The sequence below is a fragment of the uncultured Stenotrophomonas sp. genome (genome assembly GCF_945952405.1).
Taxonomy (GTDB): domain Bacteria; phylum Pseudomonadota; class Gammaproteobacteria; order Xanthomonadales; family Xanthomonadaceae; genus Stenotrophomonas.
The window spans coordinates 56,135-113,039 of record NZ_CAMFIA010000007.1; the positions used below are offsets into that span (position 1 = coordinate 56,135).

The 56,905-nt window shown below is 67.8% G+C and carries 49 protein-coding genes (1 of these 49 only partly in view); 28 read left to right on the forward strand and 21 right to left on the reverse strand.

The annotated features are described in order from the left end of the window. The 7 genes from Q0P60_RS09205 to Q0P60_RS09235 all read left to right on the forward strand — a co-directional run. Positions 1-414, forward strand: partial view of a DUF1833 family protein gene (locus Q0P60_RS09205; RefSeq protein ID WP_294991542.1) — the 3' portion only. It extends 48 nt beyond the left edge of the window; 414 of the gene's 462 nt are visible here — the last part of the coding sequence; its start codon lies off the left edge, out of view; the stop codon is at positions 412-414. A gap of 5 nt (positions 415-419) precedes the next feature. Further along, the gene (locus tag Q0P60_RS09210) at positions 420-809 is read left to right on the forward strand and encodes a peptidoglycan endopeptidase (protein ID WP_294991545.1); all 390 of its coding nucleotides are present in this window, start codon (positions 420-422) and stop codon (positions 807-809) included. An 11-nt stretch (positions 810-820) separates the two neighbouring features. Continuing rightward, positions 821-7,843: a host specificity factor TipJ family phage tail protein gene (locus tag Q0P60_RS09215; protein ID WP_294991548.1), complete on the forward strand. Its 7,023-nt coding sequence runs from the start codon at positions 821-823 to the stop codon at positions 7,841-7,843. After that, on the forward strand, positions 7,843-8,124 hold the full coding sequence (locus Q0P60_RS09220; protein WP_294991553.1) for a hypothetical protein: 282 nt from the start codon (positions 7,843-7,845) through the stop codon (positions 8,122-8,124). Before Q0P60_RS09215 ends, Q0P60_RS09220 begins: the two co-directional genes overlap by 1 nt. A gap of 1 nt (position 8,125) precedes the next feature. Continuing rightward, positions 8,126-8,803, forward strand: a complete 678-nt coding sequence (locus Q0P60_RS09225) for a hypothetical protein (protein WP_294991556.1) — start codon at positions 8,126-8,128, stop codon at positions 8,801-8,803. Positions 8,804-8,875: 72 nt separating this feature from the next. Continuing rightward, positions 8,876-9,088: a hypothetical protein gene (locus Q0P60_RS09230; protein ID WP_294991561.1), complete on the forward strand. Its 213-nt coding sequence runs from the start codon at positions 8,876-8,878 to the stop codon at positions 9,086-9,088. Between the two features lie 65 nt (positions 9,089-9,153). Beyond that, complete coding sequence (locus Q0P60_RS09235; RefSeq protein ID WP_294991565.1) at positions 9,154-9,360, forward strand: hypothetical protein; 207 nt, start codon at positions 9,154-9,156, stop codon at positions 9,358-9,360. A gap of 17 nt (positions 9,361-9,377) precedes the next feature. On the opposite strand, the gene Q0P60_RS09240 is transcribed toward Q0P60_RS09235, so the two are convergent. Beyond that, positions 9,378-9,770 carry a DoxX family protein gene (locus Q0P60_RS09240; RefSeq protein WP_294991568.1) on the reverse strand — a complete coding sequence of 131 codons (393 nt, stop codon included), beginning with the start codon at positions 9,768-9,770 and terminating at the stop codon, positions 9,378-9,380. 118 nt (positions 9,771-9,888) lie between these two features. On the opposite strand from Q0P60_RS09240, the gene Q0P60_RS09245 reads away from it, so the two are divergent. After that, positions 9,889-10,308 carry an H-NS histone family protein gene (locus Q0P60_RS09245; protein ID WP_345780324.1) on the forward strand — a complete coding sequence of 140 codons (420 nt, stop codon included), beginning with the start codon at positions 9,889-9,891 and terminating at the stop codon, positions 10,306-10,308. Positions 10,309-10,357: 49 nt separating this feature from the next. Beyond that, positions 10,358-10,765: a hypothetical protein gene (locus Q0P60_RS09250; RefSeq protein WP_294991574.1), complete on the forward strand. Its 408-nt coding sequence runs from the start codon at positions 10,358-10,360 to the stop codon at positions 10,763-10,765. 24 nt (positions 10,766-10,789) lie between these two features. Here Q0P60_RS09250 and Q0P60_RS09255 read toward each other — a convergent pair whose 3' ends face one another. Together Q0P60_RS09255 and Q0P60_RS09260 are read right to left on the reverse strand one after the other, a co-directional pair. Continuing rightward, positions 10,790-11,431: a glutathione S-transferase family protein gene (locus Q0P60_RS09255; RefSeq protein WP_294991577.1), complete on the reverse strand. Its 642-nt coding sequence runs from the start codon at positions 11,429-11,431 to the stop codon at positions 10,790-10,792. 85 nt (positions 11,432-11,516) lie between these two features. Next, positions 11,517-12,320, reverse strand: coding sequence for a helix-turn-helix transcriptional regulator (locus tag Q0P60_RS09260; protein ID WP_294991580.1), 804 nt, complete (start codon positions 12,318-12,320; stop codon positions 11,517-11,519). 7 nt (positions 12,321-12,327) lie between these two features. On the opposite strand from Q0P60_RS09260, the gene Q0P60_RS09265 reads away from it, so the two are divergent. Beyond that, positions 12,328-13,278, forward strand: coding sequence for a DMT family transporter (locus Q0P60_RS09265; protein ID WP_345780323.1), 951 nt, complete (start codon positions 12,328-12,330; stop codon positions 13,276-13,278). A gap of 26 nt (positions 13,279-13,304) precedes the next feature. Here the strand turns inward: Q0P60_RS09265 and Q0P60_RS09270 are convergent, their stop codons facing one another. Both Q0P60_RS09270 and Q0P60_RS09275 read right to left on the reverse strand, forming a co-directional pair. Beyond that, a complete protein-coding gene (locus Q0P60_RS09270; protein ID WP_294991586.1) occupies positions 13,305-14,333 on the reverse strand; it encodes a hypothetical protein in 1,029 nt (342 codons plus the stop codon). 264 nt (positions 14,334-14,597) lie between these two features. After that, the gene (locus Q0P60_RS09275) at positions 14,598-17,432 is read right to left on the reverse strand and encodes a TonB-dependent receptor (protein ID WP_294991590.1); all 2,835 of its coding nucleotides are present in this window, start codon (positions 17,430-17,432) and stop codon (positions 14,598-14,600) included. A 551-nt stretch (positions 17,433-17,983) separates the two neighbouring features. On the opposite strand from Q0P60_RS09275, the gene Q0P60_RS09280 reads away from it, so the two are divergent. Then, positions 17,984-18,436, forward strand: a complete 453-nt coding sequence (locus Q0P60_RS09280; protein WP_294991594.1) for a PA2169 family four-helix-bundle protein — start codon at positions 17,984-17,986, stop codon at positions 18,434-18,436. Positions 18,437-18,519: 83 nt separating this feature from the next. On the opposite strand, the gene Q0P60_RS09285 is transcribed toward Q0P60_RS09280, so the two are convergent. From Q0P60_RS09285 to Q0P60_RS09295, 3 genes are read right to left on the reverse strand one after another with little or no spacing between them, the layout of a single operon-like run. Further along, positions 18,520-20,229, reverse strand: a complete 1,710-nt coding sequence (locus Q0P60_RS09285; protein ID WP_294991597.1) for a penicillin-binding protein 2 — start codon at positions 20,227-20,229, stop codon at positions 18,520-18,522. Positions 20,230-20,240: 11 nt separating this feature from the next. Beyond that, complete coding sequence (locus Q0P60_RS09290; RefSeq protein ID WP_294991600.1) at positions 20,241-20,669, reverse strand: hypothetical protein; 429 nt, start codon at positions 20,667-20,669, stop codon at positions 20,241-20,243. After that, positions 20,660-22,195, reverse strand: a complete 1,536-nt coding sequence (locus Q0P60_RS09295) for an MFS transporter (RefSeq protein WP_294991603.1) — start codon at positions 22,193-22,195, stop codon at positions 20,660-20,662. The genes Q0P60_RS09290 and Q0P60_RS09295 overlap by 10 nt, the downstream gene beginning before the upstream one ends. 108 nt (positions 22,196-22,303) lie before the next feature. On the opposite strand from Q0P60_RS09295, the gene Q0P60_RS09300 reads away from it, so the two are divergent. After that, positions 22,304-23,209 carry a LysR substrate-binding domain-containing protein gene (locus Q0P60_RS09300; RefSeq protein WP_294991606.1) on the forward strand — a complete coding sequence of 302 codons (906 nt, stop codon included), beginning with the start codon at positions 22,304-22,306 and terminating at the stop codon, positions 23,207-23,209. A gap of 91 nt (positions 23,210-23,300) precedes the next feature. On the opposite strand, the gene Q0P60_RS09305 is transcribed toward Q0P60_RS09300, so the two are convergent. Beyond that, positions 23,301-26,663: an autotransporter domain-containing protein gene (locus Q0P60_RS09305; RefSeq protein ID WP_294991609.1), complete on the reverse strand. Its 3,363-nt coding sequence runs from the start codon at positions 26,661-26,663 to the stop codon at positions 23,301-23,303. 189 nt (positions 26,664-26,852) lie between these two features. Between Q0P60_RS09305 and Q0P60_RS09310 the strand changes: the two genes are divergently transcribed. Next, positions 26,853-27,053, forward strand: coding sequence for a hypothetical protein (locus Q0P60_RS09310; protein WP_294991612.1), 201 nt, complete (start codon positions 26,853-26,855; stop codon positions 27,051-27,053). A gap of 122 nt (positions 27,054-27,175) precedes the next feature. Continuing rightward, positions 27,176-27,526 (forward strand): VOC family protein, encoded by a 351-nt coding sequence (locus tag Q0P60_RS09315; protein ID WP_294991615.1) that lies wholly within the window; start codon positions 27,176-27,178, stop codon positions 27,524-27,526. 15 nt (positions 27,527-27,541) lie between these two features. Here the strand turns inward: Q0P60_RS09315 and Q0P60_RS09320 are convergent, their stop codons facing one another. Next, positions 27,542-28,171 (reverse strand): TetR/AcrR family transcriptional regulator, encoded by a 630-nt coding sequence (locus tag Q0P60_RS09320; RefSeq protein ID WP_294991618.1) that lies wholly within the window; start codon positions 28,169-28,171, stop codon positions 27,542-27,544. A 126-nt stretch (positions 28,172-28,297) separates the two neighbouring features. Here Q0P60_RS09320 and Q0P60_RS09325 point away from each other — a divergent pair, with 126 nt between their 5' ends. Then, the gene (locus tag Q0P60_RS09325) at positions 28,298-29,770 is read left to right on the forward strand and encodes an MFS transporter (RefSeq protein ID WP_294991622.1); all 1,473 of its coding nucleotides are present in this window, start codon (positions 28,298-28,300) and stop codon (positions 29,768-29,770) included. A gap of 11 nt (positions 29,771-29,781) precedes the next feature. Here Q0P60_RS09325 and Q0P60_RS09330 read toward each other — a convergent pair whose 3' ends face one another. The 4 genes from Q0P60_RS09330 to Q0P60_RS09345 form a co-directional block, all read right to left on the reverse strand. Next, positions 29,782-30,096 carry a KGG domain-containing protein gene (locus tag Q0P60_RS09330; protein ID WP_294991625.1) on the reverse strand — a complete coding sequence of 105 codons (315 nt, stop codon included), beginning with the start codon at positions 30,094-30,096 and terminating at the stop codon, positions 29,782-29,784. 135 nt (positions 30,097-30,231) lie between these two features. Then, positions 30,232-30,831 (reverse strand): CerR family C-terminal domain-containing protein, encoded by a 600-nt coding sequence (locus tag Q0P60_RS09335; protein ID WP_294991628.1) that lies wholly within the window; start codon positions 30,829-30,831, stop codon positions 30,232-30,234. Positions 30,832-30,904: 73 nt separating this feature from the next. Beyond that, positions 30,905-32,161 carry a M24 family metallopeptidase gene (locus tag Q0P60_RS09340; protein ID WP_294991631.1) on the reverse strand — a complete coding sequence of 419 codons (1,257 nt, stop codon included), beginning with the start codon at positions 32,159-32,161 and terminating at the stop codon, positions 30,905-30,907. 130 nt (positions 32,162-32,291) lie between these two features. Beyond that, complete coding sequence (locus Q0P60_RS09345; RefSeq protein WP_294991634.1) at positions 32,292-32,771, reverse strand: MarR family transcriptional regulator; 480 nt, start codon at positions 32,769-32,771, stop codon at positions 32,292-32,294. Between the two features lie 51 nt (positions 32,772-32,822). Here Q0P60_RS09345 and Q0P60_RS09350 point away from each other — a divergent pair, with 51 nt between their 5' ends. The 3 genes from Q0P60_RS09350 to Q0P60_RS09360 all read left to right on the forward strand — a co-directional run bounded on the left by Q0P60_RS09350 (position 32,823) and on the right by Q0P60_RS09360 (position 37,468). Beyond that, positions 32,823-33,734 carry a S41 family peptidase gene (locus Q0P60_RS09350; protein ID WP_294991637.1) on the forward strand — a complete coding sequence of 304 codons (912 nt, stop codon included), beginning with the start codon at positions 32,823-32,825 and terminating at the stop codon, positions 33,732-33,734. 98 nt (positions 33,735-33,832) lie between these two features. Next, on the forward strand, positions 33,833-34,726 hold the full coding sequence (locus Q0P60_RS09355) for an NAD(P)-dependent oxidoreductase (protein WP_294991641.1): 894 nt from the start codon (positions 33,833-33,835) through the stop codon (positions 34,724-34,726). A gap of 210 nt (positions 34,727-34,936) precedes the next feature. Then, complete coding sequence (locus tag Q0P60_RS09360; protein WP_294991644.1) at positions 34,937-37,468, forward strand: methyl-accepting chemotaxis protein; 2,532 nt, start codon at positions 34,937-34,939, stop codon at positions 37,466-37,468. 95 nt (positions 37,469-37,563) lie between these two features. On the opposite strand, the gene Q0P60_RS09365 is transcribed toward Q0P60_RS09360, so the two are convergent. Beyond that, the gene (locus Q0P60_RS09365; protein ID WP_294991647.1) at positions 37,564-37,950 is read right to left on the reverse strand and encodes a DUF2628 domain-containing protein; all 387 of its coding nucleotides are present in this window, start codon (positions 37,948-37,950) and stop codon (positions 37,564-37,566) included. Between the two features lie 216 nt (positions 37,951-38,166). Here Q0P60_RS09365 and Q0P60_RS09370 point away from each other — a divergent pair, with 216 nt between their 5' ends. Beyond that, a complete protein-coding gene (locus Q0P60_RS09370; protein ID WP_294991650.1) occupies positions 38,167-38,337 on the forward strand; it encodes a hypothetical protein in 171 nt (56 codons plus the stop codon). A 60-nt stretch (positions 38,338-38,397) separates the two neighbouring features. Here Q0P60_RS09370 and Q0P60_RS09375 read toward each other — a convergent pair whose 3' ends face one another. Continuing rightward, positions 38,398-40,443: a TonB-dependent receptor gene (locus Q0P60_RS09375; RefSeq protein ID WP_294991653.1), complete on the reverse strand. Its 2,046-nt coding sequence runs from the start codon at positions 40,441-40,443 to the stop codon at positions 38,398-38,400. A 493-nt stretch (positions 40,444-40,936) separates the two neighbouring features. On the opposite strand from Q0P60_RS09375, the gene mdoH reads away from it, so the two are divergent. The 5 genes from mdoH (at position 40,937) to hemC (ending at position 46,837) form a co-directional block, all read left to right on the forward strand. Further along, positions 40,937-42,862 (forward strand): glucans biosynthesis glucosyltransferase MdoH, encoded by a 1,926-nt coding sequence (mdoH, locus tag Q0P60_RS09380; protein WP_294991656.1) that lies wholly within the window; start codon positions 40,937-40,939, stop codon positions 42,860-42,862. Between the two features lie 50 nt (positions 42,863-42,912). Then, positions 42,913-43,572: a dienelactone hydrolase family protein gene (locus Q0P60_RS09385; protein ID WP_294991659.1), complete on the forward strand. Its 660-nt coding sequence runs from the start codon at positions 42,913-42,915 to the stop codon at positions 43,570-43,572. Between the two features lie 3 nt (positions 43,573-43,575). Further along, complete coding sequence (locus Q0P60_RS09390) at positions 43,576-44,619, forward strand: sensor histidine kinase (protein ID WP_294991662.1); 1,044 nt, start codon at positions 43,576-43,578, stop codon at positions 44,617-44,619. A 4-nt stretch (positions 44,620-44,623) separates the two neighbouring features. Next, positions 44,624-45,361: a LytTR family DNA-binding domain-containing protein gene (locus Q0P60_RS09395; protein ID WP_294991666.1), complete on the forward strand. Its 738-nt coding sequence runs from the start codon at positions 44,624-44,626 to the stop codon at positions 45,359-45,361. Positions 45,362-45,925: 564 nt separating this feature from the next. Then, positions 45,926-46,837: a hydroxymethylbilane synthase gene (gene hemC, locus Q0P60_RS09400; protein WP_294991670.1), complete on the forward strand. Its 912-nt coding sequence runs from the start codon at positions 45,926-45,928 to the stop codon at positions 46,835-46,837. Positions 46,838-46,917: 80 nt separating this feature from the next. On the opposite strand, the gene Q0P60_RS09405 is transcribed toward hemC, so the two are convergent. Then, entirely contained in the window at positions 46,918-47,694 is a 777-nt protein-coding gene (locus Q0P60_RS09405) for a DUF481 domain-containing protein (RefSeq protein ID WP_294991674.1), read from the reverse strand. 106 nt (positions 47,695-47,800) lie between these two features. Beyond that, positions 47,801-48,403, reverse strand: coding sequence for a hypothetical protein (locus Q0P60_RS09410; RefSeq protein WP_294991677.1), 603 nt, complete (start codon positions 48,401-48,403; stop codon positions 47,801-47,803). 82 nt (positions 48,404-48,485) lie between these two features. Between Q0P60_RS09410 and Q0P60_RS09415 the strand changes: the two genes are divergently transcribed. Both Q0P60_RS09415 and Q0P60_RS09420 read left to right on the forward strand, forming a co-directional pair. Next, complete coding sequence (locus Q0P60_RS09415) at positions 48,486-49,457, forward strand: YafY family protein (RefSeq protein ID WP_110713816.1); 972 nt, start codon at positions 48,486-48,488, stop codon at positions 49,455-49,457. A gap of 25 nt (positions 49,458-49,482) precedes the next feature. Next, the gene (locus tag Q0P60_RS09420; RefSeq protein ID WP_294991682.1) at positions 49,483-50,277 is read left to right on the forward strand and encodes a MetQ/NlpA family ABC transporter substrate-binding protein; all 795 of its coding nucleotides are present in this window, start codon (positions 49,483-49,485) and stop codon (positions 50,275-50,277) included. Between the two features lie 97 nt (positions 50,278-50,374). Here the strand turns inward: Q0P60_RS09420 and glpK are convergent, their stop codons facing one another. The 3 genes from glpK to Q0P60_RS09435 all read right to left on the reverse strand — a co-directional run bounded on the left by glpK (position 50,375) and on the right by Q0P60_RS09435 (position 54,258). After that, positions 50,375-51,874 carry a glycerol kinase GlpK gene (gene glpK, locus Q0P60_RS09425; protein ID WP_294991684.1) on the reverse strand — a complete coding sequence of 500 codons (1,500 nt, stop codon included), beginning with the start codon at positions 51,872-51,874 and terminating at the stop codon, positions 50,375-50,377. 102 nt (positions 51,875-51,976) lie between these two features. After that, positions 51,977-53,464, reverse strand: coding sequence for a glycerol-3-phosphate dehydrogenase (glpD, locus tag Q0P60_RS09430; RefSeq protein ID WP_294991687.1), 1,488 nt, complete (start codon positions 53,462-53,464; stop codon positions 51,977-51,979). 158 nt (positions 53,465-53,622) lie between these two features. Continuing rightward, complete coding sequence (locus tag Q0P60_RS09435; RefSeq protein WP_294991692.1) at positions 53,623-54,258, reverse strand: OmpW family outer membrane protein; 636 nt, start codon at positions 54,256-54,258, stop codon at positions 53,623-53,625. 186 nt (positions 54,259-54,444) lie between these two features. On the opposite strand from Q0P60_RS09435, the gene Q0P60_RS09440 reads away from it, so the two are divergent. Next, on the forward strand, positions 54,445-54,960 hold the full coding sequence (locus Q0P60_RS09440) for a DNA-deoxyinosine glycosylase (protein ID WP_294991697.1): 516 nt from the start codon (positions 54,445-54,447) through the stop codon (positions 54,958-54,960). Positions 54,961-55,127: 167 nt separating this feature from the next. Further along, the gene (aceF, locus tag Q0P60_RS09445) at positions 55,128-56,822 is read left to right on the forward strand and encodes a dihydrolipoyllysine-residue acetyltransferase (protein WP_294991700.1); all 1,695 of its coding nucleotides are present in this window, start codon (positions 55,128-55,130) and stop codon (positions 56,820-56,822) included. Positions 56,823-56,905 lie beyond the last annotated feature (83 nt).

Below are 56,905 nucleotides of genomic sequence, written 5' to 3' on the forward strand. Positions count from 1 at the left end.
ATCCTGCTGTTCCTGGAGGTTTCGGCGCCATCCTTTTCCGAGACGTTGCGGATCGTCAACGACACCCGCAACTGGACCAGCAACGGCATCAACTACATCGGCGTACCGTTCGGCTTCAAGCTGCCGGATGACGTCAGTGGGCAGACCGCACGCGCGGTGCTGACCCTGGACAACGTCGGCCGCGGCATCACCGAAGACCTGGAGAAGCTCCAGCCCGACGATGTGGTGATGGCGGTGCTGAAGGTTGCCGACCGCGCCGACCCCGATGCCATCGAGCGGACCTACCAGCTTCCGATGACCCAGGTGTCGGTGAATCCGCGCACGGCAACCGCGCAGTGCGGCTACGACGCCATCATGCGGCAGCAGGCGGTGCGGCTGCGCTACAACCCGTTCATCTCCCCGGGCCTGTTCTGATGGACATGCGCGGGAAGGTGGAACGGTTCGTGGGCATCGCCTATGACGAGGTGCGCATGGATTGCGCCGACCTGGTGGTGCTGGTGCAGCGCGAGCTGTTCGGGCGCAGCCTGCAGATGCCCGGGCGGCGCCCGCGCGGCGTGGAGGGGCAGGCGGCGCTGGGCAGCCTGTCCATGCCGTTGTGCAGCCGCACCGACTGCCCGCGCGACGGCGACCTGGTGCTGATGACGGAAGCACCGCACAAACGCCCCGGCCATGCCGGGGTTTTCTTTTTCCTGGCCCACGAGGGCTGGGTTCTTCACAGCAATGAGCGGAACGGTTGCAGCGTGCTGCACCGGGTCCGTGACCTGCCCGGGTTCGGGCTGAGAATCGAGGGGTACTACACATGGGCCTGATGGAACAACCGTTGATCGAGCCTGGCCGGCTGATCATCACCCCGCACCCGCTGCTGGTGGACGGCCAGCGCAATGTCGCGTGGGAGCTGCGAGCCGGCGAGAGCCTGTATGCGCTGCTGATGCGCAACGTGCCGGAACTGGATGGCCAGCGTTGGGAGGTGACCATTGGTGGCCTGCCGGTCGAGCGCCATCTGTGGCACAAGGTGCGTCCCAAGCATGGCCAGGTCATCGAGGTGCGCGGCGGCGTCGGCAAGGCGGCGCTGGCGATCATTGCGATTGCAGTGCTGTCGTACTTCACGCTTGGCGCGGGCGCTGCCTGGATTGCGTCGACCTTCAGCGTATCGGCCGGTGCTGCCGGCGCGATCGGCGCAGGCCTGTTCATGGCCGGCAGCATGCTGATCAACAAGGTGTTGATGCCGAAGCCACCTAAGCCGGACAACCGCCAGGCCGAGTCGGTCTATTCGATCAGCGGTGCGCGCAACCAGATGCGGCCGTATGAGCCCTTGCCGCTGCTGTTCGGCCGTATCCGCATCGCCCCGGACCTGCTCAGCACGCCGTATTCCTGGTATGAAGGCAATGACCAGTACCTGGGCATGGTGTTGTGCGCGGGCGTCAACGTGGGGCGGGTCGAGGCGTTGCACAACGCGGATACGCCGCTGGCCAACTATGAAGGCGTGCAGGTCTTCCATGCCGGCTACAGCCAGATGCCCGAGCAGTCGATCCCGCTGTACAGCAACGCGGACTCCGTCGATGGCGCCGAGCTGCCCAAGGATCACGGCTGGTTCCAGCGCACCACCAGCCTGGACACGCTGCGGGTGCAGGTCAGCCTGGAGTACGTGCTGGGCGGAACCGGCACCAGCGGAAAGTCCTATCCGGTCAGCGAACGCATCGAGGTGCAGTACCGCGCAGTCGGCACCAGCGACTGGAAGGCACTGGCCAGCGAGACCTATCGCTCGGACCGCTTCGACGCACGCCGGGCGACCATCGCGCGCGACGTCGCGCTCGGCCAGTACGAGGTGCGGGTGCGCAAGGTCGGCCTGGCCGACTACGAGGGCAAGAACACCCAGAAGAACGATTTCCAGTGGACCACGCTGACCAGCGTGCAGCAGGACCGTGCTGACTACACCGGGATCGCCCGCACCGGGCTGCGGATCAAGGCCACCGGCCAGCTCAATGGGGCGCCCGATGAGATCCGCGGCATCGCCGCCGCCGATCCGATTCCCGAGTGGAATGGCTCGGAGTGGGTGGTACGCGAGTCGAGCAATCCGGGCGCGCAGTGCCTGGCTTACGCGCGTGGCATCCGCCGTGGCGGCCGCCTGCTGGGTGGCATGACACTGAGCGACAACCAGATCGACCTGGAGTCGTGGAAGGCGTTCTCCCTGCACTGCGCGGCCAACGGCTACACCTATGACCACTACGTCAAGGAAACCCGCAGCCACAGTGACATCCTGTCGTCGATCGCACGCGCAGGCTTCGGTGAGATCACCTGGGCCGGTGGCCGCCTGGGTGTCATCTGGGCGGCGCAGGAGCAGCCGCTTTCCGGCGTGGTCAACATGGCCACGATCAAGAAGGGCCAGTTCCAGGTCGACTACAGCCTGGTCAGTGCAGCGGACGGCATCGAGTACAGCTACATCGACCCGGCTGACTGGCAGGCCAAGACCCTGCGTGTGCCGGCGCCGGGTGTCGAGACCATGCTCAACCCGGCGCAGGTCAGCGGTGAGGGCGTGACCTCGGAGCAGCACGCGGCACGCCTGGCGCGCTGGCACCTGGCGCAGTCGCTGTACCAGTACAAGGACATCGCCTACAGCACCGATATCGAGCACCTCAGTTACCAGCGCCTGTCGGTGCTGGCCCTCCAGCACGACATGACGCAGTGGGGATTCGGTGGCCGCATCGCGGCGGTCGAGCGTGTCGGCGCCGAGGTGACCCTCACCCTGGACGAGCCGGTGCCGGGCCAGAGTGGCAGCAGTTCGTTCATTGGCCTGCGGATTCCCGGCGAGCGCGTGTACCGCGTGCTGAAGGTCAAGGCCTTCAGCGGCGACAGCCGGGTACTGACGCTGGCCGAGCCGTGGCCGGCAGACGCGGAGCTGCCGGGCAGCCATGCCGGCAACCCGGCGCACGACACGATCTGGGTCTATGACTTCAAGCAGACGCCCGGCTACCGGGTGCGCGTGACCAGCATCGAGCCCGAGGATGGCCTCAAGGGTGCAGCGGTGCGCGTTGTGCCGGAAGGCCCGGAGTTCTGGAACTACGTCCTCACCGGCCACTACGTGCCGCCGGCCAATGGCTCCTCGCTGCAGACGCGGCCGGTGGCCAGCAACCTGCGCGTGACCGAGCACCAGGTGACCCAGGGCGATACCGTGTTCACCGAGTTGACCGCCACCTTCGACATCAGTGGCCCGGTTGGTAACGTGGTTGTGCGTGCGGCCGGTGCCGAGGGTGAACTGCAGGATGTGGCACAGACCACGACGCGCACCGCGACCTGGCGGATCCCGGGTCCGGGGCGCTACACCGTGGTGGCGCGGCCGTACTCGCCCGATGGCATGGCGGGCACCGCTGTGCAGGGCACCTACACCACCACGGGGGCCGGCCTGGCACCGGTGCTGGTTGACCTGTTCGATGTCGAGGAGCGCAGCGGTGGCGTGCGCCTGTACACCTGGGGCTGGCTGGAAGGCACCATGCGCTCGCCCGATTTCGCCGGCGTGGAAATCCGCCATGTGGCGGGCCAGGTGGCGGCTCCGGACTGGGACGCGATGATTCCGGTCGGCCAGTCCGGATTCCATACCGCGCCTTTCGAGGCCGTGATGCCCGAGTCCGGGCAATGGACGTTCGCCTGCCGCTCGCGCAACACCAGCGGCGTCCTGTCGCAGGAGATGCGGGTGGTACGCCGCAATCTGCAGGCCAACCTCGGGCAGGTGATCGGCGGTATCGAAAGCGGGCTGGGCGAGCAGGGACGGAACCTGGCCAAGGAGATCAGCGACCGCATGGACGCTGACCTGGCCGAAGCCGCCGCACGCGCCGAGGGCCTGTCGCACGCGGCCAAGGCATTGGCCGACGAGGTCGCTGCACGCGCCCAGGCGGATGCGGCGGCCCTGCAGTCGATCGCAACCGAAAGTGCAGCACGTGTTGCCGGACTGTTGAACGAGAAGCTGGCACGCGAAGCAGCCATCAGCCAGGAGCAGACGACCCGGAAGAATGATGTCGAGTCGCTGTCCCGGGCGTTGTCCGAGGTCGCCGCCGGCAGCGGTACCCAGTTCGACAGCGCGACGATCTGGTACTTCGACAAGACCCTCGATGGATGGACCGGCAACGGCGTTCCCACGCTGGTGGACGGCTGGCTGCGCCCCGCCAACGCCTCGGCCTCGCCGTGGGTGCAGTCGCCGGCGGCGCTGGCCGTGGACGGCAGCGCCTACCGCTTCCTGAAGCTGCGGGTGAAGCGCATGGGCGCGCCGGCATGGGCCGGCAAGCTGCAGTGGATCTCGGCCAGTGACCGCACCTGGAATGCGCAGAAGAGCGTCGCGATCGCCGAACCGAAGTGGGACAGCAACGGCGTTGCCACGCTGGACGTACAGGACGTCGCCTGGTGGCCCGGTGTGGTCGATGCGATCCGCCTGCAGCTGGGCGTTGCGCAGACCGCCAGCGATGGTTTCCTGCTCGATTGGGTGGCCATCGGCCGGCCGACGCCGGGCGCGAGCGTGGCCCTGGTACAGCAGGAAAGCCAGGCACGCACCGCCGGCGATGCCGCCGAAGCCAGCCAGCGCAACACCCTGGCCGTGCAGCTGCGTGGCAGCTACACCGGCAGTGACCTGTCACAGGTGGCGCAGGGCTTCATTGCGGATGAACGCACGGCACGGGTGGCCGCCGACAGTGCCCAGGTCAGCCGGATCAGCGCGATGGAAGTGCGGATGCCGGCCGGCAGCGGGCAGGTTGCCACGCAGGCCAGCGTGACCGCCGAGCAGCAGGCACGGGTGGCCGCCGACGAGGCGGCCGCCAGCAATCTTCAGCAGGTCAAGTCGCAGTTGCCGGCGCTGGTTGCGCAGGGTTCCAACCTGGTGTTGAACGGCAGCTGGGAACATGGCGCGGATGTGGGCTGGAGCTACAGCGGCACTGCCGTGAGCACGCCCGCGACGGAAGGGCGCGGCGGCGGCCGCTGCCTGCGCGTGGACGGCGGCAGCGGCGTGCGCTTCGCACACGCCAACGGCAAGCAGCCGACGGCGGTGACGCCGGGCCGGAAGTACCGCTACAGCTGCTGGTACCGCACCAGCGCGGATTACAACGGTACGGCCGGCAACGGCAAGATGCGGCTGTCGACGCAGACGGATGCACTGATCGGCGGAGCCACGTTCTTCCAGCAGAACAAGACGGCCTGGACCTATCTCGAGGGCGTCTACGAAGTCGCGCTCAACTCCAGCATCACCGGCCTGCTGCTGCAGTTCTGCAGCGACAATACCGCCGGCAGCCTGTGGATCGACGATGCCAGCCTGGAAGAGGTGACCGAGGTGCTGGCGCTGGCCGATGGCCAGCAGGGACTGAGCACGCGCGTCACCAACGCGGAAGGAAAGATCGAGTCGCAGTCGCAATCGATCACCGCGCTGACCAACCGAGTGGGTGGGGTGGAGAGTGGCAACGCCGTCAATACCACGGCGATCACCGGACTCACCGGTCGGGTGACCACGGCTGAGGGAAAGATCGATGCCGCATCGAGCAACGTCACCAGGCTGCAGGCTGAAATGAAGGCGAGCCTGGCCGGTGGCGCAGGCATGTTCCCGTCCGGCTCGTTCGAGCAGTTCCAGGATGGCCAGCTGATTTCCGCCGGCTACGGCACCACGTTCACGGTGAATGGCACGGGCCGCCGCAACGGCAATCGCGGGCTGGACATCCTGGTCGGCTCGGACACCCGTCCGGATCTCAACGCCGACTGCTATCCGGTGTCCGAGTTCGTTCCACTTGCCGGTGTCCGTCGCCTGTACGTGGAGGCGTTCGTGGCGCTGACCAACGACAGCGTGGACATCCCTGCCGACAACAGCAGCTATCTGAGGATTGGCGTGCAGACGTCGCAGGCGGGTGGGGGAGGTGCCGGCCTGGTCTGGACCACCCTCAACTGGGGAATCAAGGGCGTCTCGAAGACGTCCTGGACGAAAGTCAGCGGCTATGTGACCACCAACGCGTCCGCAGCGCAGGCCCGCCTGTTCATCAGTCTGCCGGGACATGCGACGGATCCGAAGAGCCAGCGCGTTGTTGGCTCGCGGTTCCGCCTGGACGATATCGTGGTCACCGATGTGACCGAGGCCTATGCGGCGCAACAGGCCGCAGATGCGGCTGCAACCGCCGTGCAGGGGCTTACAACGCGGGTCGGCTCGGCCGAAGGAAAGATCGAGGCGCAGGCACAGCAGTTGGTGGACCTGGGTTCATCCATCGGCAGCGTGGGCGGTGACAACCTGCTGCCCAACAGCAGCTTCGAACTGAGTGCTTCCGACCGTGTCGCACCGACAGGCTGGAACCTGGAAGGCAACGGCCCCTCGGTCTCGGCGTCCTATGTGCCTTCTCCCTTGAGTGGAGGTGGCCGGGCACTGCGCCTGGAAGCAACGACTACCGCGAAAAACCAGTGGTTTGGCCTGACCTATACCAATGGCGGCAACGTGCAGGATCTGGTGAAGATCAAGCCGGCCACGGACTACGTGCTGTCCAGTCACGTGCGTGGCAGTGCAGGCTGTACGGCGCAGATCATCATCCAATGGCGCGATGCGAGCAATGCGACCGTTGCGACCACGGCGTTGCCGCCGGCGGCCATGGACGGTACCTGGCAGCGCTTGCTGCTGCCCGCCCGTACCACGGCTCCCACTGCGGTCGCCGCGCGCGTGTATGTCGGCCGCCTTACGGTGCCAACGCCGCAGGGCGCTGCGATCGAGATCGACAACGCAAAGTTCCAGGAAGGCAAGGTTGCGACCGCATGGTCGCCCAGCGGGCAGGAGGCCGCAGCGGGAATCCTTGCCAATGCCGCCGCGACTGCCGGATTGACCACCACGGTCAGCCAACAGGGCAACAAGCTCGATGCCACGGCGCAGGATCTGGTCAACCTCAAGACCCAGGTCGGCAATGTCTCGGCCACCGGCTTCAATCAGTTGAAGACCCAGGTGACCCAGCAAGGCCAGGCGCAGACCGCGCAGGCCCAGCAGATCAATGGGCTGCAGGCGCAGGTGGGTGGCAAGGCGGACGCCAGTGTGGTGCAGTCGATGGAAGTGCGGGTGGCCAATGGTGGCGCGGGCGGCAACCTGCTGATGAATTCGACCTTCCCGATGTGGAATCCCAGTGGCTGGTTCTGGGCCGGCAACGACGGATGGAGTGCACTCGGAAACCCCACCGGCGATGATTCCTGGCGCCCTCTGGGCGTCTATGGCATTGGTGCCGTGCGCGGCCGTGGTGCCTGGGCTGTTGGCGCCACGTCCTGGATGCAGACCGAGTACGTCGTTCCAGTGGTGGCCGGCACCACCTACTGCGCCTCCGCATACATCAACACCCATCGCTGCAAGGCGGTCGTCAACATCATCTGGTATGACAAGGCCAACAACCGCATCGGCAATGCCGCCACCGAATGGATGGGGCCCTTCGGCATCGGGACGGTTCCCCTTCTGTCCGATCTTCCCCGCCCGTACGTGATCGCAAAGGCACCGGCCAATGCGGCATACATGCGGTTCGAATTCGGGGTGACGGGGACGGGCGAGTCGGACCCGTACTTCTGGTTCTTCCGCCCGATGTTCGCCAGGGTTAACGATGGCGCGAACACACCGCCGGCCTGGTCGGCGGGGGGCGAGGAGGCATCGTCGCGCTGGGCCGTCAACGTCCGCGCCGATGGGCGGGTAGGGGGTATCGAGCTGTCGTCCAACGGCCAGGTCAGTGCCTTCGACGTGGTGGCGGACCGGTTCCGGGTTTCCAACCCCGGCAACGGTGGCATGCGCACCGAGTACAGCGACGGCAACTGGCGTGTCTACGACGGCAACGGACGCCTGCGCGTGGCGATGGGGATCAACATCTGATGGCCGAGGGAATCAAGGTATTCAACGAAGACGGCAGCCTGGGCTACAACCCGCAGGGGCGCCTGTTCCGGGTGATCGCACGCGTGGCCTATACCTCGGCGCAGTACGGCACGGTTGGCTTTGCGCGGCAACCGGAAGACACCGACCTTGTCGCTGTTGCGCTGGGCTACTACGCACCGTGGTTTACCATCAACGTCGGGGCCAGCACCGTCAGCTGGGATGCTTCCGCAGTTCCAGCAATGGTGCGCTACTCCGGGGTCGTCGAGATATGGGCACGCTGACATGGCAACCGGAATCAAGATTCTCAATGACTACGGCACGATCCTGATCGATGATTTCGCGCCGACGCTCTGTGTTCTCGCACAGGGGACCTCGACGATCGGGTCGGACGGCATGGCCTACATCGGTAATCATGGAGGTGCAGTGGCGGTCCGCTCCACGTCGATCGTCGGCGTCCAGTACTTCGGCGCCGTCGATGGCTATAGCGCAGGCTACTTCCTGTTTGGACCACCCGGTGCCAGCGTGCAATGGTGGGTGTATGCGCAGCCCCAAGGCGCTGCCAGCAACTTCGGGCTGAAGATCTGGAACGATGCGGGGCAGCTGATGTTCGATGCAGGCAAGAAGGCTGCGCGCACCTCGGTACTGCGTGTGGGCAACAGCCTGCCGGAATGGACCGGCGCGATCGGGCTGGACGGATCACGCGCGTGGGCGATTCTCGCGATGGTGCCGGCTTACGTGTCACGCGTGAGCTTCCAGCGTTGGGGAGATCCCAGTGAGTACCTGCAGCACGAGGACTACAGCGTTGCGGGGGGATCGGTGAACGGCGGTACGGTCGACTTCGCGATGACCCAATCACGCCGGCGTACCTATGGACCCTACTTCGGAACCATTCCCCCAGGTAGATCCGTGGTCACCTCCAACCGCGCCACGCTGGCGGTCCTGGACGTTACCGGCTATTGAGCCGGGGCGCCCGCACACCTCCCTTCCCAGGCCGCCCGCAGGGCGGCCGATTCATTTCTGGAGATATCAACGATGAAATTCCAAGCACGCCTGGTCCTGCTCACCCGCAGCGAAGAGAGCCCCGCCGTGGTCCATCTGCACTACCGCCTGGAGGGCTCCGCCGCGGCGCAGATGATCATCCCTGCGTCGCCGGAGGTGGCCTATGGCATGGAGTTCGGCGCGCTCTACAGCTTCGAGCCGATGCCGGTGGTCGAACGCAGTACGGGGGTCGATCCGGTGGATTGATCACGCGCCGCTGGCCGGTCGCAGGATCAGCGACGCCCGCCTGCCATGCTGTCGGCATGGACAGAATGGACCTTGGCCTGAAACCGGACACGACGCGGGCGACGGAACTGCTGCGGCAGGCCGCCCGCCTGGAACAGGACCGCAGCGGCGACTGGCGCGCCCGTGCCCGCCGGCAGCGCAGTGCCGACCGGCTCAGGGCCTCGGCGTACGCGCATGCAGGCGCCTCGCGCTGGCCACCTGCGGTCGAGTTTCCCGATGATCTTCCCTTCTAGACGCGCCGTGGCGGGCCTCAGGGCTGCCGGCGCCTGCCATCAACGCTGTAGCGCCCGGCCCCGGTGCAGGCCAGCAACAGGAAGCCGCCGGCCAGCCCGAGGTTCTTCAGGAACATGATCTGCTGGGTGGGGTCGCCAATGTTGTGGTGGAAGATGACGGCGGTGACCAGGCTGAAAGCGGCCAGCACGATCGACACCATGCGGGTCTGCAGGCCGAGCAGGATGCACAGTCCGCTGCCGATCTCGAAGGCGATGGTCGGCCACAGCAGGATGCCGGGCACGCCCATCGCTTCCATGTAGCCCTGGGTGGCGGCGGGATCGGCGAGCTTGCCCAGGCCGGAGACCAGGAACAGGGCCATCAGCAGGATGCGCGCAATCAGGTAGGCAAGCGAAGGCGATGCGTTGCTCACGTCGATGTCCTCGGGAAGGGCCGGCGAGGGCGATCGGAGCCCAGCGCCGGTGAAGCCCGTGTGCACGCCCGGCTGCGGGTGCCTTGACAGCAGTCGCGGTGCGGTAGACCTTTCGCGCATGACGATCGATATTGAATCGCTCAGCCTTCGGGAGCTGGGCGCCTTGGTGGTTGCCGCTGAACAGCGGAAACAGCTCATTTCCACCCGCCGTCCGGCCAGTGCGGTGCGGCGGATGCTGAAGGCTGCAGCCGCTGAAGCCGGTTACAGCCTCGAGGAGCTGTTCGGCGCGGACGCCCGCGCGGAGGACGTGCCCAGCCGAAAACCGGCGCGACGCAGGACCGGCAAGGTGGCGGCCAAGTACCGTGATCCGGAGTACAAACGGCTGACCTGGTCCGGCCGCGGGCGCATGCCGCGCTGGTTGGCGGCCAAGGTGCAGAAGGGCTACAAGGTGACCGATTTCCTGATCCCCGGCCTTGCCCGGCCGACCGCGCGCAAGGGCAGTCCAATCGGGCAGCGCACGGTGTTCAAGAAGGATTGAAGGGGCCGCGCTGCTACCCTGCCCGGGTCTTTGAACGAAGGAGCGCGGGATGGCACATGATCGCGACCTGACGATCACCCCGAGGGTCCGCTACACCGCTGCCGCGGCAGCGGTCCTGGTGAGCCTGCTGGCCTGGTCGGTGGAATGGAGCGGACTGGCCTATGTCTGCCCCTACTGTCGCGTGCAACGCACGGTCATCGGCGTGTTGGGGGTGCTGCTGCTGTTGGCGCGGCCGGGCGGGCTGATCGTGCCCTGGCTGGCTTACACCACCGGCGGCTTTGCGTTCGTGGTGGCGGCGATGCAGCACTTCAACGGGTGGAAGCGTATTTCCGCCGGCAGCTTCAGTTTCAACGAACGGTGGTACATCGACCCGTGGCTGCTGTCGGGCTGCGCGATGCTGATCCTGGTGGCGCAGCTGATGCTGGTGCAGGCCGCCAGCCGGCGCGCGCCGCGCTGAGCGCGCCGTCACGCACCCGCAGAACTACCCGCGCTGGAACACCGCCCGCTGCGCGGCGAACGCGCGCTGGTATGCGGGGCGCTGCGTTGCGCGGTTCACGTAGGTGGCCAGCGCTGGGTACTCATCGAGGAAGCCGCTGCTGCGCAGGCGCAGCAGCACCGAGACCATCATCAGGTCGCCTGCGCTGAATTCGCCGTCCAGCCAGGGCGCCTTGCCCAGCCATGCCGACAACGGTGCAAGCCGGGCATGCACGCGTTCGTCCAGCATCGGCAACCGCTGCGCATACCAGGGCTGCTCGCGTTCCAGCACCCAGGCCATCGAGCGTTCGACGATCGGCGGCTCGACCGTATTGAGCGCGGCGAATATCCACATGATCGCGCGCATGCGTGCATCCGGCTCGCGGGGCAGCAGGCCGGCCTGCTGTTCGGCCAGGTGCAGCACGATCGCGCCGGATTCGAACAGGGTCTTGCCGCTGTCCTGCCAGGTCGGAATCTGTCCGAACGGATTCCGTGCCAGGTGCGCGGGCTGCTTCATCTCGGCGAAGGAAAGCAGCTGCACGTCATAGGACACGCCCAGCTCCTCCAGTGCCCAACGCACGCGCATGTCGCGCGCCAGGCCCTGGCCACGGTCGGGAGAGCGGGCGAAGGCGGTGAGGATGGGAGACATCGGCTTGCTCCTGCGGGCTGAAGGGCCCGCCTTTCCTGTTCCGACGAACGGGCGGGCCGGAAATCGACACGGCCGAGGACGGCCTTCATCCGGCCCGATGCAGTTTCCGGTACTGGTCCGGCGTGCAGTGCGCGTGGCGCTTGAACATCTCGGCAAAGGCACTGACTCCGGAATAGCCCAGGTCCTCGGCGATCCGGCTGATCGGCCGGCGCGTGCACAGGGCTTCGGTGGCACGCACGAACTTCACCCGGCCGCGCCAGTCACCGAGTGACATGCCCAGTTCGCTGCGTGCCAAGCGTTCCAGCTTGCGTACGCTCATGTGATGCCGCTGCGCGATCTCGGCGACCGACTCGGCTGCGGACAGCTGCTTCTCGATGTACGCCATCACCTGTTTCAGGGCATCACTGCTGGCGATCGGCAGGAAGCTGGGCAGCACTGCGGCGTGGGTGATCTGGTCGATCACCACAGCGGCCATGCGCCGCTGGGCCGCCGTCTGCGGATCGGTCACGCCCTGCCGGGCCAGCTCGTGCAGCAGCTCGCGCAGCAGCGGGCTGACTTCCAGCGCCCGGCAGCGATCGGGCAGCCGGCGTGACAGGGCCGGAGACAGGTAGGCCGAACGATAGGCCAGCTGCGAGCGGTTGCGCGAATAGTGCGGCATCCCCGGCGGAATCCAGATCGCGTAGTGGGGCGGAGATACCATCCACTCGCCGTCGATCCGCATCTCCATCACGCCCTGCGCGACGAAGTTGAACTGTCCCCACGGATGGCTGTGCGTTCCCCAGTCGGTGGGTTCCATCGCACCCTGCCGGAAGTAGATCGGGCCGGGCAGCTGGCGGAAGGTGGGAATGGGCTCCATCGGTTGCCGCAACCCGGGGTCGGAGTGGCGCATTTTCGGGATGTCCATGATATGCGCCAAGCGTACGCTGGCCGTTCCCCTACGTACACCCCTGCATGTGAACTACCTCTTCCCGATCCTCGCCTGCCTGCTGTGGGGCGCGAACACCATCGTCACCAAGCTCGCCTCGGGCTCGGTCGGTCCCATCGACATCGGTTTCTTCCGCTGGCTGGTTGCGGCCATCCTGCTGCTGCCGTTCGCATTGCCGCGGCTGCGTGGCAACCTGCCGATCGTGCGTGCCAACCTGGGGCGCTTCCTGGTGCTGGGGTGCCTGGGCGGGGTGATGTACCAGTGCCTGGCCTACTACGCGGCGCACTTCACCTCGGCAACCAACATGGGGGTGATCCAGGCGCTGATTCCGCTGATCGCACTGGCACTGTCGCGCGTGTTCATGGGTCATCCGGTGCGGGCCACGTCCATTGCCGGTGCGGCGGTCTCCACCGTCGGCGTGGTGGCGGTGGTCTCGCAGGGGGACCTGGCGCGGCTGGCCGCGCAGGGCCTGAACCGCGGGGATGCGATCATGCTGATCGGTGCATTGGCCTTTGCCGCCTACAACGTGCTGATGCAGCGCTGGAAGATCCCGCTGCCGGTACTGGAATCGCTGTTCCTGCAGGCGGCGGCCGCATCCTTGATCCTGTTGCCGGTGCAGCTGCTGGTCGGTACCGGCGTGCACAACCTGACCGCGGTCGGCTGCATCGGCTTCGCCGCGGTATGCGCGTCGATCCTGGCGCCGCTGACCTGGATGACCGGCCTTTCACGGCTGGGTGCGGCGCGTGTCTCCGGCTTCTTCAACCTGGTGCCGATCGTGACCGCCGCGCTGGCCGTTGTGCTGCTCGGCGAGTCGCTCAGCGGCTGGGTGCTGGGCGGCGGCGTGCTTGCGGTCTCCGGCGTGGTGTTCGCCGAGTACGCGGCCAAGCGCGCGGCCGCGGTGGCAGAACCCGGGGTGGCATGAGGTTGCTGCGGTGGCCCGCGGCGTGCTCACGCGCTGCACGGTGCACAGCGCAGCAACTGTTCGAGCTCCCGCTCCAGCGTGTCCATGTCGTGGCCGTGCCGACCCTGCAGGCTCAGGTACAGCGACAACGGGTCGACGCGGTCAGCGGTGCCGGTGAACGCCGGCGGGTAGGGCCAGATCTGCAGCTTTCCGCTGCGGGCACAGCCAGGACCGGAAGCAGGCAATGCCCCCAGCTTGCGCCAGCTGTCGATGTACAGGGCGCGGGTGATGTCGAGGCCTGCCGGGTCGGTCGCATGCAGTGCCTGCGGCCCGGCCAGCGGCGCCGATTGGCCATGCAGGGCGAGCACTTCGGCGGTCTGTTCCCAGCACACGTCCATTTCCTTCAGTACCGGCGAGCGCAGGAAGGGCCGTGCCCTGGCCCAGACGTCCTCGCGGCTGCCGGCGAGTCTCAGGAACCGTTCGCGCCCGCCGGTGGAGCGCTCCACCAGTCCACGGCCGACCAGTTCGGTGGAAAGTCGCGACGCGGTCATCGAGGTGTATCCGGCAACACTGCTGATCTCACGCGGTGACCACCAGCGTGTCTGGCCGGACAGCAGCACATGGATCAGCACGGCCTGCGCCGACGGCAGCAATGAGATGGCTTTCTTCTCATGGTCGGGCGCATCGCGGAATTCGATCGCCAGGCTGGGCGCGTACAACTGGTTGTGCGGCACCACGAAGTCGATGTGGTTCTCGACCAGGAAACGACGCTGCGTGGGGGTCAGGTAGGGTGAGACATACAGCACCAGGGCCTTGGCCGCCGAGCGCAGCACTTTCACGTCCTGGATGACGCGGCTGCTGGATTCACCAGGTACCCGCGCCACCGCGAGCACGGCCGGCGTTTCGCCGTAGAGGGTCAGCTCGGCGATGTGGTAGCGCGAGGCCATGGTCTGCGGAATGAAGCGCGCCGCGCCTACCGGGCCGACCACCGAGGCCAGGCCAGGAAGGACCCGGCGCAGGTAGCGCTGCGCGTCCATGACCAGATCGGTCAAGCCACTGTGTACTGCCGTTGTCATCGCTTGCTTCCCTTGGGCCGGTCGCGCTCCCGCCCCATGGGCGCGGGCGGCCGGTCCATCGCATTCCGTGGTGAATCCGGAGAGGCCGGGCGATGTGGACGCCGCCCGGGCGATCCTCGCTCTGCTGTTCCGCCTGTTGCCGTTGCGCCAGTGTTGCCGGGGATGTTGGAGATTGGGTCGAAGAACCGTGGAGATTGGGTGGAGGCAGTGTGCGGCGTGGCCGGCGGACTCCCCTTCCGCCGGCCACGTGCACGGACGCTGTGGTCAGAAGCGCTGCGAGTACTTCACGTACACGGTGCGGCCGATATCGAAGCCGCCGTAGTAGGGGAAGGAGCTCTCCGGCTTGGAGAACATGATCGGGCCGCGGTGGTCGAAGACATTGTTCGAGCCTACTGCCACGGTGCCATCCCACGGCAGCCTGTAGCTGACCTGGATGTCATGGAAGGCGTTCGAACCGACCTTGCGCACGGCATCGGGTTCACCATTGGCGATGCGGTCCGGCAGGCTGCACGGACGGGCCGGCATGCAGTTCTCCATCATCCCCGAGTAGTAGCGCACCGTGTACTGCGCCGAGAGGTTGCCCAGCTGCCAGTTGACGCCCAGGTTGGAGCGGAGGCGGAACACGCCGGGGCGCCCGATGCGGCCATCCATGATGGTGTCACCGGCCGAGTTCTGCTTCTCCTCGTCGTACCTGGAGACGTAGCTGTTCTGCAGGTCAAGGGTGAAGCGGCCGAACGCGTACTCCGGAAGCCGGTAGCGGATGCCCAGGTCCCAGCCCTCGGTCTTCATCGAGCCGAGGTTGGTCAGACCGTAGAACATGCTGGTGATATGGCCGTCGGCGGCACGCTTGACGCTGCCACAGCGCGAGCTGTTGCCCAGCACGTAGCAGTCGCGGAGGATGCGATCGACGCTGTCCTCGATGATCATGTTGGTGATCGTGTAGCTGTACCAGTCCAGGTTGATGTCCAGGCCATTGACCCAGCGCGGACTCCAGACCACGCCGACGGTCTTGCTCTTGGATTCTTCCGGGCGCAGGTTGGGGTTGGAGCCGGTGGTGAACTCGTTCGGGGTGGCGCAGGGGTAGCTGGTGCAGGGCTTCAGGCCCTGGGCCAGCTGCTCGTAGCCGCGCGGGACGCCCGCCGCATTGCAGGCCGCGTTGCCATTGACGCTGTTGGTGGCGCCGATGCCACAGGGGTCGACGTAGGTTTCGAAGCTGGTGCCCAGGCCGCCGTACAGATCGGAAATGCTGGGCGCACGGAAACCTTCGGCGAAGGTGCCACGCACCATCAGCTCCTCGACCGGGCGCCAGGCGAAGCTGGCCTTGGCATTGGTGGTGCTGCCGAAGTTGCTGTAGTCGGAGTAGCGCGCGGCGACATTGACGGTCAGTTCCTTGGCGAACGGCAGATCGCGCAGCACCGGCACGTTCACTTCGGCGAAGACTTCATTGAGGCTGTAGCCGCCTGCGGTGGTCTGCGCGCCCAGCGCGGTGCTCTGGCGGGACTGGGCGAAGGCATCGGGAACATAACGTCCCTCTTCCTTGCGGTACTGGTAGCCCATCGCCACCGACAGGTCGCCTGCTGGCAGCTCGAACACGGGGCCGGAGATGTTGGCGAAGTAGCTGCGGGTCTTGGTGATGCCGGTGTCGGTGAAGGTGGGGAACAGGAAGCGCTGCAGCTCGGGATCGGCAAGCGAGCCGGCGCCTGCCACGCCATAGGGCAGCAGCGGATTCCAGGCCAGGCAGCCGGCTATCGGCGCACCGGCGCTGCCGCAGCGCGCCACGCCGCTGCCATCAACGAACGACTGGCCAAGGGCCTGGCGCGAGGCGATCAGGCTCATGTCGCCACGACCGGTCTTGGTGACTTCGTTGCGGTTGAACAGCGCGCCGACTTCCCAGTCGAAGGTCTTGCTGGCGAGCTCGAAGTAGCCCGACAGCGTGGGCGCCACGCGCAATGACTTCAGCTTGCTCTCGGTGGTGCGCGGAAGCTCCCACAGGCGGCGGTTGAAGGCGATGTCGTGGCCGACCGGGTTGAACGCGCTGTTGCCGGCCAGCGGCGTGCCGAACTTGATGGATTCGTACGGATAGCCGGCGATCTGCTGGTCGGAGATGCGCTCGTTGTAGCCGATGTCGGTGGTGAAGGTGATCTGGTCGGTCAGCGCATAGTCGGAGCTGAGGAACAGCGATCGGCGCTCGATGCCGGTCTGCACATGCATCTGTTCGTTGCCGTTGGAGTACTCGGGCGGCGTGATCGGATGATAGTCGTTCGGGTTCTTCGGATCGCCGCCACGGTTGAGTGTCTTGAACACCGCATTGCCGGTGGCGCAGTTGTACAGCGCAGGATCACACCAGGAACCGTTCTGGCTGAGGTCGCTCCAGCCGGCGCGGGGGTAACCGGGTCCCGAACCGCCATGCTTGGAGAACCAGCGGTCGCGCGCGAACACCGGATCGGCCTTCTGGTATTCCAGGGCCAGGGTGTAGCCGCCGCGTTCGCCGCGCGCGCCGGTGACCAGCGAGAACGTGCTGTCCTTGCCATCGCCCTGGCTGAACTGTCCGTGCTGTACCGACAGCTCCAGGCCTTCCACGCTCTTGCGGGTGATGATGTTGATGACGCCGGCAATGGCATCGGAGCCGTAGAGCACCGATGCGCCATCCTTGAGCACATCGATGCGCTCGACCGCGCTCATCGGGATCTGGCTCAGGTCCTGCAGGCCGCTGGTGCTGGCCCCCAGGCGCTTGCCGTTGACCAGTACCAGGGTACGGGTGGCGCCCAGGTTGCGGATGTTGGCGTAGCTTCCGCCCACGTCCTCGCCGGACGACAGCGTGCGGGTGCGCGACAACGTGGGAGCACCGGCCGAGGTCAGGTTCTGCAGCACGTCGGCGATGGTGGTGAAGCCCTGCTGCTCGATCATCTTGCGCGAAATGGCCAGCACCGGCTGCTGGGTTTCCACATCAACGCTGCGGATCGCCGATCCGGTCACCTGGATGCGATCCAGGCTCTTGGGAGCCTTTGCGGTTTCGTCCTGTGCATGCGCTGCCGGTGAGAAAACAGCGGCCAATGCGGCGCCGATCCCTGCCGAAAGCAGAGTGTTTCTGTAAAGCATCTTTTCTCTCTCCAAATCCGTTGTGTGGTCGCAATGCGCGCGGCGCTACGACCGGTCTGCATTCCGTTACCCGGAATCGAGAGGAACCTAACATCCCGTTTACATGTGAACTGCGTTATGGACGCGTTATCTTCGCGTGGTCGTGGCGCTGTTCATGCACGCCTGGTGCACGTGCTGTCGACATCCGCGCAGGCGGCTGTGCGCCAGTCTGGCAACCTGTTTACGCCTGCGGAGAACGACGCCGATGAATACGCCTGGAAAGCCGAAACCCACCTGGAAGCAGTGGCATGTGCTGCTGCTGATCCTGGCGATTGCGCTGCTGGTTACGCTGATCATCATTGTTGCGCCGTGGTGACCCGCACACTGCGTGCTGGCATTGCGTGAACACCCGTACTACTGCAGATGAAGGTGTCAGCACGTGTTCCGCATCGTGAGATACGCATCAATTCATGCTCACCCGACCGGCACACGCGCCTGTCCACAGTGGGGTCGAAGGCACTGCAGTTGCACTGCCATTCCCCACAGTCTTTCGAGCACACAGGAGCGACGCCATGAGCACCCAGTCCACCATCGAACATCGCCTCAACGACCTGATCGAGATCGCCCGCGATGGCAAGTCCTTCTATGAAGAAGCTGCGACCAAGGTGAAGGATGCCGAACTGTCGGCGCTGTTCACCCGCATTGCCGGGGTCAAGGGCCGCATTGTCGCGGCGCTGAGCGGCTCGGTCGCTGCCAGCGGCGGCAAGCCGGCCGAACACGGCACGCTGGTCGGCTCCATGCAGCAGTTCTACGGCAAGGTGCGCGCTGCGTTTGGCGACACCAACTACGGCTACGTGGCCGAACTCGAAGAATCCGAAGACCGCCTGCTTGGCGCGTTCAAGGATGTGCTGAACGACAACGAGCTGCCGCCGGCGGTCCGCCAGGAAGTGACCCAGCTGCTGCCGGACGTGCAGGAGTGCCACAACGTCATGCGCGCGCGCAAGCACGCGATGAAGGCGGCCTGACGGTCAGCGGCGGTCCACTCCCCGGGGCCGCCACGGCCGGAGCAGCGTGCTGCTCCGGCCATCTTTGCGGACGCGTCCAGGGCTCAAGGCGGCGCATCCGGTGGGATCTCCTGCAGGTGCAGCATGCGCCCGACCAGTTCGCTGAAGATCGGGGCGGCAACGGCGCCGCCGCCGTAGCCGCCCCGGCGGCCGTCGGGATCATCCACCACCACGGCAATCGCATAGCGTGGATGCTGCGCCGGTACCAGTCCCGCGAACAGTGACATGTAGCGGCGCGCATAGCCGCCCGCCACCGCCTTGCGTGCAGTCCCCGTTTTCCCGGCGAGGGTGTAGCCGGTGATGCGGGCACGGGTGGCGGTGCCGCCTGCTTCGCTGGTGGTGGCCAGCATCGCCATCACCTGCCGCGCGACATCTGCAGGCATCGCACGCATCACCGGGGTTGCGCGATCGCGTTCGAACGTGGGCTGTACGCGCAAGCCATCGTTGGCCAGGGTCGCGTAGGCATTGGCCAGCTGCAGCGTGGTCATCGACAGGCCATAGCCGTAGGCCAGGGTCTGCTTGCTGGTACCACTCCAGGCGGCGGGGTCGGCCAGTACGCCATCGCGCTCGCCGGGAAATCCGCTGCCGCTGGCCTGTCCGGCGCCCAGCGCGGCCAGCATCGCGTGCAGCTGTTCCCGGCTCAGGCGCCTGGATATCAGCGAGATGCCGACGTTGGAACTCTTCTTCAGGACCTGGGTGGTATCCAGCACGCCCAGATCGCGGTAGTCGCGGGTAGTGAAGCGCCCATTGCGGATCCAGCCCGGATGCGTATCGAAGGTGCTGCCCGCGCTGATCACGCCCGCCGCGAGCGCTGCGGCCACGGTGAATGGCTTCACCGTGCTGCCCGGCTCGAACACATCGGTGACCGCGCGGTTGCGGTGCGCGTCGGCAGCGCCGGCGCCGGGCAGATTGTTGTTGTAGCTGGGCCAGTTGGCCATTGCCAGGATCTGGCCGCTGCCGACTTCCAGCACCACGATGCTGGCGGCGGCAGCGCCATGGCGTTGCACCGCGGCTCCGAGCCCGGCATGCAGGGCGTGCTGCATGCGGCTGTCCAGTGACAGCCTGATGTCCTCGCCGGCCTGTGCGGGGCGGCCACGGTCGCGCAGCTCCACCGGGCGGCCCTTGCGATCAATGATCACGTCCCGGTAGCCGGCCCGCCCTGCCAGGCGCACGTCGAACAGGCGTTCCAGCCCTTCAACGCCGTGGCCTTCGATATCGGTGACGCCGACGATCTGCGCGAACATGTCCGACTGTGGATAGAACCGCTTGAATTCCTGCTGCACATGGACCCCGGCCGGGGCCCGGGCGTGCAGGGCTTCGATGCGGGCCGGATCGCCACGGCGGAAGCCGGGCAGGTAGACGAAGCGTCGCTGCCGGTTGCGCGCCAGCAGCCCGGCCAGCTGCGTCGCGTCGGTGTCCAGGGCCGACGCGAGCTGCTCGACCGACCCGGAGGCATCGAAGAAGGCCTTGGGATCGATCCACAGCGAGGCCACCGGTGCCGATCCTGCAACGACGACACCCTGGCGGTCATACAGGGTGCCGCGATGCGCACGCAACGGATGGTGGCGCAGCATCCGCGCTTCTGCCTGGTGCAGGTAGAAGGCGCGGTGGACGATCTGGACGTCAGCGGCGCGGGCCAGCAGCAGCCCGGCCAGGATGGCCAGCGTGGCGCAGGCAAGGCGATAGCGGCAGCGGAAATCGTGGGTACGCGTGCGGCGTGGCGACACCCTGTTGTGGTGCATGCGGCTGGGCATCAACGCTGCTGCTACAGCGGTTGCCCGGCGATGTAGGCCAGCAGCGAGGACGCGCTGTCGATCACACGGGCATGGCTGCGGCCGTCCGCCGCGCCCATGCAGGCGATCTCGGCATCCCGCAATGCGCTCAGCCGGTCCTGCAGGGCCGGATCGGGTTCGGCGCTGCGGTAGGTCGTGGTGTAGCCGGCATCCAGCAGCGGCTGCACCTGCACCGGATGACTGCGATGCTGGTCGCGCAGGGTGCGATCGATCCGCGCGACATCGCAGGAGGCGATGGCGTTGAAGGCGTACTCCCAGGCCACGGCATGGGCCATGCCCCTGTCGATCTGGTTGAGCAGTTCCCCGCGTGGCAACGGCGTGGGCGCAGCGGCGGGTGTCGCCCAGCTGGGTGTCGCCAGCAGGGTGAGCAGGAGCAGGTTCAGGGCGCGGTTCAATCGCATGTCTGGGATTCCGGGTGATGCGGGAGGACGGCGGCGGTGGCGGCGGGGCGGGTGCGGCCCAGCAGCATCACCGCCAGGCTGGCCAGCAGCGCGGCGCAGGCCGAGGTCCACAGCGCGCTGGCGAATCCATGGCTGTAGATCACCCGCGCGAACGTGGCGGCGTGGGCATCGGCATAGGTGCCGGCGGCGATCGCATCGGCCATCGGCAACACGTCATGCGGGGGAACCGCAGCGGACAGCGATCTGCGGATACCCAGGCTCAACGCGCTGGACAGCGCGGTGAATCCGAGCAGGATGCCGACGAAGCGGGTGGTCGCGCTGATGCCGGAGGCCATGCCGGCACGCTCGCGGGGGGCGGTACCGATGATGGCCTTTGACGTCTCGCCATTGAGCAGGCCGCCACCGGCGCCGATCACCACCATCGCGGCCAGCGCCAGCCACGGCAGCTGGCACCACGCGGCGAGCCCGGCGACGGCATTGCCTGCGGCCGTGACCGACAGCCCGATCGCAAGCACCGCCGGGCTGCTCAGGCGGCGACCCAGGCGGCGGCCGACACCGGGAAACAGCAGCATCGCCGCGGCGAACGGCAGCATGCCGGCGCCCGCAGCCAGCACGCTGAGCCCGATGCCGTTCTGCAGGTACTGCGGCAGCATCGAGGCCATCACCTGCGCACTGACCGAGTAGCCGACCATGGCAATGAGCGCACCGACGAAACGCGGATTGGCCAGCAGCCCGAGGTCGACCATCGGATGTGGCCGGGTGCGTTCAACAACGACGAAGGCTGCAGCCATGACGGCGGCCAGGCCCAGCCCGGTCAGCGCCGGCGCCGACGACCATCCCAGCGCGAGTCCTTCCACCAGGAACAACACGATGCCGAAGATGGCCGCACTGAAGGTGACGATGCCGGGCGGATCGAGCGGGCGGACCACGCTGTCGGACGACTCGGGTATCCAGCGCAGCGTGCCGTAGCCGAGCAGGGCGAGGAACGGCAGTATCGCGATGAACACCGCGCGCCACCCCCAGAGCGCGGACAGCAGGCCGCCGATCAGCGGTGACAGCACCATCATCACGCCCATGGCAGTGCCCCAGAACGCCCATGCGGTGTCCTTGGCGATGCCCTGGTGATAGGTGTGCCCGATGATCGACAGCGAAGGTGCCAGCAGGAACGCCGCGCCGACGCCCTGCAGCGCTCTTGCCAGGTAGAGCAGGGCGGCGCCCGGTGCCAGCGCGCACAGCAGGGAGGTGAGTGCGAACAGGGCGATGCCGATCAACAGCACGCGGCGGCGGCCGTAGCGGTCGGCGACGGCACCGGCCGGAAGCAGCAGCGAGGTGAAGGACAGGATGTAGGCACTGACCACCCATTCGACATCCGCGAAGCCGGCGTGCAGGTCACGCGCGATGCCAGGCAGTGCCACCGCGACGGCATTGGTCTCCAGCACGGTCATCGTGCAGCCCAGCGAGGCCACCAGCAGGATCGCGTCGGGCCATCGGCGCCGCGCGTGGGAAGGAAGGGGGGAGGGCGGCACCGGTCACTCGCAGGCAGGGGAATGACGGGCATTGCAGCAACGATCGGTGTTTGTTTCATTCTCGGTGTTTTCTGGTTACGTTAGGTTGAACCTAACGAATCACCGCCCATGGAACGCCGTCACCTGGAGTACTTCGTCACCCTGGCCGAGGAGCTGCACTTCGGTCGCGCGGCGCTGCGCCTCGGCATCGCCACGCCTACCTTGAGCGTGCAGATCCAGGACATCGAGCGCCGGCTCGGAACCCGCCTGTTCGATCGCGGGCGCCGCGAAGTGCTGCTCACCTCCGCCGGCGAGGTGTTCCTGGCGGAGTCACGCGATGTGCTGCGCCGCTTCGCGCAGGCCGAAACCGTGGGCCGACGCGCGGGCCGCGGCGAGATCGGCAAGATCGAGATCGGCTACGTCGGTTCGGCGCTGTACGCGGGCGCGTTGCAGGATCAGCTCAGCCGGTTCCGCAGCCGCTATCCAGGGGTGGACCTGCAGGTGAGCGAGTGGCCGATGGGCGTGCTGCCGCAACTGCTGCAGGAGGGGCGGGTGGACGTGGTGTTCTGCCGCCCGCCGATGGACGTGCCCGACAGCTTCGGCGAACACACCCTGGTCGAGGACCAGTTCTGCGTCGCGCTGCCGGAGACCCATCCGCTCGCGCATCGGCGGGCTCCGGTGCAACCGGCCTCGCTGGCGAGGGAAGGCTTCGTCATGCCGGAGCAGCCTGCGGGTGCGATGGAGGTCGGGCGGCGGGGTGGCTTCATCCCGCGCATCCGCTCCCAGCCCGGTCACCTTGCAGCGGTGCTGGCCGAGGTCTCGGTGGGCGTGGGCTCGGTGGCGATCGTGCCTTCCGTGCTGCAACGCACCCTGGTGTTGCCCGGCATGATCTACCTGCCACTGGCCGGCCCCACCATCGTCTCGACCATTGCGGTGCACTACCGGCGGGCCGAAACCTCACCGGTGGTACGGCGGCTGATCGAACAGGTGAAGGAGACGCCATGCCGGCGCATCGAGATGCTGCCGCTGTCCTGATTCGCCCGCAGGTGCAGCGCACAGGCGGGTCCGGTGGCCATAAAAAAGGGGCGGCCATCGGGCCGCCCCAAACCGTCAAGCGAACACGGGCCTAGAAGCGGATCGACCAGCGCGCGTTGGCGCCGTGGTCACGGCTCTCGCTGCCGAACTGGCCGCTGTAGCCCAGCTCCAGCTGCTGCCGCGGGGTCAACCAGGCCGACAGGCCCAGCTCGGCCACCACGGCGTTGTCGGCGATGGGGGCACCTTCCACGGCGAACGACGTGGTGCCGCCGGCGAAGGCCAGGTTGGCCACCTGGTTGCGGTCGCCCGAGGCGCGCCGATAGCCCAGGCCACCCCGCAGGTGCAGCCAGCTGTCCTGCTGGAAGGCCGCCTTCAGGCCCTTGTCGAAGCGCACGCCGGCGGTGGCGAGCGTGGTGCCGGTATCGTCCACCCTGCCGTGCAGGGCAGCGGCGCCGCCGCGCTCGTTGATCTGCTTCACATCGACGTCCACCCGTGCCACCTGCAGGTAGGGTTCGATGCTGGCTTCCACGCCACCAAAGCGGTAGCCCGCTTCGATGAAGGCTTGGCGGGTGTGCGCGTTGTAGCGCGCGCTGAGGCTGTCAGTGAAGCCGGCAAAGACGACGTCGCGGGTGCTGCTCACCTTGTGCCTGCTCCACGCGACGCCACCGCGCAGGCCGAAGCCACCCCAGCTGTGGCTGGCATAGGCGCCGAAGTGGGTGTTGTCGATCTTGGACTTGGCGCGGCGTTCCTGCTGCTTCACATCGGTGCGACCGGCGCCGGCCAGCACGCCGACCTGCCAGCCGGAGAACTCGCGGTCGAAGCCGAGCAGCATGCCGTTGCTGTTGGCCTCGGTGCGCGCGGTATTGGCATTTCCATCCAGCCTGTTGTTGCCACCGAGCGCCTGCACCCATGCACCGCTGGCATCGCCTGCCCCGGTACCCGGTGCGGCGCTGCCGGCACGCCGCGACAGGGCAGCATCGCGCAGTGCGCGGCTGCCCTCGACCAGGGCCAGCGCGGTGGCCGCATGCAGCTCGCCACCGAGGCCGTCGAGCACGGCGCCAACCTGCTGCGGGAACAGCTGGGTCAGCGGCTTGGGCAGGCCCTGGTCGATCGCCAGCGCGTCGGCGGCGGTGGCCACCGCGCGCTGGTTCGGCGTGCTGGCCGCACTGGCCAGCGTGGCACCGCGGGCCACGTCGATGCGGGTGCCATTGGTGGTGTAGGCAAGGCTGAACTGCAGGAACGGCGAGAACGCACTGAAGTCGGCCTTGGCGAACTGGCCGCTGATGCCACCGTCGGCGCGGATGAAGTTGAACTGCTCGCCGAGGTAGTAGGTGCCCGGCTCCGGCAGTGCGAGCAGGGTGCCGCCAAGGGTGGCGGTACCGGTGACGTGCAGCTGGTCACTGCGACCGCCCGGCGCGAGTTCGGCGGCATAGACGCCGGTTGCGCCCTGCACATAGTTGCCGTTGATGGTCAGCGTGCCGATCGAGTTGCCGGGTGCGATGGTGCCGTCGACGCGGGTGCTGCCCAGCGTACCAACACCCTTCAGCAGGCCGTTGGCGCCGACCGTGGTGGTGCCGCCGGTCTGCGTGCCGTTGAAGGACAGCACGCCGCCGATGACGCTCAGGTTGCTGTCCTTCAGCACGCCGGTGGCGCTGACGGTGCTTGTGCCGCCGGTGGTGGTCAGTGCGGTGGTGACCAGGCTGCCGTTGAGCAGGAACTGCCCACCCTGCACCTCGACCGCCGAGCTGAGCGCATTGGCGCCGTTCAACTCCAGCGTGCCTTCGTGCAGCACGGCGCCGTTGAAGCTGTTGTTGCCGCTCAGCCGCAGCCAGCCGATGCCGGCCTTGGTCAGCTTGCCGGGGCCGCCGATGTCATTGGTCCAGTCATCCCAGGCATCGCCCTGCCACACCTTCAGGCCACCGGCCTTCTGGTTCATCACCACGCGGGTGTCCACCCGCAGCGATCCATACCCTTCGATCGCCTTGCGCAGGTCGACCATGCCCCAGCCGTAGACCGGGTCGATGCCGGCGGCACCAAGGTCGCGCGCGGTGGTCAGCAGCACATCGCGCACCTGCGCGTTGTCGAGGTAGGGGAAGCGCTCGATCAACAGGCCGAGCGCGCCGGTGATGTGCGGCGCCGCCATCGACGTGCCAGTCTTGAGGCCGTAACCGTACTCGGGTGTCTCGCTGTCGATCAGCAGTCGCACGTGATCGGGGGTCTTTTCCAGCCGTCCCAGGATCTGGCCGGAGATGATGGTGCTGGCGATGTCGGTGCCAGGCGCCGAGATGCACCAGTTGGCGGCTGCGCCACAGATGCTGGAACTGTCGTCGATCACGTAGTCGGTCTCGCCGGCGGCGCGATCGGGTTGACGGACATTGGCCACGGCCAGCCAGTACGGTTCGATCTCCGGCTTCCAGCGTGGCAATGCGGCGGTGATGCCGGCGACGGCGCCGCTGCCGTTGCCGGCCGACCAGACCTGGATCAGCTGCGAGGCGGGCGCGCCGGCACGGTCTTCGTAGATGCTTCCGTACACGCCGTAGCCATCACCGATTGCCGCGTACTGCGCATCGAGTGCGGCGACCGTCATGTTGCGGGTCGAGATGCCCCAGCTGTGATTGATGGCACGCACGCCCTGTGCCTGCAGCTGTGCGTACATGTCGAGCGTGGCGGCGTCGTCAGGATCGGTGCGTTCGACCAGCTTGCGACGGTAATAGTTGTCCGGGTCCAGCCGCCAGGTGTAGTAGGCGTCGCCGAACACGCGCGCTGCAGTGAGGTCGGCACCGAAGGCAACGCCATGCATGCCGGTTCCGTTGCGGTTGGCGCCGATAGTGCCCAGCACGTGGGTGCCGTGGTCGGCGTAGCTGAAGCCGTTGTCCACGCCCAGCCCGATCAGGCGGGTCACTTCGGATGCGCGGATTCCACTGTCGAAATCGGTGTACTGGTAGCCCGGCTGATCGCCCTGGGTCTGGCTGCAGGCACCGCTTCCACCGACGGTGCCGGGTGATGCACAGGCGGGGCCGATGGTGATGCTGGAGGTATTGCGGCCGGCAAATTCGGGGTGGGCCAATGCGGAACCGGTGTCGAACAACGCCAGGCGGACCCCCTGGCCGGTCAGCCCGCGTGCATAGGCGTAGTCGGCGCCCATCGCACCCAGGCCCCAGTCTGCATTGAATTCATCGCTGCGCCAGCTGGCCGCATCGCCCGGCCGACCAAGCAGGCCGGGCTCGTTCGCCGCAGCCGTGCTGGCCGGCGCCGCGCTGGACACGACCACGCTGGGCTGTGCCCAGGCCGCCTGCAGCCGGCGCTGCTGTTGCCAGGTGTCGACGGGTTCGCTGGCCATGGCCGGCAGCGCAGTGGCGAGCAGCACTGAACAGGTGACTGCCAACGCCAAGCGGTTGTGCAGCGGCGAGCGGGAGCGGGAATGGGACGAACGGCCGTACAGCGGGTGATTCATCGGGCAACTTCCTTGAGTGACGGACATCAAAGGCCGTTAACCCCGCAGCAGGCGGATCACCCCCAGTGGTGTGAAGGAAATTTTGTGAACAGGTTAAGCGTTGGTGACAGCTGCGTTCACTCCGTCTCCCGGTCGCCCCGCTACCGTGAGCCGGCCTGGGCTCACCAGGCTTATCAAGGAGTGATGGTGATGCGCGTAATCAGGAAAGTGATCGCAGGGGCGCTGTTTGCATTGGCATGCACCGGCTCGGTGGCGGTGGCAGGACCGGTCGAGCCCTGCGACAAGCCGTGCTGGCGGGCCTACCAGATGTGCCTGGCCAGCGGTGCCGATGCAGGCGAATGCCAGCAGGCCTACAACACCTGCGTGGTCGACCTGTGCATGGGGGGGTGAGTCGCGCTGAGTGAGCTGCGCGTGATCCAGGAGCCCCGTCATCGACGGGGCTCTTCTGTTGAGGCATTGCTGCGAACGACGATGCGGTAGTCTCGACGGGTGTTCGGGAGAGAAGCACTGCCATGGCCGTCAAGCGCGTTGTTGCCAACATTGCCACGCCGGATCCGCAGCGGGCTGCGGCCTTCTATGCAGACCTGCTGGGCATGCCGGTGGTGATGGACCATGGTTGGATCGTGACCCACGGCGGGCAGGGCACTGCGCTGGCGCAGGTCAGCTTCGCCAGCGAGGGAGGCTCAGGCACCGCCGTGCCGGACCTGTCGATTGAAGTGGACGACCTGCAGCAGGTGCTGGAGCGCATGCGTGCGGCCGGCATCGCGTTGGAGTACGGCCCGACCGACGAGCCGTGGGGCGTGCGCCGCTTCTTCGTGCGCGATCCGTTCGGACGGCTGTTGAACATCCTCGCCCATGCCTGAGCGGCGGCCTGGAGCTCAGCGGCGTTTGCCGTTGCCCACCGGCGCAACCTGCACGCCGACCATGCGCAGGCAAGCATCCACCACGGCGGCAATGAAGGCATCGGCGTCCTGCGCGGGCGAGGCGATCAGGTCGTCGGTGGCACCGTGCACGCCGGCATAGATCAGCGAGGCGGTGACCTGCGGAGCCGGCAGCTGCCACTGACCGGTGCTGATGCCGGCCTCGAGAATGTCCAGCAGCTGCTGCTGGATCGCATTGCGCTCGGCATTGCCGCGTTGCTGGTGGTGATGGTTGGCATAGACCACATCGTGCAGGGCGTGCGACTGCACGTAGAGCTCGATGTTGGCGCGGATCCACGCGCGCAGGCGTGCCACGCCATCATTGCCGGGCTGCTGCTGCACGGCGCGGTCGACGTCCTGCATGAAGCGCCGGGTGTAGCGCTGCGCCAGTGCCTGCAGGATCTCGCTGCGCGAGGCGAAATAGGTATAGAAGGTGCCCTTGGCGACGTCGGCCGCAGCGACGATGTCGCTGATGGTGGTGGCTTCCACGCCCTGCGCCAGGAACAGCGCCTGCGCTGCATCCATCAGTTCTTCCTGGCGGGTTTCCGCAGGCTTGGTGCGAGGCCTGGCGACAGCTGGGGTCTGCATGGTGGGCAAGGTCCGGGTGCGACGAGCGCCATTCTAGCGGGCCTCAGGCATTGACTGACCGCCAGTCATTGACCGACGGTCAGTCAGTGGCTACGATGCGCCCACATCCTCCCCCGGGATCCCTGCATGCAGCGCTTCCAACGGCCGGCCCTGGTGCTGGCGGCCTACCTCGGCACCTTTCTCGCCTCGCTGGACATCAGCATCGTCAACGTGGCGCTGCCGACCCTGCAGCAGGCGCTGCGGACCGACATGGCCGGGCTGCAGTGGGTGATCAATGCCTATGCGATCGCACTGTCGGCGTTGATGCTGTCAGCCGGTCCGCTCGGTGATCGCTACGGCCATCGGCGGATGTGGCTGCTCAGCGTGGCCACCTTCACCCTGGGGTCGCTGCTGTGTGCCTGCGCCGGCAACCTGTGGACCCTGGTCGCAGGGCGGGCGGTGCAGGGCGTTGCCGGTGCGCTGCTGATTCCCAGCGCGATGCCGATTCTCAGCCACGCGTTTCCCGAGCCGCATCAACGTGCACGCGTGATCGGTGGCTGGTCGGCGTTCAGTGCGCTGGCGCTGGTACTCGGCCCACTGCTGGGGGGGGTGCTGGTGCAGCGCGTGGGTTGGCCCAGCATCTTCCTGATCAACCTGCCGCTGGGCATGCTCGCGCTGGCGCTCGGCGCCTGGGGCATTCCCGAGCGGCGGCATCCGCAGCATGCAGCCCTGGACCCGGCCGGGCAGGTGCTCAGCATCGTCGCACTGGGCGCGCTCAGCTATGCCCTCATCGCGATCGGCGAACACGGCCTGCGGGCGCCGGTGACCCTGCTGGCGCTGGGCATTGCCGGCGCCGGGATGGTCCTGTTCGGCATCGTCGAACAGCGCGTGGCACGCCCACTGCTGCCCTTGGACCTGTTTGTAGACCGCCGCTTCGGCATGCTCAACCTGGCCTCGTTCGTACTTGGATTCACCGCTTACGCGAGCCTGTTCTTCCTGTCGTTGTTCTTCCAGCAGGCGCAGGGGTACGGCGCTGCACGGGCGGGGTCACAGCTGGTTCCGCAGTTCGTGTTGATGGGTGCGGTCTCGTTGCTGTTCGGTCGCCTGGTCGTGCGCGTGGGGCTGCACGTGGCGCTGGTGTCGGGCTACGTGCTGGCGGGCGTTGCGCTGTGCGCGATGGCCACGTTCGAGCCGGCCACCGTGCGCGGATACAGCAGCGTGCTGCTGATGCTGCTCGGTATCGGAATGGGCCTGGCGGTGCCGGCGACCGGCATGGCGGTCATGGCCAGCGTACCGGCTGAGCGTGCTGGCATTGCATCGGCCACCATGAATGCCCTGCGCCAGGCGGGCATGAGCGTGGGAATCGCATTGCTGGGCAGCCTGATGAGCCTGCGCGCGGTGCAGCAGTTCGCCGCATCCGCGCACGCGGCGGGGCAACCGGGACTGGCCGCACAGGCGCGCGGGGTGATCCTGCAACCGGCCTCGGCAGAGCTCGCGCCGCAGGTGCTGGCCTGGTACCGCAGCGCGATGGCCAGCGGCTTCGGCTGGGCCATGGCGGCGGCCGGTGCGCTGGCGCTGCTCGCGGCCGTGGGCCTGCATCGGCAGCGCCTTGCGGCCTGACCGCGCTGCCTTCATCCCTGCTGGCGTTGCCGCGGCTCTACGCTGTGCTGTTCCGCGCTACCCTCGTTCTGCTGTGCCTGCTGCTGCCGCGCATTGGCGTGGCGTGCATGGCCGCCTTCGCGGCCAATCGCCGCCATGTGCTGGCGATTGCGGCTGATCGCTTCGCCGCCCTTGCGACCTGCGATGCGTGCCTCGGCAGGGCTGAACTCATGGGCGTTGCCGGATGCATGCGCGGCGCGCCCGCCCTTGGCGGCGATCGCGCGCTGTTTGTCCTCGTCCATTGAGGCGAAGCCCCGGGTGGAGCGCTGGGGAGTCTGGTCAGGCATGTGCGGTCTCCTGCTGTATGGACGTGGTCGTCATCAACGACAACGCCCATGCTTGGGCATTGCGCGCTAAGTCCAGGTCGCCATCCGTGCCGCAGTCTTCACGTGGCCTGCGCACAGGCCTGACCGCACGGCCATTCAGGCGGGCGCCGCCGCCGCCGCGGCCAGCGCCATGCCACTGACGACCGCGGCGATGGTCTCTGCATCCGCCGCGGCGGCGTCTTCGCCCAGCCGTGCCCGCAGTGCACCGTGGGAGACCGCGAAGACGATCGCCTGGCCGAGCAGGGCGTGGGTGCGCAGCAGCGTCTCGACGCTGGCGGAGCCGGCGTCGGCGCCGCGCAGGCAGGCCACGCAGCGCGCCAGCGCGTCATGCAGCGGTTCGAACAACACGCGATGGGTGGTGCCGAACGCGGCCGTCGGCTGGATCTGCTCGCGTGCCAGCAGCAGCGTGCGCGGTCCTGCGTCCGGTACCGACAGCAGTGCGATGACGAATGCGCGCATCAACTGCTGCAGCTGCCGCGCGGCCTGCTGCACATCGTTGGGAGGTGTCGCCGGCAACGGCAGCCGATCGGCGATGGCCTGCGCGCCACGCTCCAGTACCGCGGCATACAGCTCCCGCTTGCCGCCGAAGTGATAGGGAATGGCTGACTGGCTGCAGCCGGCGATGTCCACCAGCTGGCGGGTGCGCACGCCGTCCACGCCGAGTGCGCTGAACAACTGCAGCCCGGCCTGCAGCAACCGCGCCCGGGTCTGTGCGCTGCGTGTCTCGGCGGCGCGCTACCGCGCCGGTGTCTGCAGATGGGCGATGGACTCAGGCATCGGCCTGCATCAGCCAGGTTGAGTTTTCATTGAGCGCATCACCCGCCTGTTCGCCGACGATGACGGTTCCGCCGATGTTGGCCATGTGCCGGCCGAACGCACAGTTGGGCTCGAAGGCGAAGCACATGCCCGCCTGCAGCGGCAGCTCGCGCCCCACCGTCGGCAACGGCGCGATGTGGGCATAGCGCGCGGCTTCCGGCAATGCCTCGATGCCGGGCGCACGACCGAAGCCGACCGGGCCATACGGGTTCAGGCTGTGCACCAGCGGGTGCACGTGCCAGCCACCCGCTTCCAGCAGCGGCGCCTCCATCGCGTCGACGACATCGCCGAAGGTATTGCCCACGCGCAGGGCGGACAGGCCCGCCTCGTAGCTGGCCCGTGCCACGGCGGCGGCGCGGTGGATGTCATCGTGCACCTCGCCGATCGCAACGGCCGCCTGGTGCTGGGTTTCCATCAGCCCATACAGCGCGAAGATCTCCGAAAGGACCAGATCGCCTTCGCGCAGGATGCGCGGCGGCTGTGCGCGGTACTGCCACGCCGGCGGCCCCCAGCCCACGTACTCCGGGCCCGAGCCGAGCAGTACTTCGGCGGTGTAGCCGCCCAGCGAGAAACAGGTGGCGGTCACCGTGGCGATCAGCTCGGCCTCGGACACGCCCGGACGGGCAGTGGCGCGCAGTGCCTCGCTCATCGATTCACCGATCCACGCCGCATGCGCGATCAGCGCCTGCTCTTCCCGGCTCTTTACCGAGGCACGCTGGAAGAAGGCGCGGTAGACCGGTATGAATTCCGCCGCAGGCACGGCGGCCTGCATGCCCTGCAGGGTGCGCGCGGGCAGTGCGCCATCGAAGTAGAACGGCGGGTAGGGTTCCAGCCCCAGCACGCCGATGCGTGCCGCGTGCAGGCCGCACCGCTGCAGCCAGCGGCCGACCTCCTGGCCTGATTTGCCTACCCACAGCTGCTCCGGCGCGATCCATTGCAGGTCGCCGCGCAGGCCGGCCTGCAGGTGGTCGGCGATCATCAGCGAGGCAAAGGTGAATACACGCGGGATGGCATCACCGACGAACACCACGATCGAGCCGGGGCGGTCATTGGTGAAGTAGCAGTCGGGCGAGAAGCCCGCCGGCGCCGCCGCTTCGCGGTCGCCGTGCACGACCAGTGCATCGAGCCGCTCGCTGGCCATGATGTCGCGGGCCACCGCCCAGCGGCGGTCGCGCTCGGCCAGGCTGAGCGGGGCAGGGGGTGTGCGCATGGGAAGGCTCCAAGGGGAAGGAGCGCGCAGGCTCGATCACGCAATTGAATGAATCAACCGCTTGAATCGGTGTTGGCCTGCGCCTGCAGCAGATGCAGCGGAAGCCGGCGTTTGCGCACGCGCAAGCGGATCAGTCGCGGTCGTGCTGCGCTGCCGACGCGTCCTGCAGGCGCTGCGCGAACGTGCGCTGCTCAAGCGCCTGCAATGCCTGGCGCAGGACCTGTTGCAGCGGCTGCCCGAGGTCGGCATCCAGGCTGCGCGCGGCGCGCGCGGTGGCTTGCCACTGCGCCTGCAGCGCCGGCAGGGCCTGCAACGCTCGCGGGCTCAGCTGCAGGATGCGCTCGCGGCTGTCTTCGCCGGTGGCGGCATGCAGCCAGCCGTCGCGCACCATCGCCGCCACCGTCTGGCTGAGCGCCGAATGGCTGAGCCCGCAGGCGTGGGCCAGATCCTTGATGCGGCACGGCCCCCGCGCCATCAGCGTGCGCAGCACCGGGGTGTAGCGTGGCCGATAATCCAGCTGAAGGTCCCGGTAGGCCAGCTCGACCGCCGGGTCGAGCTGGTCGAGCAGGGCGCGCAGCAGGGTTCCCAGGGTGGCGTGTTGGAGATCCATGTGCGTGATGATATATAAGCCCTTACATATCTTCAATGAAGGGGGACGCTCATGCTGGCTGCGTGGATGCTGGGCGGGCTGCTGGCGGCGTCCTGCCCGGCTCAGGACGCCGTGCTGCAGGCCGCCGCCACGGCGATACAGGCGCAGTACCTGGACGTGACCGAAGGCGCCCGCATTGCCGAAACGCTGCGCGGCTGGTCGCGCCAGCAGCGCTACGCGGACAGCTGCGCGGACCCGAAGGCGTTCAGCGCGCGCCTGAACCAGGACCTGGATGTATTCGATGGCCATTTCCATGTGGAACGGGTCGATGCCAGCGCCGGCCAGGACGATTGGCTGATGGCCTGGCGCGCGGATGCCCGCGGCACGGCGGCGGGCGTGCGTGAGGTGCGGGTGCTGGAGGGCAACATCGGCTACCTGCGGTTGAGCACCTTCTATCCGCTCGACCTGGCCCGGCCAAAGCTGGCGGCAGCGTTCAGCCTGCTGGCCGATACCGATGGGCTGGTACTGGACCTGCGCCAGAACGGCGGCGGCGACGATGGCAGTGCGGATCTGCTGGTACGCACGCTGCTGGAACCCGCCATCACCGAGGTCCAGGCACTGCAGCAGCGCGGACGGCGTACCCCGGTGGCGCTGCCGCCGCCGAGCCTGCCGCTGTACCTGCAGCCGCTGGTGGTGCTGATCGACCGCCGCACCGGTTCGGCGGCCGAGTACGTGGCCTACTCGCTGCAGTCGCTCGGCCGTGCGCGTATCGTCGGCAGCCGCAGCGGCGGCGCCGCGCACCTGTTCGATGATCCTGTGCTGCTGCCCGATGGCTATCAGATCAGCATCCCGGACCGGCAGCCGATCAACCTGCGCACCGGCGGCAACTGGGAGCGGACCGGTGTCATGCCTGATACACCGGGCGGCGACGATCCGTTGTTCATCGCACGGCAACTGCTGGCCGCGATGAAGTCGTCGCGATGAATGCACATTTGCCGGGAGGCGCTATCGCAGATGCGCGGCGGCATGCCTAGAATCGAGGCATCCCGGTAGTTCCCGGGCGCTTCGAGTGAATGGACTCAATGAAGATTCTGTTGACCGGCAGTTCCGGGCGGATCGGGCGCGCGATCTTCGGTGCGTTGGCGGCTGCCCATGAAGTGGTGGGGCTGGACCGCAGCCCGTTTGCCACCACGCGCATCATTGCCGATGTCACCGATCGCCAGGCCGTGGAGCGCGCCATGCGCGGCGTCGATGCGGTGATCCATACCGCCGCCCTGCACGCCCCGCATGTTGGCCTGGTGCCGGATGCGGTGTTCCAGCAGATCAACGTGGAGGCCACCGCACAGCTGCTGCAGGCAGCGCGCGAGGCCGGCGCGCGGCGCTTTGTGCTGACCAGCACCACCGCGCTGTACGGCCACGCGGTGGTGGCCGGCGGTTGCCGCTGGATCGACGAGGACACCGAACCCTTGCCGCGTACGGTCTATCACCGCACCAAGCTGCAGGCCGAGGCCCTGGCTGAAGCGGCAGCGACAGCCGAGTTCAGCGTGCGCGTGCTGCGCATGGGCCGCTGCTTCCCGGAGCCGCCCGAGCGCATGGCGATGTTCCGCCTGCACCGTGGCATCGATGCGCGGGATGTGGCCAGCGCGCATGCCGCGCTGCTGCTTGACGCGGGTGCGGCGTTCGCTCGCTACATCGCCTGTGCGCCGACGCCGTTCCGGCGCGAGGACTGCCTGGAACTGGCCACGCAGCCACGCCACGTGCTGGCCCGGCGCGTGCCGCAGCTGCTGGCCGAGTTCGAGCGCCGCGGTTGGCCGCTTCCGCTGAGCGTCGACCGTGTCTACGACAGCGCCCGCCTGCGCAGCGAGCTGGGATGGCAGCCGCGCTTCGGTCCGGACGACGTGCTGCAGCAGTACGCCGCGGGCAGCATCGAAGTGCTGCCGCGGGCGGAATGGATCAAGGACCGCGTGGCCGAATAGGGCGCGGCCGGGCTGGGTGGCTGACTCGACCCTGAGCGTGTTCAGGAATGTGTAGACGGGTCGCCTCAACCTCGCTGGCGGGCGGCCGCTAACCCGGTGCGCTTCCAGCGCCGGGCGCGACCCGGCCGCCGGTGGCCTGCGCGACGGATCGCGCGCCTGCGCGGTGCCCTCGCGGTGCCGGTCGTCCTGAACTGCCTTGCGGACCCTCCCATGCCTTCTTCCCGTTCCGCCGCTGCCCGCCGTCCGGGCAGCATCGCCCACAAGCTGATGCTGGGCACCGCCGTGATCGCGCTCCTGTGCTTCGGCCTGACCGCGTTCCTGATCTACCGCCAGGCCAGCGCCAGCCTGATCAATGCTTCGCGCCAGACCATGACCAGCGAAGCCAATGCCGAGGCGCGCCAGGTCGCGGCGGATCTGGGCACCGCTTTCGCCAGCAACGATGCAATGGTCGAAGCGGTGCTTGCCCAGCGCGCCCGTGGCGACGTGCCGGATCGCGCCAGCCTGGCGGCAGTGCTCGGCGAACAGCTGCGCACCCATCCGGAATGGCTGGGCAAGAGCACCATGTGGGAGGCCGACGCGTTCGACGGCAAGGACGCTGCGTTCGTCAACACCGAGGCGCACGACGCCACCGGCCGCTACATGAGCTACTGGGCCTGGCAGGACGGCAAGCCGCAGCAGTCGCCGATGACCGACTACACCGAGACCGCCAACGGGTCCGGTGACTGGTACATGGTGCCCAGCCGCGACAAGCTGCCCAAGGTCAGCGAACCCTACGCCTATGACATTGGTGGCCAGCAGGTGCTGATGAGCACGCTGAGCACGCCGATCATCGAGAACGGCAGGTTCCTGGGCGTGTTCACCGTCGACTTCTCGCTGGCAGCCCTGCAGAAGCACCTGGCCACGCTGAAGCCGATGGGGGCCGGCCGCGTCGAGCTGCTCTCGCCCAAGGGCGTGGTGCTGGCGTCGGCCAATCCCGCCGAAATCGGCAAGCCGCGCAGCGACGCGCTGACCCGCAGCATGCTGGCCGATATCGCTGCGGACCGCCGCTTCGAGGCCTTCACCCCGGATGCCGCCGGCAATGTGCGCGTGTACGTGCCGTTGCGCGTGGGCGATGCCCCGCAGCGCTTCGCGCTGGGCGTGGTGATGCCGCATGCGGTGATCGTTGCCGAAGCGCGCCAGCTGCTGTGGCTGACCCTGCTGGTCGGCGTGGTGGCCGCGCTGACCCTCAGTGCCGGCGTGTATGTGCTGCTGCGGCGGTTGGCGATCCGCCCGCTGGCCGAAGCGGTGCGGGTGGCCGGTGACGTCGCCGCCGGCAAGCTGGACAGCACCCTGCCGGCGCGCAGCAATGATGAAGTGGGTCGCCTGCTGGAGGCGATGCAGGGCATGCGCGGACAGCTGCAGGCGGTGATGGCCGCACAGGCCGAGATGGCGCGCCGGCATGATGCCGGCGAGCTCAGCTACCGCATGGATGCGGCCGCGTTCCCGGGCGAGTACGGCCGCATGGTGGCCGACAGCAACCAGCTGGTGGCCTCCAGCAATGCCGTCACCCAGCGCCTGGTGGAGGTGATGCAGCGCTATGCCGTGGGCGACCTCAGCGTGGACATGGAAGCGCTGCCGGGCGAGAAGGCGGTGTTCACCGCCGCGATGGCCACCACCAAGAACAACCTGGGCGCGATCAACGAGCAGATCCAGCAGCTGGCCGCCGCCGCGGCTGCCGGTGATTTCGCCGTGCGTGGCGATGCGCTGCACTTCGACCACGACTTCCGCCGCATGGTGGAGACGCTCAACACCATGATGCAGGTCAGCGACCACAACCTGGCCGAGCTGTCGACGCTGCTGCGCGCGATTGCCGCTGGCGACCTCAGCCTGCGCATGCAGGGCGACTTCCACGGCGTGTTCGCGGTGATGCGCGACGATGCCAACAGCACGGTGCAGCAGCTGACGTCGATCGTCGGCCAGATCCAGCAGTCGGCGGCCAGCATCCGCCTGGCCGCCGGCGAGATCGCTGCCGGCAACAGCGATCTCTCGCGTCGCACCGAACAGCAGGCCGCGAACCTGGAAGAGACCGCGGCGTCGATGGAGGAACTGACCTCCACCGTGCGCCAGAACGCCGACCACGCGCTGCAGGCCAATACCCTGGCCGGCTCTGCCGCCGGCGTCGCCAGCGAAGGCGGGCAGGTGGTCAGCCAGGTGGTGCAGACCATGGAGCAGATTGAAGCGTCCTCGCAGCGCATTGCCGAGATCATTTCGGTGATCGACGGCATTGCCTTCCAGACCAACATCCTGGCGCTGAACGCCGCGGTCGAGGCGGCCCGTGCCGGCGAGCAGGGCCGCGGCTTCGCCGTGGTCGCCAGCGAAGTGCGCGCGCTGGCACAGCGCTCGGCCGGTGCGGCCAAGGAAATCAAGGAGCTGATCGACGCCTCGGTGGCACAGGTGGGTGCCGGTGCCCAGCTGGTGCACGGCGCCGGCCGCACCATGCAGGAGATCGTCGGCCAGGTGGGCCGGGTCAATGAAATCATGGCCGAGATCTCGGCGGCATCGCGCGAGCAGTCGGCCGGCATCGAGCAGGTCAACCAGACCGTGGTGCAGATGGACGAAACCACCCAGCAGAACGCCGCGCTGGTCGAAGAGGCCAGTGCCGCTGCGCGGGCAATGGAAGAGCAGGCCGAACAGCTGGCGGTGGCGGTTTCGCGCTTCCGCCTGCAGGCCGGGCCGCAGGCCGTGGCACGCCGCGCTGCCTGAGCCTGCACCTGCGCAGATGACAACGCCCGGCCAAGGCCGGGCGTTGTCATTGCGGGCCACGACCGTGCCGGGTCAGGCCCGGCAGCGCGGAGGGTTCAGAACATGCCTTCGAAGGGGTTCCAGCTGGCCTTGCCCTTCACCTGTTCCAGGTAATAGCTGTAGTTGGTGCTGGAGGCGACCAGGAAGTTCAGGGCGATGAGCACTGCGCGCGCCACTACGTCCGGCAGGAACAGGGTGACGATGGCCAGTGCGAAGGTGATGCCGACTACTACCAGGGCCTTGCGCCACATGCCCAGGATCAGCAGGTAGATGAAGCCGAAGAAGAAGGCGAAGAAGTTGATGTTGACCTTCAGGCGATCGCCGAAGGACAGCGCCTTCCAGGCCTGCTTGAACCCGGGCTCCTTGGGAGCGCCGTGCTGCTGGAAGAAGGTGAAGCGGAACTGCCACTTCGGGCTGAAGCGGGAGAGATCGATGGCATTCATGGGCGGATACGTCCTTGTGGGAAAACGGTTACATGGTATCGGCCGGACGGTTCAGGGGGCCAGTCCCAAGCGTCAAAAATGTGACGCCGAGGGCGGTGTGGAGCTGCGGCCGGGCGCCGCACCGTCACCCATCCGCCTTGTTTTTAGGATAGGGTGCGCAGTTCCGCTGCCGCCCCAGCTGAATCCGTGCGGTGGCGGGATGTCCATGGAGGTTGCATGACCACACCTGCTACACCGGAAAACGCACCGGGACCGGTGCTCCTGCCGACACCTGAAGTGGTGCAGGCACAACAACTGCTCGCACGCCAGCAACTGGCGGTGGCGATGGACCGTGCGCGCACGGCCGCCACGCGGAACGCGGCACCGGCCGCGCTGGAAAGCGAGTAACCCGCAACACCGCCGATCGCGCTGGCCTGTCGCCAGCGCGATCGCGGCGCGCGCCGCGGCTCAGAAGCGCGCGGTCATGCTCATGAAGTAGCTGCGCCCGGCCACGAAGTAGTCGGTGGAGCCTTCGGCATACAGCTTCTTGTCGGCCAGGTTGCTGACGCCGCCGCGCAGGGTCAGGACCTCGTTGACGTTCCACGCAGCGGTCAGGTCATACAGGGTGTAGGCCTTGAGGAAGGTCGTGGCGGTACCGGTCTGCTTGCCGGTGTACTGCGCCGACAGGCTGCTGGAGAATGCCGTGCCGGGGGTCCAGTCCAGCGACGAGTAGCCGGAGAATTCCGGCGTATCGATCAGGTTGCGGCCGGTGGTCAGGTTCTTGGCTTCCTTCATCCAGGTCGCCGAGGTGCGCCAGCGCCAGTGCTCGCCGAAACGGACGTTGAAGTTGCCTTCCATGCCGCTGGTGCGTGCGCGCTGCACGTTGCTCATGCGCGTCCACCAGATGCCGTTGAACCGGCCCAGCGGCGCGTACTCGATCTTGTTCCTGAAGTCGGTATGGAAGTAGGTCAGGCCGGTGTCGATCCGCTCGTTGTCGAAGCTGATGCCGATCTCGCGGTTGGTGCTGGTCTCCGGATCCAGGTCCGGGTTGCCGGCCATGTAGCAGCCGCCGCGGGTGTAGCCCAGCGGGATCAGCGAGGTGCAGCCGCGGCCGCCGGACTGGGTGGCCGCGCTGGGCGAGTTCTCGGTCAGGCTGGGCGCGCGGAAGCCCTTGGAGACGCCACCGCGGATCGTCCATTGTTCGGCCGGATGCCAGACCAGGTAGGCACGGGGGCTGACGTGGCTGCCGAACTTTTCATGGTGGTCCAGGCGCGCACCGACGGTCAGCGCCAGGGTACGGTGCAGCTTCAGTTCGTCCTCGACGAACAGCGCCCAGGTATCGACCTGCAGCGTGGAGCCGTTGACCGCATTGCCGGCATAGTCGATCGGGGCCTGGCCGATGATGTCGGTGTTGGTCAGTTCCTGGCGCTTCCATTGGCCGCCCACCGCGAACTGGTGCTCGACGCCAAGGGTGAACGGGGTGGTCAGGCTGCCTTCGATGATCGTATCGGTGGCCTCGGAGCGGCCGGTGGCGCCGATGTCGTTCTTGTACTCGGTCCAGTACGCGCTGAGCTTGGAGTTGCCGAAGCGCCACTTGCCATCGTGGTTGAGCGCGAGCGAGCTGCGCTTGAGTTCGCTGGCACCCCAGGCAGCTTCGTCCTGCTTTTCCAGCGAGGCATCGATGAAGGCCTGCTGCACGCCGTGGCCGGCTTCCAGCGACAGCTCCTGCGCGTCGCTGAGCTTCCACTGCAGCAGTGCGTCGACATTGCGGTCCTTCTCGCCGGCATAGGCGTTGCCATAGACGCCGCCGTTGGAGCGGTCCGAATCGCGGCGCGTGCTGTTGGCGCCGATGCGCAGGCCGAAGCGCTCGCCGAGCGGGCCGGAGAACGTCGCACCGATCTGCTGGGTGTCGCCGCGCTTGCTGTCGCCGGGGCGGGTGTAGCTGTGGGTGGCGCTGCCGTTCCATTCATCACCGATGCGCCGGGTGATGATGTTGATCACCCCGCCCATGGCGTCCGAGCCATACAGCGAGGACATCGGCCCGCGCACCACTTCGATGCGCTCGATCTGGTCCGGTGCGATCCAGTTGAGGTCCTGGCGGCCGAGATCGGGCCGGTAGTTGGTCGAGGCCGAACTGCCCATGCGCTTGCCGTCCACCAGCACCAGCGTGTAGTTGGACGGCATGCCGCGCAGCTTGATCTTGGACTGCTCACCGGCAGCGCTGAGGCCGCCGGTGACGCCGGGGACGCGGCTGAGCAGGGTGGCCAGGTCGTGCACCGGCTGGCGCTCGATGTCCTCGCGGCTGATCACGCTGATGCTGGCCGGCGCGTCCTTGATCCATTGCTGGTTGCCCGAGGCGGTGACCACCACGGTGTCCAGATCCTTGGTGGAGGCGTCGGCACTGGCCTCGGCGGCGGCCAGGCCGGGCAGGGCGAGCAGGCAGGCGGTGGCCAGGGCAGTGGCCAGGCGGGTGCGCGGCAGGCGCGCGGAAACGGAACGGGACGGCAGGGACATGACGGCTTCCATGAAGGGAGGAGGGACCCGTTGGAAGCAGCAGGCGCAGGCAGACAGCAGGCAGCCCCCCTTCCGTGGGTCGTCGGCGCGCGGTGCGGACCGGCGCAGCTGGGTGGGTCTGGGCCGTCCGGGAGACGGCGACCTGCCTGGTTAATGGAATGATAACTGTTCGCGTTTGTTACGATCCAGTACCTGTCGAGATGTGGTGACATCCCGATTGCCGGCGGGTCGTCGCCTGCTGTTTGCTGAATGGGGACAAATCCCGGCGTAGACCTTCGCACCCGGCTTACATCCGGCACCCTAGACTGGGCCGCATTTTCGATTCCGCCCCGTTGGAGATCGTGTGGGTTCCGGTAGTGACAGACATCGACTGTGCGGCCAAGGGCCGGCACAGCCAGGACAAGTGCGGGCGCCGGGAAGGCGCGCCGGGAACCTTCGTGCATGCAGCCCGGCCGGGACGGCCGGCCGTGCCGACCGTGGGGAGTAGGCGCTGATGGGGGGGCAAACCATCCACGCGGAAGCGGAAGCGCCCCGGCTCGACGCCGGCTGGACGCTGCTGCCTGACGAATCGCCACTGCAGATGCCCGAGCAGACCCTGCGCCAGGGTCAGCTGAAGGTCCGCCGGCACCGTACCTCGCCGCGCCTGATCGGCCTGCGCCGGCTGTACATCTTTGGCGGCACGCTGGGCATGACCGCCATCGCCACCCGGATGATGTGGCGGGTGCTGTCGGCCAATGGCATCAGCGTGCTCGAGGCCTGCCTGCTGGTGCTGTTCGTCGGCCTGTTCGCCTGGATCGCGCTGTCCTTCGCCAGCGCCCTGGCCGGCTTCCTGACCGCCGTGTTCGATCGTGGCTACCGCCTCGGCATCGACCCGGACAAGCCGCTGCCGACCGTGCACAGCCGCACCGCGCTGCTGATGCCGACCTACAACGAAGACCCGCGCCGCCTGCTGGCTGGCCTGCAGGCGATCTACGAATCGGTGGCGGCCACCGGCCAGCTGGATCGCTTCGACTTCTTCGTGCTCAGCGATACCCGCCGCGAGGACATCGCGCACGCCGAGGAGCAGGTCTTCGCCGAGCTGCGCGAGCGCGTGCCGGATGGCCAGGCGCGGCTGTTCTACCGTCGTCGTGGCGACAACACCGGGCGCAAGGCCGGCAACATCGCCGACTGGGTGCGCCGCTTCGGCGGTGCCTATCCGCAGATGCTGATCCTGGACGCCGACAGCCTGATGACCGGCGACAGCATCGTGCGCCTGGTCGCCGGCATGGAACACAACGCCGATGTCGGCCTGATCCAGACGCTGCCCTCGGTGATCGGTGGCCGCACCCTGTTCGCGCGCATGCAGCAGTTCGGTGGCCGCGTGTACGGGCCGGTGATCGCCCGCGGCGTAGCCTGGTGGCACGGCGCCGAGAGCAACTACTGGGGCCACAACGCGATCATCCGCACCCGTGCGTTTGCCGATCACGCCGGCCTGCCGGCGCTGCCGGGTCGCAAGCCATTCGGTGGCCACGTGCTCAGCCACGATTTCGTCGAAGCGGCGCTGATGCGCCGGGGCGGCTGGGCCGCGCACATGGTGCCGTACCTCGGTGGCAGCTACGAGGAAGGCCCGCCGACCCTCACCGACCTGCTGGTGCGCGACCGCCGCTGGTGCCAGGGCAACCTGCAGCACGGCAAGGTGGTCGGCAGCCGCGGTCTGCACTGGATCAGCCGCACGCACATGCTGATCGGCATCGGCCACTACTTCACTGCGCCGATGTGGGCGATGCTGATGCTGATCGGCATCGCCATTCCGCTGTTCCAGGGCGGCATCGACTTCAACGCCCTGCTGCACCTGTCCCCCAGCGTGTACTGGCGCGCCCAGGACGAGGAGCAGGTGGTGCGCCTGTTCGCCGCCACCATGGCGGTGCTGCTGCTGCCCAAGGTACTCGGCTACCTGGCCATGCTGCTGGATCCGGTTGACCGCCGTGGTTGCGGTGGCGCGATCCGCGCCTTCGTTTCGATGCTGGTGGAGACCGTGCTGGCCGCGCTGATGGCACCGGTGGTGATGTACGTGCAGTCGCGCGGCGTGGCCGAAGTGTTGTCCGGGCGTGACTCGGGCTGGGATGCACAGCAGCGCGACGACGGCGGCATCTCCTGGCTGGCATTGATCCGCGGCTACGGTGGCCTGGGTGTGTTCGGTGCCTTCATGGGCCTGCTGGCCTGGGCGGTATCGCCGTCGCTGGCGGCCTGGATGGCGCCGGTGGTGATCGGCATGGTGCTGGCGGTGCCGGTGGTGGCGCTGACCTCCTCGCGTGGCCCGGGTGCCTTCCTGCACCGCCTCGGCCTGCTCGACATCCCCGAGGAGAACATCCCGCCGCCGGTGCTGGTACGCGCCGCGCAGCTGCGAAGGGAAGCGGCCGAGCAACCGCCGCTGTACTGATCGCCCCGCGCCAGCGGCATAATGCGGCTCGAACTTGAAGGAGCCGCATCATGCTGCAAACGGTGGAACAGGAGACCGGCGCCTCGCCGCAGTGGTCGGTGATCTGGCTGCATGGCCTCGGCGCCGACGGCCACGACTTCGCGCCGATCGTGCCGGAACTGGTGCGCCCGCACTGGCCGGCACTGCGCTTCGTGTTCCCGCACGCGCCGGTGCGGCCGATCACGATCAACAACGGCGTGCCGATGCGTGGCTGGTACGACATCGTCGGCATGGACTTCCGTTCGCGTGCCGACATGGCCGGCGTACAGGAATCGGTGCTGCAGCTGGACGCGCTGATCGCCCGCGAGATCGAGCGCGGCATCGCGCCGCAGCAGATCTTCCTGGCGGGCTTCTCGCAGGGCGGCGCCATCATCCTCACGGCTGCGCTGTCGCGCACCGCGCCGCTGGCGGGCCTGATCGCGCTGTCCACCTATCTGCCTGAAGCCGAAGCTGCCAAGCGGGTTGAAGGCGCGGTGCAGGTGCCGGTGTTCATGGCGCATGGCAGCAGTGATCCGGTGATCCCGCAGGCAGTGGCCGCTCACAGCGCGGAGGCGCTGGCGGCACTCGGCCTGCAGGTGGAATGGCACAGCTACCCGATGGCCCACCAGGTCTGCGCCGAGGAGATCCAGGCGCTGGCTGACTGGTTGCAGGAACGGCTGGGCGCTGCCTGAGCCATGCCGCCGGCCAGCACGCCGCCGTGGATGCCGGAACTGTGCCGCCTGCCGCGGCTGGCGGCGATGCTCGGCCTGGCCGAGCTGGTGGTGGTGGTGCTGGCGCTGGCCCCGGATGGCAGCCGCCACTGGACCTTCGGTGAACTGCTGTCGGCCAGCGGCTTCGCGTTGTGGCTGGCGCTGGCCGTCACCGCCAGCCTGTGCCTGCTGCGGCAGGCACTGTCGAGGCTGCCGCAGGTGCTGGGTGCGGCCGCGGCGATCGCACTGGCCAGCCTCATCGCCGTAGTCTGCGCCGGCATCGTGCATGCGTTGTACGCCGTGCTGGGAGACAACTTCGCCAGCGGCATCAGTTTCTGGCGTTTCACCCTCGGCAGTGCGTCAACCACCGCGCTGATCACCGCATTGGCCCTGCGCTATTTCTACGTGAGTGATCGCTGGGCCGCGCAGGTGCAGGCCAACGCGCGCGCGCAGGCCGATGCGCTGCAGGCGCGGATCCGTCCGCATTTCCTGTTCAACAGCATGAACCTGATCGCCAGCCTGCTGCATCGCGACCCGGCCGTGGCCGAGCGCGCGGTGCTGGACCTGTCCGATCTGTTCCGTGCCGCGCTGGGGGCAGGCGAGGGCGATTCCACCCTGCGCGACGAATGCGAGCTGGCAGAGCGTTATCTGTCGATCGAATCGCTGCGCCTGGGTGAGCGCCTGCAGGTACGCTGGCAGCGTGACGAGCCGCTGCCGTGGGACCTGCCATTGCCGAGGCTGGTGCTGCAGCCGTTGGTGGAAAATGCCGTGCTGCATGGCATCTCGCGCCTGCCGGAAGGCGGCACCATCGAGCTGCAGGTGCTGCGCGAAGGCCAGGAACTGCAGATCCGCGTGCGCAATCCCGCGCCGGATCCGCAGGCCCCTGGCCTGGCCTTGGCGCGGGGCGCCGGCCATGCCCAGCACAGCATCGGCCATCGGTTGGCCTGGCGCTTCGGCAGCGCCGCGCGGATGACGGCTGGCTGGAGCGAGGGCTACTATGCCTGCCAGGTGACAGTGCCGATCCAGTGAGGGAATGATCGTGAGGGTAGTCATCGCCGATGACGAACCGCTGGCGCGCGAACGCCTGCGCAGCCTGCTGGCGGCGCAGGAGGGCGTGCACGTGGTGGCCGAGGCCGGCAACGGCGAGCAGGCCCTGCACGCCTGCGCGGAGCTGCAGCCGGACCTGGTCCTGCTGGATATCGCGATGCCCGGGCTGGACGGCCTGGAGGCAGCCCGCCATCTGGCCAGCTTCGAACCGCGGCCGGCGGTGGTGTTCTGCACCGCCTACGACGCGCATGCACTGTCGGCCTTCGAGGCGGCGGCAATCGACTACCTGATGAAGCCGGTGCGTGCCGAGCGCCTGGCGGCGGCGATCGCACGGGCGCGCACTTTCCTGGCCGGCCGTGACGGCCAGCCGCAGGACAGCGGCGGGCAGCAGGCCCGCAGCATGCTGTGCGCGCGCCTGCGCGGCAGCCTGCGCCTGATTCCGCTGGATGACATCCACTACCTGCAGGCCGAGGAGAAGTACGTGGTGGTGCACCACGCGCGCGGCGAGGACCTGATCGAGGAATCGTTGAAGTCGCTGGAGGAGGAGTTCGCCAGCCGCTTCATCCGCATCCACCGCAACTGCCTGGTGGCACGCCACGAACTGGTGGAGCTGCGCCGTGGCTCGGGTGGGCAGGTGCAGGCGGTGCTGCGGCATGGCAAGCAACCGCTGGAGGTCAGCCGCCGCTGCGTGGCGACGCTGAAGCAGGAACTGCGGCATCTGTGAGGTTCCGCGCGGCCTGCGGCCGCGACTGCTTACAGATCAAGATCAACAGCAACAGCAACAGCAGGTTGGTCGGCTCGTTGTTGTTACGTGCTGGGTCTGGCCGGGGTGGGATGGCGGGACACGCCGTAAACCCATCCATGGGGGCTCGATGGCGCCATCCATGGCGCCAACGGTCCCACCACCCCACCCCGGCCCAACCCTCTCGTTCTCCACTGCATCGGGCAGCAAAGGCGTTGGTGTTATCGGGTGGGGAAAGGGGGGGCAGATCCCTTTTCCTGCGGAAAAGGGATCTGACCCCGGAAGTCATCGGCTGTTGCCTTTGCTTCTGCTTTTTTCTTTTGATCTTCCGTGGCTGGCGCGCACGGAAACTGTCAGAGGACGGGCGGGGTGGGTTCGCGGGGGTGTCCGCAGCATGGATGCCGCGGCCAAGCCTCCACGGACGGATTCACGGCGTCCCCCGCGAACCCACCCCGCCCGGCCAAGCGCGATAGATCCAGCCGACGCACCAGCCACGAGGGGCTCCGCCGTTGGCCGTATGCCGCCGATAGGCGCGATAATGACTGGATGGAAACCGTCCGCATCGCCACCCGCAAGAGCCCGCTCGCCCTCTGGCAGAGCGAACACGTCGCCGACCGCCTGCGCCAGGCCTACCCCGGCCTGCATGTGGAACTGGTGCCGATGAGTACCCGCGGCGACGAGGTGCTGGATCGCTCGCTTGCCGCGATCGGCGGCAAGGGCCTGTTCCTGAAGGAGCTGGAGCTGGCGATGCTGCGCGGTGAGGCCGACTGCGCGGTGCACTCGCTGAAGGACGTGCCGATGGAACTGGATGCGCCGTTCGCGCTGCCGGCGATGCTGACCCGGCATGATCCCGCCGACGGCTTCGTTTCCAACCTGTATGCCTCGTTGAACGCGCTGCCGATCGGGGCGCGGGTCGGTACGTCGTCGCTGCGACGACAGGCCCAGCTGCGCGCGCTGCGCCCGGACCTGGAACTGCTGGACCTGCGCGGCAACGTCAATACCCGGCTGGCCAAGCTCGACAACGGCGGCTACGACGCCATCGTGCTGGCCGTGGCCGGGCTCGAGCGGTTGGGCCTGGGAGCGCGCATCGTCGCGCGCCTGCAGCCGCCGCAGTGGCTGCCGGCACCGGCGCAGGGGGCAGTGGCGGTGGAATGCGATGGTGGCAATACGCGCCTGATGGCGCTGTTCGCCGCGCTGGATGACGCGGCCACCCGGGCCTGCGTGGAAGCCGAGCGGGCAATGAACCGTGCGCTGCATGGCAGCTGCCACGTGCCGGTGGCGGCCATCGCGCAGTGGCAGGGGGACGACCTGCACCTGCAGGGCCTGGTCGGCAGTGCCAGTGATGGCCGCGCGGTGCGCGCCGAGGCGGTGGGCCCGGCCAGTGACCCGGACGCGCTGGGCCAGCGCGTGGCCAGGCAGTTGCTGGATGATGGCGCCGGCGAGCTGTTGAACGTCTGAGCATTGCCGGGCTTGCCGGGCTTGCCGGCCAGCGGCCGGCTCTACAGAAAGGAGAACGGGCGCCTGGGCGCCCGTTCTGCTTATTTGAACTTGTAGACCACGTTCATCGTGGTCAGCGTATCGGTCTTGCGCTTGTCCTCGGCCACGTCACTGTTGTAACGCGCCTGCCAGCCGGCCTTCAGCGCCAGGTGCTCGTTCATGCTCACCGAAACGCCGAAGTCGTTCTGGCCGAAGGTGTTGTACGAACCCGATTCCACCAGCAGGGTGTTGACCAGGTCGGTGTTGTCGGTCAGCGAATACTTCAGGTCGAACAGGCCGCGGCCGATCATGCCGGTGCGGGTGCGGTCGTCTTCGGTGCTGTGGGTGCGGCGCACACCGGGGCCGATCTGCGCGTCGAAGGAGAAGCGCTCGGTGTTCCACAGGCGGGTGCCGTAACCCAGACCGAACGAGCTCTGGCGGTCGTAGGTGGCGAAGTCGTCGCGCTCGGTACGCACCGTCGCGGTCAGCTGGCGGTGCTCGCCCAGCTGCAACGCGCTGCCGGCGCTGCCGGTGTAGCGGTTGGCGGTGGTGTTGTTGCGGCGGGTGGTGCTGCCGTCGGCGTTGGTCTCGCTCACCTTGGAGCTGGAACGCAGGCCGAACAGGTCCATGCTGTGCACCCAATCGCCATCGGTGTAACGCAGGCGCAGGCGGCCGTTGAAGCTCTCGGTGCTGCTGTTGCCGCGGGCCGAGGCGAAGCCGAGCTCGCCGCCACTGCCGCTCCACGGCGAGGACATCGCCGCCAGTTCGGAGGCATCCTGCGCGTACGCCAGTGGCGCGCACAGCAGCAGGGGGATCAGCAGGGACACGCGCAGGGACATCGAGGCTTCTCCGAAGCGGTTAACAGCCGGTGATGATACTGGAAGCGTGACGACCGTCCGAATCGATTCAATGTTCGCTTCAGCGAACGTTGCCGCGATCGCCTATTCAGGGCAGATCGACGCGCACTGCCGGGTCATTGAAGCGCGAATAGCGCAGGCGCAGCTGGAAACTGCGGCCGTTGCTGCTGCCGCTGCGCACGATCTGCCGCGGCAGTCCCTGCGCATCCACCCAGTACTCCAGGCGTTCGCCGGCCTGGGCGCCGCGCAGGCGGTAGTGACGGGTCTCGACCCCGTCCAGGGGCTGGCTGCCCAGATCCTCGGCCTGCAGCCCGGCGGGCAGGGCATCGGCCGGCAGCGGGTTGCGCCACTGTTCGAGCAGGCCCGGCGGGGTCGGTACCTGGCGGACCGCACCGTCGGCCTGCAGGAACATGGTGTCGCCGATGATCGTCTGCGGCCCGGCCGGGGTCTGTACCCGGAACCGGTCGGGGGCGACGAAGTCCAGGGAACTGCGCACCGGTTGCGGCGCACCCAGCACCTCCAGCTCGGCATGGAAGCTGCGCAGCGCGGCGAAGCGCTGGCTGGCGCCCAGCACCGCCTGTGCCGGATCGGCGGCCGGTACCGGCGCTTCGGTGCTGGCCGGCAGGGGCGCGCGATCGCAGGCGGCCAGCAGCAGGCAGGCCAGCAGGGACAGGGCAGGCAACCGGCGCATCGGGCATTCCAGTGGGGGTGGGGGCGACCACGATAGCCCAAACGTCCCACACAAGACCCGCGACTCGGACATAATCGGGGGCATGGACCGATACGAACGCATCACCGCCCTGCATCGTCTGCTCAAGTCCGCACGCTATCCGGTGACGGTGGCGACCCTGCAGGACAAGCTCGGTTGTTCCCGTGCCACCGTCTACCGCGACCTGGCCTTCCTGCGCGACGCGCTGATGGCGCCGATCGAGGGTGACGGCGAGGCGGGCTTCCGCTACCAGGCCGACGAGAGCGACCGCTTCGAGCTGCCCGGCCTGTGGTTGAGCTCGGAGGAGCTGCACGCCCTGCTGGCCTCGCAGCATCTGCTGGCGCGGACCGGCGGCGGCGTGCTGTCCTCGGTGCTGGCGCCGCTGCAGCAGCGCATCGAAAGCCTGCTGGCGGCCCAGGCCGGCGTCTCCAGCTGGCCGGTCGACCGCGTCCGGGTGATCCCGCACCGCGGCCGCAAGTTCGATGAAGGCAGCTTCCGCAGCGTGGCCTCGGCCGTGCTGGAGCGCCGCCAGCTGGCATTCGAGTACCGCGCCCGCTCCACCGACGAGCCGACCCGGCGTACGGTGTCGCCGCAGCGCCTGACCCACTACCGCGACAACTGGTACCTGGATGCCTGGGACCATGACCGCGAGGCCCTGCGCAGTTTCGCCGTGGACCGCATCCACAAGGCGCGGGTGATCGACAGCACCGCGCGCGATGTTGCCGACAGCGAGCTCGACGAGCAGCTGGGCGCCAGCTATGGCATCTTCTCCGGCGCGCCGAAGGGCTGGGCGACCATCCTGTTCAGCGCCAAGGCCGCGCGCTGGGTGGCCGACGAGCACTGGCACTCCAAGCAGCAGGGCCGCTTCCTGGCCGATGGCCGCTATGAGCTGAAGGTGCCGTACAGCGTCTCGCGCGAGCTGCTGATGGACGTGCTGCACTATGGCTCGGATGCCGAGATCATCGAGCCGGTGATGCTGCGCGAGCAGGCCAAGGCGCTGCTCGAGCTCGCGCTCAGCAACTACGACAATTCCTGACACTCCCCCGAGAACCCTTCCGCCCATGAAGAAGACCCTGTTGCTGCCCCTGCTTGCCGCTGCGCTGGCCCTGACCGCCTGCGGCAAGTCCGGCGAGCCCTCGCAGAAGCTGGTGGTGGCCGCCACGGCCGTGCCGCACGCCGAGATCCTCGAAGTGGTCAAGCCGATCCTCAAGCAGGAAGGCGTGGACCTGGACGTGCGCGTGTTCAACGACTACGTGCAGCCCAACGACCAGCTGGTGCAGAAGCAGGTGGATGCCAACTACTTCCAGACCGAGCCCTACCTGGATGCCTACAACCGTGACCGCAAGACCGACCTGGTGAAGGTGATCGGCGTGCACATCGAGCCGTTCGGTGCGTACTCGCGCAAGATCAAGTCGCTGGCCGAGCTGCGTGAGGGCGCCGACGTGGTGATCCCGAACGACCCGAGCAACAACAGCCGTGCGCTGATCCTGCTGCACAAGGCCGGGGTGATCGAGCTGAAGGATCCGGCCAATGCGCTGTCGACCCAGCGCGACATCGTCGCCAACCCGAAGAACCTGAAGTTCCGCGAGCTGGACTCGGCGATGCTGCCGCGCGTGCTGGACCAGGTCGACCTGGCCCTGATCAACACCAACTACGCGCTGGATGCCGGCCTCAACCCGACCAAGGACGCGCTGGCGATCGAGAGCAAGGATTCGCCGTACGTGAACTTCCTGGTCGCACGCCCGGACAACAAGGACGATGCCCGCGTGCAGAAGCTGGCCAAGGCGCTGACCAGCCCGCAGGTGAAGGCCTTCATCGAGACCAAGTACAAGGGTGCGGTGCTGCCGGCATTCTGACCGTACCGTAGCGCCGGCCGCTGGCCGGCAACGTCTTTCCGTTAGCGCCGGGCGCATGCCCGGCTGCGCGGCAGCCGGCCAGCGGCCGGCACGGCCTTCAATCGACGTGGAAGGCGAGGGTCGCGGCGACCGCCTGCTGCCAGCCTGCGTACAGCTTTTCGCGCCGGGCCACGTCCATCTGCGGCACGAAGCGCCGGTCCAGCCCCCATTGCGCGGCAATCTGCTCGCGGCTGGACCAGAATCCCACCGCCAGGCCGGCCAGGTAGGCCGCGCCCAGCGCGGTGGTCTCGGTCAAGCGGGGCCGCAGCAGCGGTACGCCGAGGATGTCGGCCTGGAAGCCGGCCAGGAAGTCGTTGCCGATGGCACCGCCATCGGCACGCAGCTCGGTCAGTGCGATGCCGGCATCGGACTGCATCGCATCAAGCACGTCGCGGGTCTGGTAGGCCATCGCCTCCAATGCCGCGCGCACGAAGTGCGCCTTGCGCGTACCACGGGTCAGGCCGAACATCGCACCGCGTACATCGCTGCGCCAATAGGGGGCGCCGAGGCCGACGAACGCCGGCACCAGGTAGGCGCCGCCACTGTCGGGTACCTGCGCCGCCAGCGCCTGGCTGTCACTGGCGCGCTCGATCATGCGCAGGCCGTCGCGCAGCCACTGCACCACCGAGCCGGCAATGAAGATCGAGCCCTCCAGCGCGTACTCCACGCGCCCGTCCAGGCCCCAGGCGATGGTGGTCAGCAGGCCGTTGCGCGAACGCACCGCCTGCGTGCCGGTGTGCATCAGCATGAAGCAGCCGGTGCCATAGGTGTTCTTGACCATGCCCGGCTGGAAGCAGGCCTGGCCGAACAGCGCGGCCTGCTGGTCACCGGCGATGCCGGCGATCGGGATCGGATGATCGAAGAAGAACTGCGGCCGGGTATGCGCGTACACCGAACTGGAGTCACGCACCTGCGGCAGCATCGCGCGCGGGATGTCCAGCAGCGCCAGCAGGTCATCATCCCAGTCCAGCGTATGGATGTTGAACAGCAGGGTGCGTGCGGCGTTGCTGTAGTCGGTCACGTGTGCCTGGCCGCCGCTGAGGTTCCACACCAGCCAGCTGTCGATGGTGCCGAACAGCAGTTCACCCCGCTCGGCGCGTTGTTGTGCACCCTCCACGTGGTCCAGGATCCAGCGCACCTTGGTCGCGGAGAAGTAAGCGTCGATCAGCAGGCCGGTGCGTTCGCGGACCAGGGCTTCATGCCCCTCGGACTTCAACCGCTCACAGAGGGCGTGGCTCTGCCGCGACTGCCAGACGATGGCGTTGTGGATCGGCTGGCCGGTGGCGCGATCCCAGACCACGGTGGTTTCGCGCTGGTTGGTGATGCCCACCGCGGCGATATGGCGTGGGTCGATCTGGCCGCGGCTGAGCACTTCGGTCAAGGTCGCATAGACGCTGGTGAGGATCTCGCGCGGGTCATGCTCGACCCAGCCCGGCTGCGGAAAGATCTGCGCGAACTCGCGCTGTGCGCTGCCGACGATGTCGCCGGCACGGTCGAACAGGATCGCGCGCGAACTGGTGGTGCCCTGGTCGATGGCCAGCACGTAGCGGGGCGTCATGCAGCATCTCCGGTAGGGCGGTCAGGGTAACTTACCTTTCTCTCTGTAGCGCCGCGCCATGCTCGGCTGTTTCTGCACAACGCAGCCGGGCGTGGCTCGGCGCTACAGGCTGGGGTGCTCCATCCATGCCCGCAGCCGCGCGATCTGTGCCTGGTCCAGCTGCAACCCCAGCTTGCTCCTGCGCCACAGCACGTCCTCCGCGCTGCGTGCCCATTCGTGGTCGCGCAGGAAGGTCACCTCGCGCGCATGCAGGCCGGCACCGAACGCCTCGCCCAGATCGTCCGGGCCCTGCACGCCCTGCAACAGCGTCGCACTGCGGCTGCCGTAGGCCCCCGCCCAGCGCCGCGCGATGTCGGCCGGCAACCAGGGCGCCTGCGCCAGCAGGCGTGCGTGTGCCTGTGCGGCGTCGCCCCAGTCGCTGCCCGGCAGCGGGTCGCCTGTTGCCGTCCAGGCCGGTCCCATGCCGGGCAGGGCGGGGCGCAGCAGCTCCAGCGCTTCCTCGGCCAGCACCCGGTACGTGGTCAGCTTGCCGCCGAGCACATGCAGCGCCGGGGCCGGGTCGGACTGCAGCTGCAGCCGGTAGTCGCGGCTCAGCTTCGCCGCATGCGGGTCCGGATCGGCCAGCAGTGGGCGTACGCCGGCGAACTGCCAGACCACCTCACCTGCACGGATGGGCTCACGCAGGTAACGATTGGCGGCCTCGCACAGGTAGGTGATCTCGGAAGGCAGCACGCTGCAGCGCGCCGGGTCGCCGCGGTAGTCGGTGTCGGTGGTGCCGACCAGCAGGTGATCGTGGGCGAACGGTAGCAGGAACACCACCCGGCCGTCGGGCTGCTGCAGCAGGCAGGCACTGTCATCGGGCCAGGGCCGGCGCAGCACGATGTGGCTGCCCTGCACCAGGCGCAGGGCCGGGCCACCGCTGCGCGCCTGCATCCGTTCCAGCAGGCCGCCGGCCCAAGGGCCAGCGGCATTGGCGACGGCACGCGCGGTCACGCTGTGCTGCCGGCCATCGGCGGTTTCCAATGCAGCCTGCCAGCGGCCCTGCGCGGGGTGCAGCCCGGTGCAGCGGCAGCGTACCTGCACCTGCGCGCCGCGCTGGGCGGCATCCAGTGCGTTGAGCAGGACCAGCCGCGCATCATCGACCTGTGCATCGGCGTAACTGAACGCCTGCCGCAGGCCCGGCAAGAGCCAGCGGCCGAGCACGTCGGCGTGCAGGTCCAGCCGGCGCGAGGCGGCGAAGGCCGGGCTGCGCCGGCCGAGGTGGTCATACAGCCACAGGCCGATGCGCAGCATCCAGCGTGGGCGCAGATGCGGTTCCCAGGGCAGCACGAAGCGCAACGGATGGACCAGGTGGGGTGCCTGCCGCCGCACCACTTCGCGCTCGCCCAGCGCTTTGCGCACCAGGCCGAACTCACCCTGTTCCAGATAGCGCAGGCCACCGTGGATCAGCTTGCTGCTGGCACTGGACGTATGCGCGGCCAGGTCATGCTGTTCGCACAGCAGGACGCGCAGGCCGCGGCCCGCGGCATCACGGGCGATGCCGGCACCGTTGATGCCGCCTCCGATCACCAGCAGGTCGATTTCGTGCATCGTGCCTCCGCATCCGGTCTGTATCTAGAGTCGAGCCATACTCGACTCACGTTCCAAACAGTCGAGCACGGCTCGACTCTACAGACAGCGGGTGACGGAAACGACGACGGGCCCCGAAGGGCCCGTCGCGGTACATCAATGAAGCGGTGCTGCGTGGATCAGAAGCGGGCGCCGATGCCGAAGCCGACGGTCCACGGATCCATCTTGGCTTCGCCGATCTTCTCGCCACCAACCTTCACGTCCGGGCGGGCGCGCATGTAGCGGGCGTCAGCACGGGCGAACCAGGTGGAGTTGATGTTCATGTCCACACCGACGGTGCCGATCACGCCCTTGGCATCCTTCAGGCGGATGTCGGAGCTGCTGCCGTCGGCCAGCTTCTCGCTGCTGAAGCTCGACTGGTAGTAACCGACGCCCACGAACGGACGGAACACGTTGTCAGCCTGACCGAAGTGGTACTGGCCGCTCAGCGCGACCGGCTGCTGCTCGACCGAGCCAACGCGGGCGTTGTTGGGGCCCTTGAACTTGTTGTCGAACTTGTCGGCGGCGCCCCACAGTTCAACGGCCCAGTTGTCGTTGACGTAGTAGCTGAAGCTGACGGTCGGCGCCGGGCCACCATCGGTCTTCTTGATGCCGTCGATCGGATCATTCTTCGGCTGCAGCAGCGAGATGCCGCCAACCACGGCAAAATGCTTGCCCGAAGCGGTATCGGTGGTGCTGCTGTCCTGGGCGAAAGCGGCCGGCGCGAACGCGGCGGAGGTCAGCAGGGCGAGACTCAGGATACGGATGGAGCGCATGGGGGTATCTCCTAATGTTTCTTGTTTTGGGCCCCCGGTTGCGGGGCGAGCACACCGTAGTCGCCCCAACATGAATCGAATCCGACGCGCGTTAAAAAAAGGTTTTCCTTGTTCAGCGATCAGCTCGAAAAGCCTGTATTCATGGGCTTTTCGGCAATCGCCAACATTCATTCAGTTGGAGAAGATGTGAGCACGGCGACGATGTGCATCGGCCTGCAAGCGCAGGTGAACGTGGAGTGCCGGGTGCTGTTGCTGGGCTCGATGCCGGGCGTGGCGTCGTTGCAGGAGCAGCGTTACTACGCCCATCCACGCAATCGATTCTGGCCGCTGCTGGCGGATATCTGCGGGTTTGAGCTGGAATTGCCGTATGCGCGCAGGCTGCAGGCCCTGCAGGAAGCGGGTGTGGGCCTGTGGGATGTGATCGGCCAATGCGAACGGCGTGGCAGCCTGGACGCCGACATCGTGCGTGGCACGGAAGTGCCCAATGCGCTGCCGGCACTGATCGCCTCGCTTCCTGAGCTGGAGCTGATCGGCTGCAATGGCAGTGCGTCGATGCAGGCCTTCCAGCGCTGGGTACTGCCACGCCTGGAGGCCCCGCCACGGCTGCTTGCGCTGCCCTCCACCAGCCCGGCCAATGCCGCGTGGTCGTTGCCGCGCCTGCGTCTGGCCTGGCAGCCGGTGGCCGACGCACTGGCGACATGAAGCGGACATGGTCCGGACAATACGCTACCGACTGGTCGCGGCCGCAACCCATGGGCAACAGCGTGTCCCGGCTGCGTGCGTACTGAAAACACCTGTAACGGTTGGCGCTGGCCCCCGCTGGCCGCACAATAGACGTTTCCCTACACCAGATTGCCGGAGTTATCCCCATGGCCGAAATCAAGGAAGCACTTGTCCCCGATATCGGTGACTACAGCGATATCCCGGTAATCGAGGTGCTTGTCGCCGTCGGCGACACGGTCAGGAAGGACCAGGGCCTGGTGACGCTGGAAAGCGACAAGGCGACCATGGAAGTGCCGTCCTCGGTGGCCGGCGTGGTCAAGGAACTGAAGGTCAAGGTTGGCGACAGCCTGTCCGAAGGCAAGGTCGTGGCTCTGATCGAAGTGGCCGAAGGTGAAGCCGAAGCCGCCAAGCCGGCCGCCGCACCGGCACCGGCCAAGGCCGCTGCTCCGGCGGCCGCCACCCAGAGCGCGCCGGCCGCGGCCGCAGCAGCCCCGGCCACCAGCGGTGGCGCGGTTGAAGCCCTGGTGCCGGATATCGGCGATTACGCCGGCATTCCGGTCATCGAAGTGCTGGTTGCGGTCGGCGACACGGTCAAGAAGGACCAGGGCCTGGTCACGCTGGAAAGCGACAAGGCCACCATGGAAGTGCCGTCTTCGGTGGCCGGTGTGGTCAAGGAGATCAAGGTCAAGGTGGGTGACAACCTGTCGCAGGGCAACGTGGTCGCCATCATCGAGGCCGAAGGCGCTGCCGCGCCGGCCCCGGCACCGGCCAAGGCCGCTGCCCCGGCCCCGGCGGCTGCAGCGCAGCCCGTGCAGGCGGCCCCGGTTGCCGCCGCTGCTCCGGTGGCTGCCGCGCCGTCGGCCGGTAGCCCGGCCAGCCCGCCGGTGCAGTTCAACGCCGATGGCGTGCTGCCGGCCAAGGTGCCGTACGCCACCCCGGCGGTGCGCGTGTTCGCCCGTGAACTGGGCGTGGACCTGCTGCAGATCAACGGTACCGAGAAGGGCGGCCGCATCACCAAGGCCGACGTGCAGAAGTTCGTCAAGGCCGCGCTCAGCGGTGGCGTGCCGGCCACAGGCGGTGGCGCTGTCGCCGCCGGTGGCGGCCTGAACCTGCTGCCGTGGCCGAAGGTCGATTTCAGCAAGTTCGGCGAGACCGAAGTGCAGCCGCTGTCGCGCATCAAGAAGATCTCCGGCGCCAACCTCGCCCGCAACTGGGCGATGATCCCGCACGTCACCCAGTTCGAGCAGGCCGACATCACCGACCTGGAAGGCCTGCGCGTGGCGCTGAACAAGGAGAACGAGAAGGCCGGCATCAAGCTGACCATGCTCGCCTTCCTGATCAAGGCCAGTGCCGCGGCGCTGAAGAAGTTCCCGGAATTCAACGCGTCGCTCGATGCCAGCGGTGAAAACCTGACCCTGAAGAAGTACTTCCACATCGGCTTCGCTGCCGATACGCCGAACGGCCTGGTCGTGCCGGTCATCCGCGACGTGGACAAGAAGGGCGTGGTGCAGATCGCGCAGGAAACCGGCGAACTGGCCAAGAAGGCGCGTGACGGCAAGCTCGGCCCGGCCGACATGAGCGGCGGTTGCTTCTCGATCAGCTCGCTGGGCGGCATCGGCGGCACCGCGTTCACTCCGATCGTCAACGCACCGGAAGTGGCCATCCTCGGCGTCTCCAAGTCGTCCATCCAGCCGGTCTGGAACGGCAAGGAATTCGCGCCGAAGCTGATGCTGCCGCTGTCGCTGAGCTACGACCACCGCGTCATCGATGGCGCGCTGGCCGCACGCTTCACCACGTACCTGTCGCAGGTACTGGCCGACATGCGCCGCGTGCTGCTGTAAGGCACCCGCTTCGCCCCCACCGTGCGGCCGCTGCCCCTGGCGCGGCCGCCTGACGAAACGCAGTGACAGCCCGCCGGCGGCGC

Coding starts and splice junctions, on each gene's coding strand:
- mdoH (WP_294991656.1), top strand. CDS start 40,937: ATGGGGGGGCAAACCATCCACGCGGAAGCGGAAGCGCCCCGGCTCGAC.
- Q0P60_RS09330 (WP_294991625.1), bottom strand. CDS start 30,096: ATGCCTGACCAGACTCCCCAGCGCTCCACCCGGGGCTTCGCCTCAATG.
- Q0P60_RS09360 (WP_294991644.1), top strand. CDS start 34,937: ATGCCTTCTTCCCGTTCCGCCGCTGCCCGCCGTCCGGGCAGCATCGCC.
- Q0P60_RS09345 (WP_294991634.1), bottom strand. CDS start 32,771: ATGGATCTCCAACACGCCACCCTGGGAACCCTGCTGCGCGCCCTGCTC.
- Q0P60_RS09305 (WP_294991609.1), bottom strand. CDS start 26,663: ATGAATCACCCGCTGTACGGCCGTTCGTCCCATTCCCGCTCCCGCTCG.
- Q0P60_RS09275 (WP_294991590.1), bottom strand. CDS start 17,432: ATGCTTTACAGAAACACTCTGCTTTCGGCAGGGATCGGCGCCGCATTG.
- Q0P60_RS09410 (WP_294991677.1), bottom strand. CDS start 48,403: ATGCGCCGGTTGCCTGCCCTGTCCCTGCTGGCCTGCCTGCTGCTGGCC.
- Q0P60_RS09370 (WP_294991650.1), top strand. CDS start 38,167: ATGACCACACCTGCTACACCGGAAAACGCACCGGGACCGGTGCTCCTG.
- Q0P60_RS09225 (WP_294991556.1), top strand. CDS start 8,126: ATGGCAACCGGAATCAAGATTCTCAATGACTACGGCACGATCCTGATC.
- Q0P60_RS09290 (WP_294991600.1), bottom strand. CDS start 20,669: ATGCGATTGAACCGCGCCCTGAACCTGCTCCTGCTCACCCTGCTGGCG.
- Q0P60_RS09220 (WP_294991553.1), top strand. CDS start 7,843: ATGGCCGAGGGAATCAAGGTATTCAACGAAGACGGCAGCCTGGGCTAC.
- Q0P60_RS09315 (WP_294991615.1), top strand. CDS start 27,176: ATGGCCGTCAAGCGCGTTGTTGCCAACATTGCCACGCCGGATCCGCAG.
- Q0P60_RS09280 (WP_294991594.1), top strand. CDS start 17,984: ATGAGCACCCAGTCCACCATCGAACATCGCCTCAACGACCTGATCGAG.
- hemC (WP_294991670.1), top strand. CDS start 45,926: ATGGAAACCGTCCGCATCGCCACCCGCAAGAGCCCGCTCGCCCTCTGG.
- Q0P60_RS09420 (WP_294991682.1), top strand. CDS start 49,483: ATGAAGAAGACCCTGTTGCTGCCCCTGCTTGCCGCTGCGCTGGCCCTG.
- Q0P60_RS09375 (WP_294991653.1), bottom strand. CDS start 40,443: ATGTCCCTGCCGTCCCGTTCCGTTTCCGCGCGCCTGCCGCGCACCCGC.
- Q0P60_RS09320 (WP_294991618.1), bottom strand. CDS start 28,171: ATGCAGACCCCAGCTGTCGCCAGGCCTCGCACCAAGCCTGCGGAAACC.
- glpK (WP_294991684.1), bottom strand. CDS start 51,874: ATGACGCCCCGCTACGTGCTGGCCATCGACCAGGGCACCACCAGTTCG.
- Q0P60_RS09365 (WP_294991647.1), bottom strand. CDS start 37,950: ATGAATGCCATCGATCTCTCCCGCTTCAGCCCGAAGTGGCAGTTCCGC.
- Q0P60_RS09255 (WP_294991577.1), bottom strand. CDS start 11,431: ATGTCTCCCATCCTCACCGCCTTCGCCCGCTCTCCCGACCGTGGCCAG.
- Q0P60_RS09395 (WP_294991666.1), top strand. CDS start 44,624: ATGATCGTGAGGGTAGTCATCGCCGATGACGAACCGCTGGCGCGCGAA.
- Q0P60_RS09325 (WP_294991622.1), top strand. CDS start 28,298: ATGCAGCGCTTCCAACGGCCGGCCCTGGTGCTGGCGGCCTACCTCGGC.
- Q0P60_RS09310 (WP_294991612.1), top strand. CDS start 26,853: ATGCGCGTAATCAGGAAAGTGATCGCAGGGGCGCTGTTTGCATTGGCA.
- Q0P60_RS09235 (WP_294991565.1), top strand. CDS start 9,154: ATGGACCTTGGCCTGAAACCGGACACGACGCGGGCGACGGAACTGCTG.
- Q0P60_RS09390 (WP_294991662.1), top strand. CDS start 43,576: ATGCCGCCGGCCAGCACGCCGCCGTGGATGCCGGAACTGTGCCGCCTG.
- Q0P60_RS09285 (WP_294991597.1), bottom strand. CDS start 20,229: ATGCCCAGCCGCATGCACCACAACAGGGTGTCGCCACGCCGCACGCGT.
- Q0P60_RS09350 (WP_294991637.1), top strand. CDS start 32,823: ATGCTGGCTGCGTGGATGCTGGGCGGGCTGCTGGCGGCGTCCTGCCCG.
- Q0P60_RS09340 (WP_294991631.1), bottom strand. CDS start 32,161: ATGCGCACACCCCCTGCCCCGCTCAGCCTGGCCGAGCGCGACCGCCGC.
- Q0P60_RS09210 (WP_294991545.1), top strand. CDS start 420: ATGCGCGGGAAGGTGGAACGGTTCGTGGGCATCGCCTATGACGAGGTG.
- Q0P60_RS09385 (WP_294991659.1), top strand. CDS start 42,913: ATGCTGCAAACGGTGGAACAGGAGACCGGCGCCTCGCCGCAGTGGTCG.
- Q0P60_RS09250 (WP_294991574.1), top strand. CDS start 10,358: ATGGCACATGATCGCGACCTGACGATCACCCCGAGGGTCCGCTACACC.
- aceF (WP_294991700.1), top strand. CDS start 55,128: ATGGCCGAAATCAAGGAAGCACTTGTCCCCGATATCGGTGACTACAGC.
- Q0P60_RS09405 (WP_294991674.1), bottom strand. CDS start 47,694: ATGTCCCTGCGCGTGTCCCTGCTGATCCCCCTGCTGCTGTGCGCGCCA.
- Q0P60_RS09260 (WP_294991580.1), bottom strand. CDS start 12,320: ATGCGCCACTCCGACCCCGGGTTGCGGCAACCGATGGAGCCCATTCCC.
- Q0P60_RS09300 (WP_294991606.1), top strand. CDS start 22,304: ATGGAACGCCGTCACCTGGAGTACTTCGTCACCCTGGCCGAGGAGCTG.
- Q0P60_RS09245 (WP_345780324.1), top strand. CDS start 9,889: ATGACGATCGATATTGAATCGCTCAGCCTTCGGGAGCTGGGCGCCTTG.
- Q0P60_RS09230 (WP_294991561.1), top strand. CDS start 8,876: ATGAAATTCCAAGCACGCCTGGTCCTGCTCACCCGCAGCGAAGAGAGC.
- Q0P60_RS09270 (WP_294991586.1), bottom strand. CDS start 14,333: ATGACAACGGCAGTACACAGTGGCTTGACCGATCTGGTCATGGACGCG.
- Q0P60_RS09265 (WP_345780323.1), top strand. CDS start 12,328: ATGTCCATGATATGCGCCAAGCGTACGCTGGCCGTTCCCCTACGTACA.
- Q0P60_RS09435 (WP_294991692.1), bottom strand. CDS start 54,258: ATGCGCTCCATCCGTATCCTGAGTCTCGCCCTGCTGACCTCCGCCGCG.
- glpD (WP_294991687.1), bottom strand. CDS start 53,464: ATGCACGAAATCGACCTGCTGGTGATCGGAGGCGGCATCAACGGTGCC.
- Q0P60_RS09415 (WP_110713816.1), top strand. CDS start 48,486: ATGGACCGATACGAACGCATCACCGCCCTGCATCGTCTGCTCAAGTCC.
- Q0P60_RS09355 (WP_294991641.1), top strand. CDS start 33,833: ATGAAGATTCTGTTGACCGGCAGTTCCGGGCGGATCGGGCGCGCGATC.